The following is a 56,851-nucleotide window of genomic DNA, read 5'->3' as shown; positions in this document are numbered from 1 at the left end:
GTGGACATGTTTTGCTTGAGGCCATATTTCCACATTGGGTGCAGTAAAAGCTGTGTTCAAAAAACAACGGGGTAATCCCCAGCTCTTCAGGTGTAAAGTGCTTGAAAATTTCCTGCGCTTCATAGGTACCGTAATAATCCCCTACACCGGCATGATCTCTTCCGACAATAAAATGGGTGCAACCAAAGTTCTTTCGCACAATAGCATGGAAAATGGCCTCTCTAGGACCAGCGTATCGCATGGCGGCAGGAAAGACCCCCAGTAAGGCTCGATCAGCCGGATAATAGTTGTCCAGCAACACCAGATAGCTCTTCATACGAACATTTGCTGGAACGTCATCTGACTTGGTCTCTCCAACGAGCGGATTTAGAAATAAAGCATCCACAATTTCCATCGCGCTTTTTTGGATGTACTCATGTGCCCGGTGTACCGGATTTCGTGTTTGAAAACCGACCACTGTCTTCCATCCCTTTTCAGCAAAAAGGCTACGTGTCTGTGCTGGCGTGTAATAAAATTCGCTAAATTGTGTAGGTTCGGGTCGATTCAGCACTTGCACTGTTCCACCTACATAGGTAGCAGGCCGATCTAACAATTTGTTTACGCCAGGATGGGCCGGGTCATCCGTCTTGAATACACATCTGGCTTCCTCTGCCTGGTCAACCTGATAAATACTCTCAATATCAAGTACAGCATAGATGATACCATCTGTTTCCCCCACCAAAGCCACCTGTTGACCTAGTTTCAGTTCACTGGCTATGGTTTCTACCACTGCAAGAGTAATGGGAATACTCCAGACTGTACCATCCGCAAGACGCATATCCGTTACCACCGAACGATAATCCGACTCATTCATAAATCCCGTCAATGGAGAGAAGGCCCCTACTCCAATCAAATCCAGATCAGAAATCGTCCATGGGTTTACAGGGATAGGAAACAATTCACCTGCAGCCTGCAAGAGTGCTTCTTGCTCCGGTCCTGTAATATTTCTGTCAACGAGCGTTCCGCCATGCGGAAGAATTGCAGTCATGATGCACTTCCTTTCTATATCATAAATAAAGTCTCAGCGCTACCTATATACCATTTTATTGATGGAGCCCACACTCCGTTTTCTCATTCCCTGACCAACGACCAGCACGTGGATCTTCACCTGGCAGGACTTCACGTGTACATTGCTCACAGCCAATACTGGGGAAATTACGGTCATGCAATGGATTATACAATACTTCATGAGTGCGAATATAGTTCCATACGTCCTCGGAAGTCCAGCTCGCCAAGGGGTTAAATTTAACGAGACCAAACTTTTCATCATACTCTACCTTTTTTGCATTCGCACGCGTAGGAGCCTGATCGCGACGGATACCGGTAATCCATGCATCGTATTGAGACAGAATACGTGTCAGCGGCTCAACCTTGCGGATACTACAGCATGCATTAGGATTTGATTTCCACAGCTCCTCTCCATGCTCCGCAGCTTGCTCTTCTGGAGTCATTAAGGGAGAAACTCTAACAAAATCCAAATTGTATCTAGCTTTCATCTGATCACGCGTATCGTAAGTTTCTTGAAAATGAAAGTCGGTATCTAAATAAAAAATATCGGTAGAAGGGCTAATTCTTTGAAGCATATCTACTAGTACTACATCTTCTGCTCCGAAGCTACAAGCAAAGGTAAGGTTGGGAAATGTATGAACTGCATACTTGATAATTTCTTCAGGCGTAGCCTCTTCCAGTTCACTTGCCTTGACTCTAATCAACGCTTCTTTCTCCAATAAATTCATTATCAATGCGCCTCCATATGAAGATTCATAAATAAGTGATGCTTAAAAGCCGACTAAACTAATAAGATTAAGTACAGTATAAAACTTTCATATCCATTGTCAATCCAAGCAAAATCGTCATACTGTAAACATTTATTCTCTCGCATGATGCAGGAACGTTGTTCTGTCAGCATTCTTTAACGCTCTCCTGCATATCCAATCAAGTTCATTGGCTTTATATAAAATATTCTTATATCATACGTTTGAAAATTGTCCTTAGATTGCTTCATAACTAAAAGTAACTATTTATAGCAGAGGGTATGCCTGAACGTAAATATTTTAGGTCAATGAAGATGCTTTCTCTACTCCACCAGTGCCAAAGATATATCCGCTACGCGGTTGCCATCGTATTCCTGACTAGATTTGATTATTATGATCAGATGAAAATAGCTGAGGATAAAAGCGTCGTTCCATAGATCCATGATTATCCTTGAATTTGTACAAGGAGATATATTTAGAGATCGAACATCTTATTTTCATTTTCATTCAAAGATGAAGCGTACGTGGCCGGCATCAACTCAAGGTAAACCAGCTCTGACACTAATCGTACTTTTATTAAGGAATATTAAAAAGAAATGGCACCCAGATCGCTAATAAGCCTCTATCCACTCCTATAGCGCTCACAGCAGCCCTTGAAGAGGAATTAATACATTGGGGCTCAAATAAGCCCTTAACGTAACTGAAGCCCTATTATAGGCTCGTTCTCAATGGTTAGAAAAACTCCTCATCATCGCTGCAATACGGTAGCCGAGGAGATGGGCAGTAGTAGGCTAGAGATTGCTCTACAGCTAGTACGCATAAGCTAAACAATGTATCCCTTGCTGTATCCTGGACGTCACCAAAACAGCTACACAGGATAGAATAGCCATTGCTCAACCAGAAGATATATAAGCTTTTATCAAATTGGGAAAACAAAAAAATTCTCTGATCTTTTTAATTAGTCACAGGTTGTGAACATTACAGGATAAACCGTGTTAAAATAGCAAACTATATTTGTGCATAACTATACCTAACTTTAGTAACATCGTGGATAACTTACGTATTCCAGACAGTATATGCGCTTATTTATGTATCGCAGAGCAGATGAAGCCATAAGATCCATTTATCCACATGTGTTTAATGAGCAGCAAATAATCTAAATAAAAAAGAACCCTTTCCATAAGGAAAAGGTTCTTCTGTATTCGAAATATTAACGTTTCGAGAACTGTGGTGCACGACGAGCGGCTTTGAGACCGTACTTTTTACGTTCTTTCATACGTGGGTCACGAGTCAAGAATCCTGCTTTTTTCAAAGCTGGACGGAATTCTGGGTCTGCTTTCAACAGAGCACGGGAAATACCGTGGCGGATTGCGCCTGCTTGACCAGAGATACCACCACCATGAGCGATAACGAGTACGTCATAGCTGCCAAGTGTTTCTGTCAGATTCAGTGGTTGTTTTACGATCAGTTTGAGAGTTTCCAAACCGAAATACTCATTAATATCACGCTTATTGATGACAATGCGTCCTTCACCCGGTACGAGTCGAACACGAGCTACCGAATGTTTACGACGACCTGTCCCATAGTATTGTACTTGTGCCATGAAACTGTCCTCCCTTTTAATTATCCGCGAAGTTCGTAAACTTCAGGTTTTTGTGCTGCATGTGGATGCTCTGTACCTCTGTAAGCTTTAAGTCTCAGCTTCATTTTGTCGCCTTGACGAGTTTTAGGAAGCATACCGTGAACAGCCAATTCCAACATACGTTCAGGTTTGTTCTTAACCATATCTTGTGCAACTGTTACTTTCAGACCACCTGGGTGCAGGGAGTGACGATAGTATTTCTTGTTCTCCATTTTTTTACCGGTCAATACGATTTTCTCCGCATTGATTACAATAACAAAATCACCTGTGTCCACATGTGGTGTAAACTGTGGCTTGTGTTTGCCGCGAATCAACGCAGCCGCTTCGCTTGCCAGACGGCCGAGCGTTTTGCCTTCGGCATCAATGATGTGCCAGTTGCGCTCAACTTCATTTGGCTTCGCCATATACGTAGTACGCATGAAAAGTATCCTCCTTAAGTTCGTTAACAGAAATCATCATTTATCTTCGTTCGTTAAGTTGCTGCATTATTGATGGATTAGATGTTGCTATAAAGTGATTATCTTAATTGGGGCTGTGGGAAAGCCATTAAGAAAACACAACTTTTATATTACAGGATAACCATCAATTCTGCAAGGGAAAAATCAATGTTTTTTGATGTTTTCTTCGTACTCTACATTCCAGAGCGTTAAAGCGTGTCCAACGGCAGTAGGTCCGGCCTTTGAACGGTTTTTTGCTTCCAAAATGGAAGGAATATCATCCGGCGATTTTTTGCCTTCTCCCACTTCCAGCAAAGTCCCCATTATAATCCGAACCATGTGCTGCAAAAATCCGCTACCTGTAATATACGTATGAATAATTCCCTGATCATCCGACCCAGGACGCGAAAAGGAATGGTCTACCGTTATATAGGCTTCGTAAATAGTGCGAACATGGTTCGTCTTTTGGGAACGTCGAGATGCGAACGAAGTATAGTCAAAGGTGCCCACTAAATGAGCCAACCCCTTTTCCATCGCTCTTACATCCAGACTCGTTGGATGATGGGCCTGTGTACGACGGTGAAAGATGTCTGGAAACCGGTTCGCATTAATACTGTACCGATACGTCTTCCGCTTCGCCATGCGGCGTGCATGAAAGGACAGTGGCACCTCTCTCGCATCCGTAACGATGATATCACGAGGCAGCCAGGCATTAAGTGCCAGACACCAGCGATGTATCGGAATCGGCGATTCAGTATGAAAATTGAATACCTGCCCGTATGCATGCACACCTGCATCTGTCCGTCCTGAGCCCGTAATTTTCAGACGTTCGCCCGTCAATGAGTATATAGCATTTTCAAGGCAGTCCTGAATAGTGTTGCCACTAGGCTGCGTCTGAAAGCCATCATAGTGGGTTCCATCATAGTTCACCTTCATGCACAAGTTCCGCATGCTTCTCACACCTTTGTAGGGGTATTCTCTGGCCTTACAGGAAATAACCGAACATAACAAAGGAGAAGCCCCTCAAGGACTCCTCCAAGAGAAAAAAAGGGTTGTTCAGAATCAAGCCGATTCTGTCCACCCTTCCCTCATCTTCGCCTGTTTACGCGCGGTCAACCAATTCCAGATATACCATTGGAGCGGCGTCGCCACGACGAGGTCCCAGTTTCAGGATACGAGTGTATCCACCTGGACGCTCATTGTAACGTGTAGCCAATTCGCTAAACAGCTTTTGGATTGCATCCTGCTCACCATCCAAAGTTTCACGGCGAACGAACGCAGCCACTTGACGACGTGCGTGCAGATCTCCTTTTTTCGCTTTGGTGATCAGTTTCTCAGCAATAGAACGAACTTCTTTCGCTTTAGCCTCAGTAGTTTGGATACGCTCATACAAGAACAGATCGGTTACCAAATCACGAAACAAAGCTTTACGGGCACTAGAATTACGGCCCAATTTTTGGTATGCCATGTAGTTTCCCCTCCTTCACAAAAACGTTGCTGTGCTATTCTTCCGTACGAAGTCCTAAACCAAGTTCCTCGAGCTTCTCTTGTACTTCTTCCAAAGATTTGCGACCCAAGTTGCGGACCTTCATCATATCTTCTTCAGATTTAGTCGTGAGTTCTTGTACCGTATTGATACCAGCGCGCTTAAGGCAGTTATAGGAACGGACGGAGAGATCCAGCTCTTCGATCGTCATTTCAAGAACTTTTTCTTTTTTGTCTTCTTCTTTTTCGACCATAATTTCTGCATCTTTTGCTTCATCCGTGAGACCCACGAATAGCATCACATGCTCGGTCAAAATTTTGGCTCCAAGGCTCACAGCTTCTTCAGGACGAATAGTTCCGTCAGTCCAAACCTCAAGTGTCAGCTTGTCATAATTCGTAACCTGGCCGACACGCGTATTTTCTACGCCGTAGTTCACGCGTGCAATCGGAGTGTAGATGGAGTCGACGGGAATGACGCCGATCGGCTGGTCATCACGTTTATTCCGATCCTGCTTAACGTAACCGCGACCGCGATTGGCAAAAATACGCATGTGAAGTCTCGAACCCGGTCCGAGCGTTGCAATGTGAAGATCCGGATTAAGAATTTCCACATCACTATCCGCACGGATATCACCTGCCGTTACAACTCCTTCGCCTTCCGCATCGATTTCGAGTACTTTCTCTTCATCCGAGTGGATTTTAAGCGATAAAGCTTTCAAGTTCAGAATGATCTCCGTTACGTCTTCCTTCACACCGGGAACCGTTGCAAACTCGTGCAGAACCCCATCGATCTGAACCGATGTGACTGCTGCCCCCGGTAACGAGGATAACAGAATACGGCGAAGCGAGTTCCCAAGCGTCGTACCGTATCCGCGTTCCAGCGGTTCTACTACGAATTTTCCATAGGTGCCATCATCATTGACGTCAACCGTCTCAATTTTCGGCTTTTCGATTTCTATCACTGCAATATCCCTCCTTCAAAACGTCGCTCCTATATGAAACATTCACCTTATCCATAGTCTATCATGCAGTATACCTAAACATCCATTCTTGGCAGTTTGTGCCGGATCTATACTACACGCAGAGGAGAAATCTCATTAGACGCGACGACGTTTTGGAGGACGGCATCCGTTATGAGGTACCGGAGTTACGTCTTTGATCAGGTTAACTTCCAGACCAGCAGCTTGCAAAGAGCGGATTGCTGCTTCGCGACCTGCACCAGGTCCTTTAACCATGACTTCGACTGTCTTCATGCCGTGTTCCATAGCAGCTTTAGCAGCAGTTTCTGCGGCCATTTGCGCTGCGAATGGAGTAGATTTACGGGAACCACGGAATCCCATGCCGCCTGAGCTGGCCCAAGAGATTGCGTTACCGTGTGGATCTGTGATGGTAACGATCGTGTTGTTGAACGTGGAACGGATGTGTGCCACGCCACTCTCGATATTTTTACGGTCACGGCGTTTTGTGCGTACAACTTTTTTCGGTTTAGCCATTGAATGTTATCCTCCCTTCTTATTTCTTCTTGTTCGCTACAGTCCGACGAGGACCTTTACGGGTACGAGCATTAGTTTTAGTACGTTGTCCGCGAACAGGCAATCCACGACGGTGACGAACACCACGGTAGCAGCCAATCTCAGTCAGACGTTTAATATTCAAGGAAATTTCACGACGCAGATCGCCTTCTACTTTAACTTCTTTGTCGATCGTTTCACGTAATTTGCTCACTTCATCTTCAGTCAAATCACGAACACGCGTGTTTGCACTGATGCCTGTTTCCTTCAAAATTTTCTGAGAAGTCGTCTTACCGATTCCGAAAATGTAAGTCAAGGCGATCTCAACGCGTTTGTCACGTGGCAAATCCACACCAGCTATACGAGCCATTTTACGCTACACCCCCTTCTATTAACCTTGTTTTTGTTTGTGTTTCGGATTTTCGCAAATAACCATTACATTCCCTTTGCGGCGAATGACTTTGCATTTCTCGCAAATAGGTTTTACAGAAGGTCTTACCTTCATGTTGATTACCTCCTCCAAGCTTTACCCTGGTAAAACTCGCTTCGTGAACATTCACATCGTTTTGCCGAGCAAAACAAGTTTTTTTAAATGACATACGTTTAATAAAAACCTGCATGAATTACTTGCGGTACGTTATACGGCCTTTAGTTAAATCGTAAGGCGATAACTGTACAACCACCTTGTCGCCTGTCAAAATACGGATAAAGTGCATCCGCAGCTTTCCGGAAACATGAGCAAGAATTTGATGACCGTTCTCCAGCTCTACCTTGAACGTAGCGTTCGGCAGTGGCTCGATTACCGTACCTTCAACCTCAATGACATCTTCTTTGGCCAAAGTCAGTCTCCTTTCTCTTCAGCTTGGTATTCGGACGAGTCCAGGAAAGTTTTCACTGCATGCCGCAGTTTTCCGTTCGTCACCCGACCGCTTTCGTTTAAACTATTTACAATCTCGCTACTAATCTTTGGCTGAGGCACCAAATGAAGAACATTTTTCTTCTTCGCTTGATCAAACTTTCGTTTATCCCCATCCGCAATATACACAAACCTGCTATCTGCTATTGAAACGACAACCGCAATCTGTCCGGCACCTCTGCCTTTCAGAATCTTCACCAGCTGACCGATTTGCAGGTTTCCTTGCTGATTCATTCCAATCACCTACGCACTCAGTTTCGTGAAAATGTCCATGTCGTCCGCTTCGTCCGTCACCAATTGCTCATAAGGAGCACAAGAGATTACGTTCATCGTAACGACCGTCCAGTTGTCTTCTAGCGTCCCTACAAGGTGAGTACCTATTGGAATCATTGATTCAATAGCCAGCACAATGCCGGTTTTCAGCCTCGGTCCCTGCTCGGAAATACCACGGTTTGGATTCTCAATATATTGCCGAATGGCATGCGACATTGTAAACTGGCGAGTTTTTGTAAGGACATCGCCTTTGTTTAACTTGCGTTTGCCGGGAAATCCGTGCACCAGTTGTTCGTTGACTGAAGCGCAAATGCTAGCAGGAAAACCGTTATAACCTTTAAAAGACGGCACAGCTCCCTGACTGCGAATATACCGATCAGCTAAATGATCAAGTTCACCGGTCGTAATACCGGGCTCGATGTGTCCTGCCAAGAAATGACTCGTTGCAGAATTCATTTTCCTAGCTTTCCTCATAAAGCTTGATTCCGTCCCCGACTTGCAAATGATCATTACAGCTAACCCCGCAACAAGGACACGATATTTTGGGAAACCACATCAATATCCTGTTCTCCGTCAATATGACGCAGAAGATTCTGGTTCTCATAAAACGTGAGGAGTGGTGCTGTTTTATTACTATATTCGTCAAGTCGTGTTCTTACGCTATCTTCGTTATCGTCAGGACGCTGATAGAGTTCACCACCGTCTTTATCGCAAATGCCTTCAATCTTAGGAGGATTAAAGACAATATGATAGCTAGCTCCGCAGCTTTTACAAACTCGCCGTCCTGTGATTCGTGCCAACAAGTTGTCACGATCCACTTTCAGGTTGATGACATCATCCAGCTTCGTGTTCAACCGACCCAAAATTTGATCCAAGGCTTCAGCTTGAGCTAAAGTTCTTGGAAAACCGTCTAGCAAGAAACCTTTCTTGCAATCCGGCTGCTGTAGTCGTTCTTCAACGATACCGATTGTTACATCATCCGGAACAAGTTCACCCTTGTCAATATACTCTTTGGCTTTAATGCCAATAGGTGTTCCCTGTTTCATCGCTAGGCGAAACGCATCACCTGTCGAGATATGAGGAATGCCGAACTCCTTCACAATGACATCTGCTTGTGTACCTTTACCAGCCCCCGGAGGGCCCATGATCAAAATATTCACAATCTGTCACTCCTCAAGACGACCCCTACACAAGAAACAGCACAAAAGGTGCCGGTAAGCATGCGAACATCCTATGCCGGTACCTATTGCCTATTTGTTGATGAAGCCTTTGTAATGGCGTTTGATCAGTTGGCTTTCGATTTGCTTCATCGTATCCAATGCTACACCAATAATGATGAGCAATGAAGTACCGCCAATTTGCACGGAACGAGGCAAGCCCGAAAGCGAACCGAAGAATACCGGCAAAACGGATATGACTGCCAGGAACAAAGCTCCTGTCATTGTCAAACGTGACATTACTCGTGTCAAGTATTTCTCCGTAGCTTTACCTGGGCGAATACCCGGGATATAACCGCCGTTTTTCTTCATGTTGTCGGCCATTTGCTGCGGATTCATCTGTACAAAGGTATAGAAGAATGTGAAACCGATAATCATTACGACATACAAAACCATGCCCAGCGGCTTGTCATAATACAAGTAAGTGGTAATCCACTTAGCCCAAGCATGATCTGCCCAGAAACTCGCAATAATTGTCGGGAATTGCAGCAATGATACCGCAAAGATTACCGGAATAACGCCTGCCGCATTTATTTTCATCGGAATATGCGTATTCTGGCCACCGTACATCTTGTTGCCAACTACACGTTTAGCGTATTGTACTGGAATTTTCCGAATACCTTGTTGGATGTAGATAACACCCACAATAATCAGAACAACCACCAAGGCAATGATAATTGCCTTCAGGATATTCATAAACAGCTGATCTGCTTGAATAAACTGAGATTCTACAATCGTCCGAATATGTCTTGGAATACCTGCCGCGATCCCTGCGAAGATTACAATAGAGATACCATTACCAATTCCCTTTTCGGTAATTTGCTCACCAAGCCACATAAGGAACGTAGTCCCTGCTGTAAGCACAATGGCAATAACCAGATAATCAGCAAAAGTAGCACCTGGAATCATCGCTGCACCGTACAGTCGATTGAAACCAATCGACGTTCCGAATGCTTGGATTAAGCCTAGTATTACAGTACCATACCGTGTAATTTGAGCCAATTTCTTTTTACCATGCTCTCCTTGTTTAGCCCATTCCGCAAGTTTCGGAATCACGTCCATTGACAGCAACTGTACAATGATGGACGCTGTAATATATGGCATAATCCCGAGGGCGAAGATCGAAAACTGATACAATGCGCCCCCTGAGAAGGTGTTAAGGAGTCCAAACAACTCGCTTCCTGCCTGATCCTGAGAAGTAAAGACTTGCTTATTCACACCGGGAACCGGCACGAAGGAGCCAATACGATATACAAAGAGTATAAACAGGGTAAACAGGATTCGGGTTCTAAGATCCTCAACCCGCCATATATTTTTCAGGGTCTTGAACATTAGATCACCTCGGTTTTACCGCCGGCAGCTTCAATTTTCTCTACCGCAGATTGAGAGAACTTGTTCGCTTTAACTGTCAATTTCACAGTGATTTCACCGTTACCCAGAATTTTAATTCCGGATTTCGCGTTCTTCACAATACCATTGTTCAGCAAAAACTCAGGGCTTACTTCTGTACCCGCTGCAAAACTGTTCAAATCTTCGATATTCAAAACCGCATACTCTTTACGAGTAGGATTTACGAAACCGCGTTTAGGCAAGCGACGATACAGTGGGTTTTGACCACCCTCGAAGCCCGGACGTACACCACCGCCGGAACGAGCGTTTTGACCCTTATGACCACGACCAGAAGTTTTACCCGTACCGCTACTAGGACCACGACCCAAACGCTTACGTTCTTTGCGGGAGCCTGGAGCTGGGGAAAGCTCATGTAACTTCATCGTTCGTTGCACCTCCTTGATTATTGTTAAAATACTTTATTTCTTAAGCCTCGATTTCTTTAACAGAAACCAAATGGCTAACTTGATTAATCATCCCGCGAATCGCTGCATTGTCGGGTTGAACTACTTTATGGTTGATTTTACGCAAGCCGAGCGTTTTAACAGTCGTTCTCTGAGTACCAGGACGGCCGATCAACGAACGAACGAGGGTAATTTCTAATTTCGCCATGATATTCCCTCCTTAGCCCAGCAGCTCTTCGATGGATTTGCCGCGCAATTTAGCAACATCTTCAGCGCGTTTCAAGCGGGACAAACCTTCCAAAGTCGCATTGACCATATTCATGGAATTCGAAGAACCCAAAGATTTTGTCAAGATATCACCTACACCAGCAAGTTCCAGAACAGCACGAACTGGACCACCAGCGATAACCCCAGTACCTTCCGATGCCGGTTTCAACAGAACCCGGCCAGCACCGAACTTACCTGTAACAAGGTGAGGAATTGTTGTGCCTACGAGTGGAACGTGAACCAGGTTTTTCTTAGCATCTTCAATACCTTTGCGAATCGCATCAGGTACTTCGCCCGCTTTACCGATTCCAGCGCCTACCCAGCCGTTGCCGTCGCCCACTACTACCAGAGCACTGAAGCTAAAACGGCGTCCGCCTTTGACAACTTTAGCTACACGATTAATATTTACTACTCTTTCAGTCAGTTCCAAAGTATTCGGATCTACACGCAAGTCGTTAACCTCCTTTTGAGAAATGTCTTAGAATTCAAGGCCTGCTTCGCGAGCTGCATCAGCCAAAGCTTGAATCCGTCCATGATACAAGTATCCACCACGATCAAATACGATGTTAGCATGGCCTTTTTCTTTCGCACGTTTAGCAACGAGTTCGCCAACCTTACGAGCTGCTTCTACACTACCACCGTTTTTGATTTCGCTGCTCAGCTCTTTATCCATAGTGGATGCAGAAACCAATGTTACACCAGCAACATCATCAATCAGTTGTGCATAGATATGCTTGGAAGAGCGGAATACGTTCAAACGAGGACGTACAGCCGTACCTTCGATTTTCTTACGTACACGCAGATGTCTTCTGACACGCGCTTTATTTTTATCTTGTTTTGTAATCATCTCAAGTTTTCACTCCCTTCAGTTTGCCTTTTAAAACTTTATACTAAGACGCACTGGGTAAAAAAGAAGTACAAGTCTTTCCAGTAGAAAGACCGCACAAAAGTCGGTAAGAAACTTATTTCTTCTTACCGGCTTTACCTTCTTTACGGATGATGCGCTCGCCTTCGTATTTAATCCCTTTACCTTTGTACGGTTCAGGTTCACGAACGGAACGGATTTTAGCAGCATAGGCACCTACGCGCTCTTTATCAATTCCGCGAACGATGATTTTAGTGTTCGAAGGAACTTCGAATTCGATGCCCGCTTCCGGTGAAATTTCAACCGGATGAGAGTATCCAACGTTCAGAACGATTTTATCTCCGGATTTGCTTGCACGATATCCGACCCCAACCAGCTCCAGAGATTTTGAAAAGCCTTCAGTTACACCACTTACCATGTTATTGACAACGCTGCGGGTTGTTCCATGCAAAGAGCGGTGAAGTTTGTTGTCCGAAGGACGAACTACATTAATTTCATTATTTTCCACAGTAACGGACATGTCTTTATGAAGCTCACGAGTCAATGTTCCTTTAGGACCTTTAACTGTGATCACTGTGTTGTTCAAAGTCACGTCAACACCACTTGGTACTGTGATTGGTTTACGACCAATACGGGACATATCTGTTGCACCTCCTATCTTTTAAACGTTAAATTACCAAACGTAGCAAACCACTTCTCCGCCGGCTTTGGACTGACGTGCTTCTTTGTCGGTCATGATACCTTTGGATGTTGAAATGATTGCGATCCCGAGTCCACCCAGTACGCGTGGAATCTCATTGCTCTTCGTGTAAACGCGAAGACCTGGTTTACTGATTCTTTTCAAACCTGTGATAACACGCTCGTTGTTCGCACCGTATTTCAAGAAAATACGGATGATCCCTTGTTTGCTATCTTCAACAAATTCCGCATCACGAATGAATCCTTCACGTTTCAGGATGTCGGCGATTTGTTTTTTCATTGTAGATGCAGGCATTTCTACTGTTTCGTGGCGAACAGTGTTCGCGTTACGAATACGAGTAAGCATATCTGCAATTGGATCAGACATAGTCATTGTGTATAAACCTCCTTCCCAAACAGGACTTTTTACCAGCTTGCTTTTTTCACGCCAGGAATCTGGCCTTTATAAGCTAATTCACGGAAGCAAATTCTGCAGATCTTAAACTTTTGCAGCACCGAATGTGGACGACCACAACGTTCGCAACGAGTATAAGCACGAACTTTAAACTTTGGTGCGCGTTGTTGTTTGACTTTCATTGAAGTTTTTGCCACTTAGCCTGACACCTCCTAAATAGTTTCGGAGAACAGGGTGTCTTTAAATCAGACGCCCGAAACGATATGCCAACATTATTTCGCGAAAGGCATGCCCAGCTGAGTCAGAAGCTCACGGGACTCTTCGTCAGTCTTGGCAGTCGTTACGATAACGATATCCATACCACGAACTTTATCAACTTGATCGTACTCGATTTCCGGGAAGATCAACTGTTCTTTCAAACCAAGCGTGTAGTTACCACGTCCGTCGAAAGCTTTTGTTGATACGCCATGGAAGTCACGTACGCGAGGGAGTGTGATGTTGAACAATTTGTCCAAGAAATAATACATACGCTCGCCACGAAGTGTTACCTTTACACCGATCGGCATGTTTTCACGCAATTTAAAACCTGCAATAGATTTTTTTGCGCGAGTGATAACTGGTTTTTGACCAGCGATCAGCTGCATGTCGTTGAGAGCTGAATCAAGTACTTTGGAGTTTTGGACTGCGTCGCCAACACCCATGTTGATTACAACTTTCTCGATTTTAGGCACTTGCATCACTGTTGTATAGTTGAACTTCTGCATCAAAGCAGGAGTGATTTCTTTCAAGAAACGTTCTTTCATTCTTGTTGTTGCCATGAATCATAGTCCTCCTTTCTTCAAAAAATAATTAGTCGATCACTTCGCCTGAACGTTTTGCAATACGCACTTTTTTTCCGTTGTCCAAAACCTTGTAACCCACACGAGTTACTTTTCCGCTCTTCGGATCAATGTGCATAACGTTGGAAACGTGAATCGGAGCTTCTTTCTCGATGATGCCGCCTTGTGGATTCAGCTGATTAGGCTTTTGGTGTTTTTTAATCATGTTAACACCTTCCACAAGCACACGGTTTTGACGAGGGTAAGCAGCGATAACGCGACCTTTTTTACCTTTATCTTTACCTGTAATCACCAGAACAGTGTCGTCTTTTTTGACGTGCAGCTTGTTGTTATGGGATTCCAGAACTTTTTTCACTTTTGGCATTTCGTACACCTCCTACGGGCACATTTTAAGGTGAATTTAGATCACTTCCGGAGCCAAGGAAACGATTTTCATGAAGTCTTTATCACGAAGTTCGCGAGCAACTGGTCCGAAAATACGAGTACCGCGTGGGCTCTTGTCTTCTTTAACGACCACTGCTGCGTTCTCATCAAATCCGATATAGGAACCGTCTTTACGGCGGATAGAACGTTTAGTACGAACGACAACCGCTCTTACTACATCACCCTTTTTGACAACGCCGCCTGGTGTTGCTTGTTTTACGGAACAAACGATCAGGTCACCAATTTGAGCTGTACGACGTCCCGTACCACCGAGCACACGGATACACATCAGTTCCTTCGCGCCGGAATTGTCAGCCACAGTCAAACGTGTAAATGGTTGAATCATTTATTTATCCTCCTTTCGGAAAAACTACACTACATTAGATTATAACAGCTTTTTCAACGATTTCGACCAGTCTCCAGTTTTTGTCTTTGGACAAAGGACGAGTTTCCATGATTTTAACAGTATCACCGATTTGTGCAGTGTTGTTTTCATCATGAGCTTTGAATTTTTTAGTCACTTTAATGCGTTTATGGTAGAGATCATGTTTTTTGTAAGTTTCTACAGCAATCACAATCGTTTTATCCATTTTGTCGCTGACTACTTTACCGACTAATACTTTACGGGCATTACGTTCGCTCATTGTTGGCCTCCTTCCTAATTACAGGCGGAATTTCCACCCGGTCTAATATCTTAGCTAATCCCAAGTTCTCTTTCACGGATCACAGTTTTAGCACGAGCAATTTCCTTACGCACAGCACCGATCCGAGTCGGGTTATCAAGCTGACCGGTAGCGAGTTGAAAACGAAGGTTGAAAAGTTCTTCTTTAAAACCAGAGATCTTTTGTTCGATTTCAGCAGTGGTAAGGTTGCGGAATTCACTAGCCTTCATTTGCTTCACCACCCAATTCTTCACGTTTCACAAACTTAGTTTTGATTGGCAGTTTGTGAGCGGCAAGACGCATTGCTTCACGAGCAATCTCTTCCGGTACACCAGCAAGTTCAAACATGATCTTACCTGGTTTCACTACTGCAACCCATTTTTCTACGTTACCCTTACCACTACCCATACGAACCTCAAGAGGCTTTTGAGTAATTGGTTTGTCAGGGAAAATTTTAATCCAAACCTTACCACCACGTTTGATGTAACGAGTCATCGCAATACGAGCAGCTTCGATTTGACGGTTAGTGATCCATGCTGGTTCAGTAGCTTGCAAACCGTACTCACCAAAATTCAGTGTAGTACCGCCTTTTGCACGACCCTTCATGTGACCACGTTGTTGTTTACGATGTTTTACGCGTTTAGGTACCAACATGATTAGTTGCCTCCTTCCTGAGGAGCTTGTTTCTTAGCTGGAGGAAGAACCTCTCCACGATAGATCCATACTTTTACGCCAAGACGGCCATAAGTAGTATGAGCTTCTGCTGTACCGTAGTCGATGTCAGCACGAAGTGTATGCAGTGGAACAGTTCCTTCGCTGTATCCTTCGGAACGAGCGATTTCGGCACCGCCAAGACGTCCGCCTACTTGAGTTTTAATTCCTTTTGCACCGGAACGCATAGTTCTTTGAATTGCTTGTTTCAACGCACGACGGAAAGAAACACGACGTTCCAATTGTTGTGCAATGCTTTCAGCAACAAGAATTGCATCCAGTTCAGGATTTTTAATTTCAGAGATATTGATGTGTACCTTTTTACCGCCTGCGATTTTAGTGATTTCATTACGCAGATTTTCAACTTCGGAACCACCCTTACCGATAACCATACCTGGTTTCGCAGTGTGAATCGTTACGTTGACACGGTTAGCTGCTCTCTCGATTTCAACACGGGATACAGCGGAGTCTTTCAATCTTTTCTTCAGATGCTCACGAATCTTAACGTCTTCCAGCAAAAGATCACCGAAATCTTTGCCTGCATACCATTTGGATTCCCAATCACGGATAATACCGATTCGGAGTCCGACGGGATTTACCTTTTGGCCCACACGTTTTCCCTCCTTATTTTTCAGATACCACCAGAGTAATATGACTGGTGCGTTTATTGATGCGGCTTGCACGACCCATTGCACGCGGGCGGAACCGTTTCATTGTAGGACCTTGGTTTACAAAAACCTCAGACACTACCAATTTATTTACGTCCATAGAGTAGTTGTGATCTGCGTTCGCGATAGCAGAATTCAACAATTTCTCAACGACTGGAGAAGCGGATTTCGGAGTGTGACGAAGAATTGCAATCGCCTCACCTACCTGCTTGCCACGAATCAAATCGATAACAAGTTTCACTTTGCGAGCGGAAATCCGCACGGATTTAGCATGTGCTTTTGCTTCCATTGAGTTACCTCCTCTCAAACACTACGCTGTGTTGATTATCTTCTTGTTTTCTTATCGTCATCCGTATGGCCTTTGTACGTACGCGTTGGAGCGAATTCGCCCAATTTGTGTCCAACCATATCTTCCGTTACGTATACAGGCACGTGTTTACGACCATCATATACACCAAACGTGTGTCCGATAAATTGCGGGAAAATCGTAGAGCGACGGGACCAAGTTTTGATCACGACTTTTTTGTCAGACTCGTTCAAAACCTCTACTTTTTTCAACAGGTAACCATCAATAAATGGTCCTTTTTTGAGACTGCGACCCATTTGTGAATCCTCCCTTCGTTAAAACGTAGTCGTTCTTTAATATGTTAACGTGCGACTTAAGCGCACGTTTTATTACTTAGTACGACGACGAACGATGTACTTATCAGATGCTTTGCCTTTTTTACGTGTCTTGTAACCAAGGGTTGGTTTACCCCATGGAGACATTGGAGATTTACGTCCGATTGGAGCGCGACCTTCACCACCACCGTGTGGGTGATCGTTAGGGTTCATAACAACACCGCGAACTTCAGGACGTTGTCCCAACCAACGACTACGACCAGCTTTACCGATCTTAACAAGTTCGTGGTCTTCGTTACCAACAGATCCAATTGTAGCACGGCAAACTTTCAGAATGCGACGCACTTCACCAGAGGTCAAACGAATTGTAACATACTTCTCTTCTTTACCAAGAAGTTGGGCTTCCGTACCAGCAGCACGAACAAGTTGGCCACCTTTACCCGGTTTCAATTCGATATTGTGGATAACCGTACCTACTGGAATGTTTTCCAATGGCAAGGAGTTACCGATTTTAATATCGGAGTCCGGACCGGATACCACTACATCTCCTACTTTCAGACCTTTAGGAGCGATGATGTAACGTTTTTCACCATCCACATAGTGGATAAGTGCGATGTTGGACGTACGGTTTGGATCATATTCGATCGTAGCAACGCGGCCCGGTATTCCATCTTTGTTACGTTTGAAGTCAATAATACGGTATTTACGTTTGTGTCCGCCGCCATGATGACGAACTGTAATTTTACCTTGGTTATTACGTCCAGCTTGCTTGCTCAGAGGTGCCAGCAACGATTTCTCGGGCTGATTTGTTGTGATCTCCTCGAAAGTAGATACAGACATTGCACGTCTGGCCGGGGACGTCGGTTTATACTTTTTAATTGGCACTGAGTTTCCCTCCTTACTTTACAGATTCAATTATACTGTTTCAAAAAACTCAAGCGGCTTACTGTCTTTGCTCAGCGTTACGAACGCTTTTTTCCACTCGCTCGTATAGCCGGAATGACGACCGTAGCGTTTTGGTTTCGCAGGCACACGAAGTGTATTAACGTTACTTACTTTCACGTTAAAAATCGCTTCGATTGCCTTCTTAACTTCGACTTTATTGGAACGAATGTCAACTTCGAAAACATATTTCAAGTCATTCATCATACCAGCCGTACGTTCGGTGATAATCGGACGTTTGATAATATCACGAGGATCCTTCATTACGCGAGCACCTCCTCTACCTTCTGAACTGCTTCCTTCGTAATGATCAGTTTGTCGTGTCCGAGCACATCAAGAACATTAATGCCGTCTGCGGCTACAAACTTCACACCAGGAATATTACGAGCGGACAGTGCTACATTGTCATCATAGCTAGGAGCTACAATCAATGCTTTACGATCAGCTTTAAGGTTATTCAAAATGGCTGCGAATTCTTTCGTTTTAGGTCCGTTCAGTGTAAGAGCGTCCAATACGATGATTTCATTCTCAATCACTTTGGATGACAGTGCCGATTTGATCGCCAGACGACGAACTTTTTTAGGCAATTTGTAAGCATAGCTGCGTGGAGTCGGACCGAATACAGTACCGCCACCAACCCATTGTGGTGCACGAATTGAACCTTGACGAGCGCGACCAGTACCTTTTTGTTTCCAAGGTTTACGTCCGCCGCCACGTACTTCAGAACGTCCTTTTACTTTGTGAGTACCTTGACGCAGGGAAGCCAATTGCATAACAACAGCGTCATGAAGAACGTGTTTATTCGGTTCGATACCGAACACTGCATCGTTCAATTCAATTTCGCCAACTTGGCTGCCGCTAATATTAAATAGTGCTACTTTTGGCATTTTGTGTTCCTCCTTTCCTCAGTTGATTATTTTTTCACCGTTTCTAATACTTTAACAAAGCTGTTTTTAGGTCCTGGAATGGAACCTTTCACGAGCAATACATTACGTTCTGTATCGATCTTAACAACTTCAAGGCGTTGAATCGTTACCGTTTCATGCCCCATGTGTCCTGGCAAGTGTTTACCTTTAGGAACGCGGTTAGCTTGAATGGAACCCATAGAACCTGGACCTCTGTGGTAACGCGAGCCGTGTGCCATTGGTCCGCGGCTTTGTCCCCAACGTTTGATAACGCCGGCAAAACCTTTACCTTTAGAAATACCTGTTACGTCAACGAATTCGCCTTCTGTGAAGACATCAGCCTTCAGTTCTTGGCCAACCTCGTACGCAGCAAGGTCGATGCCACGAAGTTCACGAACGTAGCGCTTAGGTGCAGTATTTGCTTTTTTAGCATGCCCTGCTTCAGGTTTGTTGGATCTTTTTTCTTTTTTATCAGAGAATCCGAGTTGGATAGCTTCGTATCCATCGTTTTCCAGATCTTTCTTTTGCAGAACAACACAAGGACCAGCTTCGATAACCGTAACAGCAAGTACGTTACCTTCAGGGGTAAACACTTGAGTCATTCCGAGTTTTTTTCCTAAGATACCTTTCATGTTGACACCTCTTTTCTTTTCCTGATTACATATTACAATTTAATTTCGATATCTACACCGGACGGCAGGTCCAAGCGCATCAAGGCATCCACAGTTTGTGGAGTCGGATTAACAATGTCGATCAAACGCTTGTGTGTGCGCATTTCGAATTGTTCCCGAGAATCCTTGTACTTGTGTACCGCACGGAGAATAGTAATGATTTGTTTTTCAGTTGGCAGCGGGATTGGTCCGGAAACACCTGCACCCGAACGTTTAGCTGTTTCAACAATTTTCTCAGCGGATTGATCAAGAATTCTGTGATCGTAAGCTTTCAAACGAATACGAATTTTTTGCTTTGCCATTTTAGTCCCTCCTTCTATCGCCCAATTTGGTATCGGACATACTCCGTGAAAATTTTCCGACAGCCCTCCCATGGCAAAGGGGCCGGGTGTGTCAGTAACCTCTCACATCATCGCACAGTCACAAACAACATTAGTTATTATATCGAATACTTCTGCCTATTGCAAGCAAAAACGTAAAAAAACAATGCATCTTATTTTCAAAGATAACAATTGTGCTCGTAGCTTGCAATTTTCCTCAAGAGAAAAGCCCCCGCACCATGGCAGGGGCTCGTTTTACTTCGTTCCAATACGATGTTACTCGTTCCAGTACAATGTTGCTATATTCAAGGCTCGTAGCCTTATTATTTGGAGATTGTTGCTACAGCGCCTGCACCAACTGTACGTCCACCTTCACGAATGGAGAACTTAGTTCCTTCTTCAATCGCGATTGGGCTGATCAGTTGAACAGTAACCGTAATGTTATCACCAGGCATTACCATTTCGGAACCTTCTGGCAGAGTAATGATACCAGTTACGTCAGTTGTACGGAAGTAGAACTGTGGACGGTAACCAGTGAAGAAAGGTTTGTGACGTCCGCCTTCTTCTTTAGTCAAAACGTAGATTTGAGCAGAGAATTCTGTATGTGGGTTAACAGAACCTGGTTTAGCCAATACTTGGCCACGCTCGATTTGTGCACGATCTACACCGCGAAGCAGTGCGCCGATGTTGTCACCAGCTTGAGCGGAGTCAAGCAATTTACGGAACATTTCTACGCCTGTTACTACGGATTTACGGGATTCTTCTTGAATACCGATGATTTCGATTTCGTCGCCCACTTTAACAGTACCACGCTCTACACGGCCTGTAGCAACTGTACCACGACCAGTGATGGAGAATACGTCCTCGACAGGCATAAGGAAAGGCTTGTCAGTGTCGCGTTCTGGAGTTGGGATGTAAGTGTCGATCGTTTCGAACATTTCAACGATTTTCTTAGCCCAGTCGCCATCTGGGTTTTGCAGTGCTTCACGAGCGGAACCACGAGTGATTGGAGTGTCGTCGCCTGGGAAGTCATACTCGCTCAGCAAGTCGCGAACTTCCATTTCAACCAATTCCAGCAACTCTTCGTCTTCAACCATGTCGCATTTGTTCAGGAATACAACGATGTATGGAACACCTACTTGACGGGACAAGAGGATGTGTTCGCGAGTTTGCGGCATAGGACCGTCAGCTGCGGATACAACCAGAATCGCTCCGTCCATTTGTGCAGCGCCAGTGATCATGTTTTTAACATAGTCGGCGTGACCTGGGCAGTCAACGTGTGCATAGTGACGGTTAGGTGTTTCGTATTCCACGTGTGCAGTGGAGATTGTGATACCGCGTTCGCGCTCTTCTGGAGCTTTATCGATTTGATCGAATGCTACAGCAGCACCACCGTAAGTTTTGGAAAGTACAGTTGTGATTGCAGCAGTCAAAGTTGTTTTACCATGATCGACGTGACCAATTGTACCGATATTAACGTGCGGTTTGTTACGTTCAAACTTAGCCTTTGCCATTTGAACAATTCCTCCTCAATAACATGTTTTATTTTTATGCTGTCGGAAACCCCTTGAAAAAACCTAGAGTATCCGATCAGCTAATACACTGTATTACTCGCCGCCTTTGGTTTTGGCAACGATCTCTTCAGCAATGCTCTTCGGAACTTCTTCATAGTGATGAAGCTCCATGGAGAACACACCGCGTCCTTGTGTACCGGAGCGAAGTGTAGTGGAATATCCAAACATTTCGGACAATGGAACCATTGCACGAATAATTTGGGCACCACCACGGGAATCCATACCTTCAATCCGACCACGACGAGAGTTCAGCATACCCATTACGTCACCCATGTATTCCTCTGGAACCGTTACTTCAACTTTCATAATCGGCTCAAGCAATACAGGTTTACATTTGTCTTTCGCTGCTTTCAGCGCCATTGAACCGGCAATTTTAAATGCCATTTCATTGGAATCGACATCATGGTATGATCCATCCACAATTGTAGCTTTAACGTCCACAAGCGGGAAGCCTGCAAGGACACCGTTTTTCATTTGCTCTTCAATACCAGCAAGTGCAGGTCCGATGTATTCTCTTGGAACAGAGCCACCGACAACCTTGCTTTCAAACTGGCTACCAGTACCTGCTTCGAGTGGTTCGAACTCAACCCATACGTGACCATATTGACCACGACCACCGGATTGACGAACAAACTTACCTTCTACACGTGCTGGAGCACGGAATGTTTCACGGTATGCTACCTGCGGTTTACCAACATTGGTTTCCACTTTGAACTCACGACGCATACGGTCAATGATAATGTCCAAATGAAGCTCACCCATACCTGCCAAGATAGTTTGGCCAGTTTCTTCGTTAGTAGAAGCGCGAAGAGTTGGATCTTCTTCAGTCAACTTACCGAGTGCAACTGCCATCTTGTCTTGGTCAGCTTTGGTTTTAGGCTCAACCGCGATTTCGATAACCGGATCAGGGAAGTTCATGGATTCGAGAATAACAGGATTCTTCTCATCACACAGTGTATCACCTGTACCTGTATCTTTCAAACCTACGGCTGCCGCAATGTCACCGGAGTAAACTTCAGTGATTTCTTGACGGCTATTCGCGTGCATTTGAAGAATACGTCCGATACGTTCACGTTTGCCTTTTGTTGCATTCAATACGTAAGAACCGGATTGAAGAACACCGGAATATACGCGGAAGAATGTCAATTTACCAACGTAAGGGTCCGTCATAATTTTGAAGGCCAATGCGGAGAAAGGCTCTTCATCAGAAGAATGACGTTCAACTTCCGTTCCATCTTCCAGATGACCTTGAATACTTGGTACATCAACAGGAGCTGGCAGGTAATCAACAACAGCGTCCAGCATCAACTGAACACCTTTGTTACGGTAGGAAGATCCACAGATAACTGGGAAGATCTTAACTTCTACAACACCTTTGCGGAGAGCGGCTTTAATTTCTTCAACCGTGATCTCTTCGCCTTCAAGGTATTTCATAGTCAAATCTTCATCCAGTTCGGCAACCTTCTCAATCAATTCGTTGCGGAGTTCTTCGACTTTGTCTTTGTATTCCGCAGGAATTTCGGTTTCTTCGATATTTTGACCAAGGTCATCTTTGTACATATAAGCCTTTTGCCCAACGATATCGATGATACCTAAAAAGTCATTTTCTGCACCGATCGGAAGTTGAATCGCAACTGCGTTCGCTTGAAGGCGATCACGCATATCTGCTACAACGTTCAAGAAGTCGGCACCAATAATGTCCATTTTGTTTACATATGCGATCCGTGGAACGCCATAGCGATCAGCCTGTCTCCATACAGTTTCAGACTGAGGCTCAACGCCTTCTTTCGCACTGAAAACACCAACTGCTCCGTCCAATACACGAAGGGAACGTTCAACTTCAACAGTGAAGTCAACGTGCCCCGGGGTGTCAATGATATTGACGCGGTGACCTTTCCAGGCAGCGGTCGTCGCAGCGGAAGTAATCGTGATTCCGCGCTCTTGTTCTTGTTCCATCCAGTCCATTGTCGCAGCACCTTCGTGAACTTCACCGATTTTGTGCGTACGGCCTGTGTAGAACAAGATCCGCTCTGTTGTTGTGGTTTTACCCGCGTCAATATGAGCCATGATCCCGATATTACGTGTATTTTTCAAGGAGAACTCTCTTGCCATGAAATGGGTCTCCCTTCAAAATTGAAGTTATTTTTTTGAGCTGAATCCTACCAACGATAGTGAGCAAACGCTTTGTTTGCTTCAGCCATTTTGTGCGTGTCTTCACGTTTCTTCACGGAAGCGCCTGTGTTGTTGGAAGCATCGATAATCTCAGCCGCCAAACGCTCTTCCATAGTTTTCTCGCCGCGGTTGCGGGAGTAGTTTACGAGCCAACGTAATCCCAGGGACGTACGTCTTTCTGGTTTTACCTCGATTGGTACTTGGTAGTTGGCACCGCCGACACGGCGTGCTTTAACTTCCAGGACTGGCATGATATTCTTGATAGCTGCTTCAAATACTTCCATCGGGTCATTACCCGTACGTTCTTGGATAAGCTTGAACGCATTATACAGAATGCTTTGAGCAACGCCTCGTTTTCCGTCGAGCATGATGCGGTTGATCAAGCGAGTAACCAACTTGCTGTTGTATACCGGATCTGGCAACACGTCTCTTTTGGTAACTGGACCTTTGCGTGGCATGGATATCCCCCTTTCTTACATGTTAAACCTGCATATGCGGTTTATATTCATTAGGATTTTTTAGCTTTAGGGCGTTTTGCGCCGTATTTGGAACGAGCTTGCATGCGGTTGTTTACGCCTGCAGTATCCAAAGCACCGCGAACGATGTGGTAACGCACACCCGGAAGGTCTTTTACACGACCACCGCGAATCAGCACTACGCTGTGTTCTTGAAGGTTATGTCCAATACCTGGAATGTAAGCAGTCACCTCTACACGGTTCGTCAAGCGAACACGGGCATATTTACGAAGTGCGGAGTTCGGTTTTTTCGGAGTCATAGTACCTACACGAGTGCACACTCCGCGTTTTTGCGGGGCACTGATGTCGGTAGCTTCACGTTTCAAGGCATTAAAACCTTTTTGCAAAGCCGGTGATTTCGATTTCTCGATTTTGGCTTGACGTCCTTTACGAACCAGTTGGTTAATAGTTGGCATGTTGGTTGCCACCCCCTTCCTCAATTTTTGCTGTTACTTTATAAACCTTATCTAAGCCCACAGACCCAGGCGGTTCATAAAAGAACAAATGAAAAGTCTTTGCCGCCAAGAATAACGATTCCCTAGACAAAAACGTTCCTTACCCTATTGTTTTACGATAGCAGCCATCGCGGCTCCCACTTCAATCCCGCATGCAGCTCCGAGATTTTTCATTGTATCTACGAGAGTCACTTTGACCCCGTGCTTATTGCACAAATCAATGATGTTGGAAGTGAAACGCTGATCTGCATCTTCTGCCACATATACTTCCGAGGCGAAGCCCAATTCTACCATACGAATGGTTTGTTTGGTACCGATTTTGACATGAGCATCTTGCAGTCCCTGTTCTTTAGACATATCTCATTCCTCCGAAAAGACCCAATAGCATATAGGCTGCTCACGCACCTTTGCTATATTAGCATTGACTATGAACAATGTCAAGACAATTATCAACTATAATCTATTTAAACAAAGTAATACGTTACATTTTTATAAGAAGCACCGGAGCACCGTTGCTACAACCTTTACCAAAGCTTATATCTACGGTGTTCCGGGCTTATCATACTTTTTTTATATTACTACTCAGCTGAAATGGGTTCGAGCTCCTCAGATGAGGATTGCCCCTCTTCAGGCTGGGCAAATTTCACGCTACGGTAACGGTTCATACCTGTTCCCGCAGGGATCAATTTACCGATAATTACATTCTCTTTCAATCCAAGCAACTGATCGACTTTTCCTTTGATAGCTGCATCTGTCAGGACACGAGTAGTTTCCTGGAAGGAAGCTGCTGACAAGAAGGAGTCAGTTTCCAAAGACGCCTTGGTGATACCAAGAAGAACTGGTTTGGCTACCGCTGGTTCTTGGCCGCTGAGAATTGCTATCTTGTTTGCATTTTCATACTCATGCACATCAACAAATGAACCTGGAAGCAGTGTCGTGTCGCCCGCATCAATGATACGAATTTTACGCAACATTTGACGAATCATAACTTCTACGTGCTTGTCGTTGATTTCTACACCCTGGTTCCGGTATACACGTTGAACTTCCTGAAGGATATAGTTCTGCACCCCGCGAATACCTTTAATACGCAGCATTTCTTTAGGGTCAATCGAACCATCCGTCAGTTCGTCCCCGGCTTCCACAGTCATGCCTTCGCTTACGCGCAGACGTGAACCATAAGTGACCGAATAGGTTTTTGTTTCAGCTTCACCCTGAATGTCGATTTCGCGACGGTCTTTCCCTTCACGAACCTCTTTAACTACACCGTCAATTTCACTGATGGTTGCCTGACCTTTAGGATTACGCGCTTCAAAAAGCTCCTGGATACGAGGCAAACCTTGGGTGATATCGTCGCCCGCTACACCACCTGTGTGGAACGTACGCATGGTGAGCTGTGTCCCTGGTTCACCGATGGATTGAGCCGCGATAATACCAACCGCTTCACCAATCTCAACGTGCTTGCCAGTAGCCAGATTACGGCCGTAACATTTTTTGCAGACGCCATGTTTAGCACGGCAGCTTAGTACGGAACGAATTTGAACTTTATCCACACCAGCTTTAACGATCGCTTCAGCTTTGTTGGAGTCAATCAGTTCGTTGCGTCTAGCCAAGATTTCACCCGTTTCAGGATGACGTACGGTTTCGAAGCAATAGCGACCTTCCAGACGATCGTACAGGTCCTCAATGACTTCTTTACCGTCCTGGATGCGACTTACTGTAAAGCCTTTATCCGTTCCGCAGTCATCTTCGCGCACGATAACATCCTGCGCCACATCAACGAGACGACGAGTTAGGTAACCAGAGTCAGCCGTACGTAAGGCTGTATCCGCCAAACCTTTACGCGCTCCGTGAGTGGAGATAAAGTACTCGAGTACTGTCAGACCTTCACGGAAGTTCGATTTGATTGGGAGCTCGATAATACGACCAGATGGATTCGCCATCAGTCCACGCATACCGCCAAGCTGGGTAATCTGTGATTTGTTACCACGCGCTTTAGAGTCAACCATCATCATGATAGAGTTGTAGCGATCCATGGATTTCATCAAAATGTCTGTGATATCGTCTTTAGCCTTAGACCAAATATCAATAATCCGGTCATAGCGTTCCTCGTTCGTAATCAGACCACGACGGTACTGATTGGTCACGACTTGTGCTTTATCATCAGATGCCTTAAGAATATCCTGTTTCTCTTGAGGTACAACTACGTCTGCCACAGCAACCGTCACACCTGCACGAGTAGAATACGTAAAGCCAAGCTGTTTGATCTTATCCAAAATCACAGCGGTTTCTGTCGTATGGTAAATCTCAAAGCAACGGGCGATGATATTACCAAGGTAATCCTTGCCCACTCCACCAGCTTGCGGAGCGTTCTGGATGGCTTCAGTAAGATTTACACCTTTCTCGTAAACAAAGAACTCTTCAGCAGTACCATAGAGCAGGTTGGCACGAGTAGCGTCATTGATATACGGGAAGCTTGCTGGGAAAATCTCATTAAAGATAATTTTACCCACGGTTGTAATCAACATCGCATCCTGCTGCTTCTCTGTAAAGCTCGTTTTATTCAAAGCTTTAACCGGAATAGCTACACGAGCATGAAGACCCGCTGTTCCGCGTTGGTAAGCCGAGATAGCCTCATTCGGGTTGCGAAGGATCATGTTACTTCCTTCTTCTTCCTTGTTGTCCATTGTCAAATAGAATGAACCAAGGACCATATCCTGGGAAGGAGTAACAACAGGCTTGCCGTCTTTCGGATTCAAAATGTTGCCGGATGCCAGCATGAGCAAACGAGCTTCCGCTTGAGCCTCTGCAGACAGCGGAACGTGAACCGCCATTTGGTCACCGTCAAAGTCAGCATTGTATGCCGTACATACGAGCGGATGCAAACGAATCGCACGACCTTCAACCAAGATCGGTTCAAACGCTTGAATACCTAGTCTATGCAGCGTAGGGGCACGGTTTAGAAGAACCGGATGCTCCTTGATTACTTCTTCGAGTACATCCCACACTTCAGCACTCACACGCTCTACTTTACGCTTCGCGCTCTTAATGTTGTGTGCCAAACCTTTGTTAACAAGCTCTTTCATAACAAAAGGCTTGAACAGCTCCAGCGCCATTTCTTTCGGCAGACCACATTGGTACATCTTCAAGTACGGGCCTACTACGATAACGGAACGACCGGAATAGTCAACACGTTTCCCGAGCAAGTTTTGACGGAAACGTCCTTGTTTACCTTTCAGCATATGGCTGAGGGATTTCAAAGGACGATTACCCGGACCTGTAACAGGACGACCACGACGACCATTATCAATCAGAGCGTCAACAGCTTCCTGCAGCATCCGTTTTTCATTTTGCACGATAATATCTGGCGCACCCAGATCTAACAAGCGTTTCAGACGGTTATTACGGTTAATAACACGACGATACAGATCATTGAGGTCAGAAGTAGCAAAACGTCCACCGTCCAGCTGTACCATTGGACGAAGCTCAGGAGGAATAACAGGCAGTACGTCCATAATCATCCAATCCGGTTGGTTACCAGAGTTACGGAATGCCTCAATAACTTCAAGGCGTTTGATCGCACGGTTTCGACGTTGCCCTTGAGCTGTACGTAGCTCTTCTTTCAAGAATTCTAATTCTTTGTCTATATCTAAATCTTGAAGAAGCTTTTTAACCGCTTCAGCACCCATTCCCGCCTGGAATCCGTAGCCATATTTCTCACGATAGCTGCGGTATTCTTTCTCGGACAGGAGTTGCTTTTTCTCCAAAGGCGTATCTCCTGGATCGGTTACAACATAAGATGCGAAGTAAATGATCTCTTCCAAAGATCTTGGAGACATATCAAGAGCAAGACCCATACGACTCGGAATGCCTTTGAAGTACCAAATGTGCGATACAGGAGCAGCCAACTCAATGTGGCCCATACGCTCACGGCGAACCTTAGCGCGAGTAACTTCTACTCCACAGCGGTCACAGACAACACCTTTATAGCGTACACGTTTGTACTTACCACAGTGACATTCCCAATCTTTCGTAGGTCCGAAAATTTTCTCGCAAAATAGTCCTTCTTTTTCCGGTTTAAGCGTACGATAGTTAATCGTCTCCGGTTTTTTGACTTCTCCGCGGGACCAAGAACGAATCTTTTCGGGGGAAGCAAGCCCGATTTTCATATATTCGAAATTGTTAACGTCCAACAAGGAGCAACCCTCCTTAACCAAATCCTGAGTTTTTAGGTTTGATACCGCCCGGCAGCACCGGGCGGTATCAAGAAGCCTGATCCATCCAAAAATGGATCGAAGCATATAACAAAGCTGATATGAGTCAGTCAGCAGTCAATCTACTCTACGCCAACCTCAGAGCCTTCCAGATTCAAACTCAGCTTATCGCCAGTTGTGTCATCTTCATCATCAAGCTCTCTCATTTCGATCTCTTGTTCGTCTTCAGACAGAATCTTCACGTCCATACCCAAGCTTTGCAGCTCTTTGATCAAGACCTTGAATGATTCAGGAACACCTGGTTCAGGGACATTTTCACCTTTGACGATGGATTCGTAAGTTTTAACACGTCCAACCACATCATCGGATTTCACAGTCAAAATTTCCTGAAGCGTGTACGCTGCACCGTAAGCTTCCAGTGCCCATACTTCCATCTCCCCGAAGCGCTGACCACCGAATTGGGCTTTACCACCCAATGGCTGTTGCGTAACGAGAGAGTAAGGACCTGTAGAACGGGCATGGATCTTATCGTCTACCATGTGCGCCAGTTTGATCATGTGCATGACACCGACAGTAACTTCACGTTCAAAACGATCACCTGTACGTCCATCATACAACACCGTTTTACCATTGCGTTGCATACCCGCTTCTTCCATCGTATCAAATACGTCATATTCCTTGGCACCATCGAATACTGGAGTTGCCACATGGATACCAAGACGCATTGCAGCCATACCCAGATGCACTTCAAGCACCTGTCCGATGTTCATCCGCGAAGGTACGCCCAGCGGGTTCAGTACGACTTGTACTGGGGTGCCATCCGGCAAGAATGGCATATCTTCTTCAGGCAGAATACGGGCAACGACACCCTTGTTACCGTGACGTCCAGCCATTTTATCGCCTTCGGAAATTTTACGTTTTTGAGCAATGTATACGCGCACCAGCTGGTTTACACCCGGTGGCAGCTCATCGCCATTTTCACGTGTAAATACTTTAACATCTACAACGATCCCGTCGGTTCCGTGAGGAACTCTCAAGGAAGTATCACGAACCTCGCGCGCCTTCTCACCGAAAATCGCATGCAAGAGACGTTCTTCAGCTGTCAATTCAGTCACACCCTTAGGTGTTACTTTACCAACAAGAATGTCACCTGCGGCGATTTCCGCACCGATGCGAATGATGCCGCGTTCATCTAGATTGCGAAGCGCTTCTTCACCAACATTCGGAATATCACGAGTGATTTCTTCTGGTCCAAGCTTCGTATCACGAGCTTCAGATTCGTATTCCTCGATATGGATCGAGGTATATACATCCTCTTTAACCAGCTTCTCGCTCAGCAAGATCGCATCCTCGTAGTTATAACCTTCCCAAGTCATGAACGCTACGACAACGTTACGTCCCAGTGCCAACTCACCCATCTCGGTGGAAGGACCATCGGCAAGAATATCGCCAACCTTGACAATATCGCCTCTGTTCACAATCGGACGCTGATTAATGCATGTTCCTTGGTTAGAACGCATAAATTTGTGTAATTTATACTTAACAATATCGCCTTTTACTTCAGTACCGTCTACCGTTTCAATACGACGCAGCCAAATTTCGTTAGCCGAAGAACGTTCAATTACCCCGTTGTACTTGGAGACAACGCAAACACCAGAATCTTTTGCAGACTTATGTTCCATCCCTGTTCCTACCAAAGGCGCTTTCGGAATCAGCAGTGGCACAGCCTGCCGCTGCATGTTGGAACCCATCAGTGCGCGGTTCGAGTCATCATTCTCCAGGAACGGAATCAGTGCAGTTGCGACCGATACGACCTGTTTAGGCGATACGTCCATGTAATCAACACGGCTACTTGCCATTGGAATAATGTTATCAGACTGCTTGTTATAGCGGACAATAACAATTTCATCCTTAAAGGTGTTTTCTTCTGTTAGTTCCGCATTTGCCTGAGCAACGATGTAGTTATCTTCCTCATCAGCAGTCAGGTAATCAATCTGGTCTGTAACTTTTCCGGTTTTCGGATCTACCCAACGATAAGGAGCTTCGATAAATCCATACTCATTAATACGTGCGAAAGTGGACAGAGAGTTGATCAAACCAATGTTCGGTCCCTCTGGTGTCTCAATAGGACACATACGGCCGTAGTGACTTGGATGGACGTCACGTACTTCCATGCCCGCGCGTTCGCGCGTCAAACCGCCGGGTCCGAGTGCAGACAGACGACGTTTGTGCGTTAATTCAGCAAGCGGGTTTGTCTGATCCATAAACTGAGACAGCTGGGAGCTACCAAAGAACTCTTTAATCGACGCAATGACCGGACGTATGTTAATCAGCGCCTGTGGCGTGATTACATTAGCATCCTGAATCGACATTCTTTCGCGCACCACGCGTTCCATACGGGACAAACCGATCCGGAACTGATTTTGAAGCAACTCACCTACAGAACGCAAACGACGGTTACCCAAATGGTCAATGTCGTCCGTACTTCCGATTCCGTGAAGCAAGTTAATAAAATAACTAATGGAGGAAATAATATCGGCAGGCGTAATGTTCTTAACCGATTTATCGATATTCCCATTGGCAATCAGTTTTACCACTTTACCGTCTTCAATTGGCGAGAATACATCAATCGTTTGAAGCGGAATATCGTTGCTTTCTAAAACACCACTAGCAACATGATACGTACGGTGTCCAACCGACTCTTCCAGTTGAGCCAAAATCTCGTCCAACAGGCGGCGGTCTACCATTTGCCCTGCTTCAGCAATGATTTCACCAGTTGTCGTATCAATCAGGGTCTCAGCAAGCCGTTGGTTGAACAGACGGTTTTTGATGTGAAGCTTTTTATTGATTTTGTAACGGCCTACGTTGGCCAGATCATAACGTTTTGGATCAAAGAAACGTGCAACAAGCAAGCTCTTTGCGTTATCCAATGTAGGCGGCTCACCCGGACGAAGACGCTCATAAATTTCGATCAGCGCTTTCTCCGTGGAATCCGTGTTGTCTTTATCAAGTGTGTTGCGGATATATTCGTCATTGCCGAGCAAATCCAGAATCTCAGCATCAGTGCCAAAGCCAAGCGCACGCAGCAACACCGTAACCGGAATTTTACGGGTACGGTCAATCCGGACATAGATAATATCCTTCGCATCCATCTCCAGTTCGAGCCAAGCCCCCCGGTTAGGAATTACCGTTGCGGTGTATGTTGTTTTCGCATTCTTGTCGACTTTTGTGCTGAAATAGACGCTGGGAGAGCGAACCAACTGGCTGACAATAACCCGTTCCGCACCGTTAATAATAAACGTACCCGTTTCAGTCATCAGCGGGAAGTCTCCCATGAATACTTCCTGCTCTTTCACTTCCCCGGTTTCTTTATTAATAAGCCGGACTTTTACCCGAAGCGGTGCTGCATACGTAACGTCGCGTTCCTTTGCGTCGTCAACGGTATATTTGGGTTCTCCGAGAGAGTAATCGATAAACTCCAGAATCAGATTTCCTGTGAAATCTTGAATTGGAGAAATATCCCGAAACATTTCCCGTAATCCTTCCTCCAAAAACCAATCATAGGATTTTTGTTGGATCTCAATCAGGTTGGGAACCTCGAGTACCTCATTAATACGTGCATAACTGCGCCGAGTGCGTCGACCATATTGAACAAGATGTCCTGCCAACTTAAACTCACCCCTCATGTCTACTCACTTTAAAAATACATTGCGAACCTCTGTTTGTGACCTTATAATAAGACACATACAGAAGATTCGATCTTACAAATACAGAAAAGCCCTTACTCGAATGCATTCGAAAAAAGAGCGACGTATCTGCGGAATCCTCTTACCGGAAGATCTTCATCACTTGTAGATTTGCCCAAAATGGTTATATTATACGTAATAGGTATAAATACTATACCCTGTTACGCATAAATCTATTGACATTTCAACAAACTAAAGCCATGGAGGGCATCCTAATACTGACATTTTATAATGGTATCACAGAACAGGATTCAAGTCAATGGTCCTATTGCATTTTTCTAAAACTTTTTTCTGCCTTCAGAATCCGGTAACCTTTATCCTTCGTAACTTCCTCCACATAACCGAAAAGGCTCTCTATTTTAGCGCTCGCCGAAGGAGCACCCTGTTTTTTCTGGATGACGACCCACAAAGCTCCACCCTCGTTTAAATGCTCATACGCAAGTTCAAAAATGGTGTGCACCGTTTCCTTCCCTGCACGTATAGGGGGATTCGTCAAGATCACGTCAAAACGTTCGTGTTGCACTTCTGCAAACAAATCACTTTGCTTAATGGTGACATTTTTAATCCCATTACGATCCGCATTCTCTATCGCTAGTTGAACAGCTCGCTCGTTAATATCAACCATTGTAACGTGTCCGTCTGGGACAAGCGTTGCCGCCGTCAAACCAATCGGTCCGTAACCACATCCTACATCCAATACCGAGGCATTTGTAGGAAGTTGCATAGCTTCAATCAGCACTCGACTCCCATAATCAATTCCCTGCTTTGAAAAAACGCCTGAATCGCTGGCAAATCGATAGGAACGTCCACGTAGCACTGTTTCTAAACTTCGTCGTTCATGCGCCGTCTCTGGCCGTTTGGAGTAATAATGATCAGCCATTCACGCCCACCTCTTTCGGTTGTACGGTCGTACTAACATCATAGCCTTTAGAATAATATCTCAGACCTGTTTATAATACCGTTTTACAGCAACAAACCCCTTGAAGATCACCTCAAGGGGTTTGTTTTAATTCATTGTCTGCTAGAGAGCAGTCAATTATTTTACTTCTACAGAAGCGCCTGCTTCTTCCAATTTTGCTTTAACGGATTCAGCTTCTTCTTTTGCAACTTTTTCTTTCAGTGGTTTTGGAGCGTTGTCAACCAGTTCTTTTGCTTCTTTCAGGCCAAGACCTGTGATTTCGCGAACTGCTTTGATAACGTTGATTTTGGAAGCGCCAGCGCTTGTCAAGATTACGTCGAACTCGGATTGCTCAGCTTCTGCTGCGCCACCTGCTGCGCCACCTGCTACAGCTACTGGAGCTGCTGCAGTTACGCCGAATTCTTCTTCGATTGCTTTCACGAGATCGTTCAGTTCCAATACGGACATACCTTTAATCGCTTCCAAGATTTGCTCTTTACTCATGGTTGAACCTCCATTTAAATTCGTATTTTTTTGTTCTTAACTGCTATACAGCAGGTTTAAATCCCAACTTATGCACTTTGCTCTTCTTTATCTGCAACAGCTTTAACCGCAAGCGCGAAGTTGCGCATAGGAGCTTGAAGCACGCTGAGGAGCATGGAAAGGAGACCTTCGCGGGATGGCAGTTCTGCCAGCGCTTTGATTTCCTCAACACCGATCACACGACCTTCTACAACTGCACCTTTCAGTTCCAATGCATTGTTTTTCTTAGCGAAATCGTTCAAGATTTTAGCTGCAGACACTGCATCATCTTTACCGAACGCGATTGCAGTAGGACCTGTCAATACTGCGTCCAGTTCAGTCAATCCTGCTTCCGCAGTTGCACGGCGGAGCAGTGTGTTTTTCAGCACTTGAAATTCGATTCCGGCTTCGCGAAGCTGCTTACGCAGCTCAGTTACTTGGGCAACATTCAGACCGCGATAGTCTGCAACTACAGTTGTTACGCTCTCGCGCAATTTTGCAGCTACAACTTCAACAGCTTCTTGTTTTGCTTGAATCACCTTTGCATTTGCCAAACTGTACACCTCCTGATCAATTTATCTACTTTGTTCGAAACACCCATTCTGGTGATCTACCAAAGTCGTTTTCATGAGCATGAAAAAAGCCTCCGTAGAGTACGAAGGCTTGATAAATCTACATGGACGGGACAAGCCCGTCACATGAAACGTTCTATCATAACACCTCGGTAGGAAATTAAGCCCGAAGGCACCTACTGTCTACGGTAAGCATATTCAACTTTAACGGTCAGTCACAATGACTCACAACTTTTACAGAATAACAAATTCAATTGAACCTGTCAATAAAAATATTATCTGTAAACAGATGCGTTCACACGTGCACTTGGTCCCATAGTCGAAGAAATAGCGATGTTTTTCAGGTATACACCTTTAGCAGCCGCTGGCTTCGCACGGTTCAAGGCTTCAATCAAGGCTTTAAGGTTTTCGTTCAGTTGTTCAGCACTGAAAGAAGCTTTGCCGATTGGTGCGTGAATTTGACCTGCTTTGTCGAGACGGTATTCGATTTTACCGGCTTTAATTTCTTGAACAGCCTTGGCAACATCGAAAGTAACTGTGCCTGCTTTAGGGTTAGGCATCAAACCTTTACCACCGAGCAAACGACCCAGTTTACCAACCTCACTCATCATATCAGGTGTCGCAACGCAGACGTCGAATTCGAACCAGCCTTGTTGGATTTTGTTGATCATATCTTGATCGCCAACAAAATCAGCGCCAGCCGCTTCCGCTTCTTTCACTTTGTCACCTTTTGCAAATACCAGAACACGTTGTGTTTTACCCGTACCATGTGGCAGGACAACAACACCACGAACAGCCTGGTCTTGTTTACGGGAATCTACGCCCAGACGAACTGCAGCTTCAACGGTTTCGTCGAATTTAGCAGTTGCAGCCTTTTTCACCAATTCAACGGCTTCCAAAGGCTCATAAGTTGCTTCGCTGTCAATCAGCTTAGCAGCTTCCAGGTACTTCTTACCATGTTTAGCCATTATCTTTTCCTCCTTATGTGGTATTAGCGGATATTCCTCCCACACTTACCGGACAGTCAAACTGCCGGCACACGTAGATTAATAAAATTAATCTACGATGGTGATACCCATGCTGCGAGCAGTACCTTCAACCATACGCATTGCCGATTCTACGGAAGCTGCGTTAAGGTCAGGCATTTTTTGCTCTGCAATTTGACGAACAGCAGCGCGATTTACAGTTGCAACTTTCGTTTTATTCGGTTCACCGGAACCTTTTTCGATTTTAGCAGCAACTTTCAACAGAACAGCAGCCGGTGGAGTTTTGGTGATGAACGTAAAAGAACGATCCTCAAATACCGAAATTTCAACCGGAATAATCAGGCCTGCTTGATCAGCAGTACGAGCATTGAACTCTTTACAGAATGCCATAATGTTGACACCTGCTTGACCCAAAGCTGGACCTACTGGAGGCGCTGGATTAGCTTTCCCTGCAGGAATCTGCAGTTTTACCATTTTAATTACCTTTTTTGCCATGGATGACACCTCCTTGACTCAATAGTGGTAGACGGACCTATTGATCCTCCCACAAGAAACCTGTAAGAAAAATCTATATTTTCTCCACTTGAGTATAATCCAACTCAAGCGGGGTTTCCCGTCCAAACATGTTGACGTGAACCTTAAGCTTGCTCTTCTCAACCAAAATTTCTTCCACGGAGCCCACAAAATTCGCAAAAGGACCAACTTTAATTCGCACGGATTCCTTAACATCGAATTCAATCTTCGGTTTCGGCTCTACCATGCCCATATGCTTCAGAATCTGTTCAACTTCTTCCGGAAGCAATGGCGTCGGTTTGGAACCCGAGCCTGTCGACCCTACAAATCCCGTAACACCTGGTGTGTTGCGTACAACATACCAAGAATCATCGGTTTGGACCATTTCGACCAAGACATAACCAGGGTAGACTTTACGCATAACGGTTTTTTTCTTACCGTCCTTGGTTACCAGTTCTTCTTCCATAGGAACAAGAACACGGAATATCTTGTCTTCCATGCCCATGGACTCAACGCGTTTTTCCAAATTGGCTTTGACTTTGTTCTCATACCCTGAATAGGTATGAACGACGTACCATCTTTTTTCCATATCAAGCCACCTGGAACCCTTCCTAGATAATCGCTTCGATCACAGCGGAAATGCCGATATCGAGAACCCAAAAATAAATCGTGACGAACGCAATCGTCCCTATGACAATCAGCGTATAGTTGGTCAGTTCTTTACGATTGGGCCAGCGAACTTTCTTGAGTTCAGCCCAGCTTTCAGAGAAAAAGGAAAACAGAGACTTGAAACTGCGTTTCACGCCGACTACACCTCCAAAAACTATCTGGTTTCCCGATGAGAAGTCTGTTCGTTACAGGACTTACAGAATTTCTTCATCTCCATGCGGTCGGGGTGATTACGCTTGTTTTTCGTCGTTGTGTAATTTCTTTGTTTGCAATTTGTACAAGCCAAAGTAATAATTACCCGCATGATGTGCACCTCCCGAAGACATCCAACACCGGAAGTCTCATAATTGATCCTAAAAAAAACCGCGAATTTAGGCCTACCTAAAACACTTTATCACACGGGGTTTTCCATGTCAACGAATGTTTGCATACATTTCGCAGTCTCAGTTGTGGTGCATTTTTACATCTGCCCATCCTTTGGAGCTGTTCTCTGAAATACTGCTTCAAAATCAAAGCGATATCTATTATTCATCTTTTTTAGTATAAATCATTTACAACACTTATAAACCTGCACAGCTTACCCAAAACGAATAAAAAAAGACTCAAACTCGAGCCTTTTCCATGTCAGCCTCTACTTTCAACTATCCCTTACTTCCAGATACTTTTCAAGTTTACGCTTGACCCGTTGCAGCGCGTTATCAATGGATTTAACATGGCGGTCAAGATCCTCTGCAATCTCCTGATACGAACGTCCGTCCAGATACAACATAAGTACCTTGCGTTCTAGCTCGCTCAGAATCTCGGACATTTTGTCCTCAAGACCCACAAACTCTTCCTGATTGATAATCAGCTCTTCAGGGTCACTTACTTGTGTTCCACAAATCACATCGAGCAACGTCCGGTCTGACTCTTCATCATAGATGGGCTTGTCCAGAGATACGTAAGAGTTCAGAGGAATGTGCTTTTGTCGTGTAGCCGTCTTAATTGCCGTAATAATCTGTCGTGTAATGCACAACTCGGCGAAAGCCTTAAACGAAGCAAGCTTGTCTCCCTTAAAATCACGAATGGATTTGTAGAGACCAATCATGCCCTCCTGAATAATATCCTCGCGATCAGCACCAATCAGGAAGTAGGATCTGGCCTTGGCCCGCACAAAGTTCCGGTATTTGTTAATCAGAAACTCCAGCGCTTCCCCATCACCTTCATGGACTGCTCCGACAATGTCTTCATCATTTTTGTAATCAAACTTTGACAACATGATATCTTTGAGGTCCACACTCACTAACAATCCCTCCGGCTGCAACGCAAGGTACCCGTTACTCTCTCAAATATACGACAAGTATACGCGATGTAACCTGATACCGTCAACCACAACAACCTAAAAAAGAAGAGCGCTAACAAAATTGTCAATGGTTTCAAAATGGAGAGTGCACCAATTATTGGATCATTCTCTTCTCCATCGTTCGAACAGCTTTCGAAGCTCCGGACTCAGCTTGGCATCCAACGAGTTGCGGGACAATTTGGCGTTATCCTGCTGAATTCGCTTCTGGACTTCCCTTTCAGATTCCTCAATCTCGATCAGCAATTCTCGTGCCGATACTCTGAGTGCTCCTTGGCCAAAAGCAACATGCTGCTCTACCTGATCACTTGTCGCTACGTAAATGCTTCTTCTCTTGCTGCTCAGCTCCCGAACCAATCGTTCGATGCATTCGTCGGCTGTCTCTTTTTCTCTCGTAAAATAAATCTGGACTTTGCTCTGGGCAAAGGTTTTACCTAATCCTGGCACCCTGTAAGCATCAAACACGACGATGACTCTTCTGCCCGAATACGCCTGATGATCCGCCAGTCGTTCAAGAAGTCTGTCCCTCGCTTCCTGCATACCAGATTGTACCAGTGCGGAAAGTTCGGGCCAGGCTCCAATCATGTTGTAACCGTCCACAAGCAGAACATCCCGCGTGTCAGCCATATCGTTAGCTCCGTGCCTGTCGTCCGCGCAAGACTTCGTACATGACGACACCTGCAGCTACAGAAGCATTGAGAGAATTGATTTGTCCCGCCATTGGCAGCTTGACAAGTACATCACATTTCTCACGGATCAAACGGCCCATTCCTTTATTTTCGTTACCAATGACAATCGCTACAGGACCGGTGAATACCCCATTCCCAAAGACGGGATCGGTTGCTGTAACATCCGTGCCAACTACCCATACACCTTCTTCTTTAAGACGGTCAATGGTTTGCCCCAGATTGCTCACCCGTGCCACTGGAACGTACTCCACAGCACCCGCCGATGTTTTAGACACCGTCACAGTTACAGCTGCTGAACGCCTTTTGGGCACTATAATACCGTGTGCTCCAGTGCAATCCGCCGTACGAAGGATGGAGCCCAAGTTATGAGGATCTTCAATTTCATCCAGCAAAATCAAAAACGGCTCTTCTCCTTTAGCACGAGCACTAGCAAGCAAGTCTTCCACTTCAGCGTAGGCAAAAGGTGCTGCTTGCGCAACCACTCCCTGATGCTGAATGCCTGGAACCATTTGATCGAGCTTACGCTTGTCTACCTGCAAAACAATGATTCCTGCTTTTTTCGCCTCAGCTGTAATCGGCAATGTCAAATGCTTTTGTGCATTATCCGCAATCCAAATTTTATTTATCGTCCTGCCTGAACGCAGCGCCTCTGTTACCGAATGCTTACCGGCAATCCATTCTTCTTCCATCTCTAGCTTCCTCCCGGAAAACGGTTGATATTCAATTCATCCAATCCGTCCCCAATTTATGATTTTTCGGTATTTTCCATTTGTGCAATTCCGTACGTAATCAACTCTGTCAATCTGTCCAAATGTCCATCACAATACAGATAACCAATCAATCCTTCCAGTGCTGTGGCGTGTCGATACTCAAGCACATCAGCATTTTTAGGCAGGCTCCCTGACTTGGCATTTCTCCCTTGTCGGACAATGTCACGCTCTTCATCCGTCAGCACTGTTTCTAGCAACCCCAGCATACGACACTGTGCCTTGGCAGAGACTAGCTTTGTAGCTCGTCGATGTAAATGATTGGGACGCAGGTTGGGGTGTGCCAACAGATATTGCCGGACAGCCACCTCATACACTGCATCACCAATGTAAGCTAACGCAATAGGGGGCATCAAGCGAGCCGGCTTGGACGCAGGATACGGAAACCAATTTCCTGCGCCTTTCGCAGCTCCTGAATTCAGTGGCTTATCACTCATTTCCGCCGCCACCGCATCCCCTGGGCCGTATCTTCAAGCACAATGCCTTTAGTAGCTAACAAATCGCGAATTTCGTCAGCTCTACCCCAGTTTTTAGTTTTACGAGCTTCGACACGTTCTGCAATTAACTGCTCAACTTCGTCATCCAGCAGCTCTTCACTCGGTTCTGAATAAATGCGAAGCACCGTATTCATCGAATGGAAGGTATGCAGCACCCTTTGCAATTCCGCCTGATTGACAACATCACGCTGCAACAAAAGATTGGCTTCGCTGACCCATTCGAACACCGCAGTAATCGCATCAGGCGTATTGAAATCATCATCCATTTTTTCGCCAAACTGCTGCAGTATCCCGTCAAGCTTCATTTGCAGCTCAGCCGATACTTCTTCATTACCTTTCAAAGCAATGGCTAAACGATGCTTTACATTGGCGACTGCATTGGCAATCCGTTCGACACTATTCTCCGCCTGACTCATCGTCTCTTGGTTGTAGTTCAAAGGATTGCGGTAATGTGTCGACAGCATAAAATAACGTAAAGCCTCGGGCTTGTGACGAGCACGCAGATCTTTAACCAAAATACCGTTACCGAGTGATTTCGACATTTTTTCATTATCTATGCGAATATATCCGTTATGCATCCAGTAGCGAGATAATGGTTTACCCGTAATCACTTCAGATTGTGCACATTCACATTCATGATGCGGAAATTGCAGATCCTGTCCGCCTCCATGAATATCCAGCGTATCCCCCAAATAGTGACGAGCCATAGCAGAGCATTCGATATGCCAGCCTGGGCGTCCATCTCCCCAAGGACTTGACCAGTAAATTTCTCCCGGTTTCGCTTCTTTCCAGAGTACAAAATCCTCGGCATTCTCCTTGCGTTCATCCACATTGATGCGAATCCCAAACTGGAGCTCCTCCAAATTTTGACCTGACAGCTGTCCGTAGTCTTTAAACTTTTTGGTTCGGTAGAAGACATCGCCATCATTCTCATAGGCATAGCCTTTGTCTACCAGATCCTTGATAAAATCAATAATCAGATCCATGCTCTCAGTTACACGAGGATTTATGCTGGCAGCAGGAACATTCAATCCTGCCAGATCCTCATGATAGGCAGCAATAAACTTCTCAGCAACTGCCGGAACCTCCATATTAAGTTCCCGAGCTTTGCGGATCAACTTGTCATCGACATCCGTAAAATTCACCACATAGTTTACATCATAGCCCACATACTCCAAGTAGCTGCGTACCACATCAAACACAATTACAGGCCGTGCATTACCAATATGAATGTAATCATACACTGTAGGACCACATACATACATTTTAACCTTTCCAGGCTCCAGTGGCACAAAAGGCTCCCGGCTCCTCGTCATTGTATTATAAATTTGAAGCGACATCGTTATGTTCCTCCCTCATGAAAATTATCCTTGTAATTTATTCTCTTGGGTCACCTGATGTTTCTGAGCAGATTGCTCCTCCTTCAAATCAGACAATTCTGCTCGCAATCGTTCTATTTCCATTTGAAGAGACCGTATAGAATCGACGACCGGATCAGGCAACTGGTGACTAAGTCGATCTGGACGTCTGCCATCCTGTCTGACCACTCGCCCTGGGATGCCCACTACCGTACTGTTTGGCGGAACTTCTTTTAGCACAACCGAGTTGGAGCCAATGTTGGATTGCGCCCCAATCGTAAATGAACCCAATATTTTCGCACCCGAGCCTATAACGACATTATTCCCAATGGTGGGGTGGCGCTTCCCTTTCTCTTTTCCAGTCCCTCCAAGAGTAACCCCCTGATATAACACGACATCGTCGCCAATTTCACAGGTTTCGCCAATGACAACACCCATGCCGTGATCAATGAACAGCCGATCTCCGATACGAGCGCCAGGATGAATTTCAATTCCTGTCATAAACCTCGATACCTGGGATATAACGCGGGCTAGAGTACACCATTTTCGCAAATAAAACCAATGTGCGATTCGGTGTGCCCAAAGGGCATGAACGCCAGAATACGTAAAAATGACTTCCAGCTTACTCCGGGCGGCCGGATCATTATCCAAAACAGTTTGAATATCGGATTTGAAATGCCTGAACATGTCGCCCTCCTCTTCCCTCCATATCCTCGCCGCATCACACTTCAGATTTCGCCAATTTTCGTAGTCACTAGCACGCTTCGACAATTTTCAATCTACAGCGAGTCTGAATCTGATAAAAATGAAAAAGCGCCTCCGCAGCCTAGGCTGCAGAGACGCATATACGTGGTCCCACTCTGCTTCGAACATATCTGCTACAAAAAAAGCAGAAAAGTCCGTCTTTGGCGTCCTGTAACGGGAACGAATCGGCAAGCCCTTGCCGCATTAGCATTGTAGGCTAACGAGGGTTCGGGCGCACGGCTCCCAGGCGCATTTCCTCCGCAGGTCATCTAGACGGTTCTCAGCCTGGGGTTTCCCCTCGACCGTCCTCTCTGGTAGATGCCCTTATGCAGTGTACTTCTCCTGTTCGCAGCCTTTACACGTAAGTATCAATCCATATCAATGGAGTCATTATAGCGAAAAGACAACAAATTGACAAGAAATATCAGCCTTTAATTTGTGCCTTAAGACGATCCAACACCTTGTCACGTCCAAGTAAATAGATGGTCTCGTTCAGATCCCGTCCATGAGTTTGACCTGTAAGGGCCACACGAATCGGCATGAACAGCTGTTTCCCCTTAAAACCAGTTTCCTTTTGGACTTCCTTGATCAGCTTGGCCATTTGTGGAGCTGTAAATTCCTCGCTCGTTTCAACCTTACCTGCAAAGGCTCTAAGTACATCAGGAACCTGCTCTTCGGCCAGAACAGCCGCCGCATCAGCATCCAACTCCAGATGCGAACGGAAAAACAACTCAGACAACGTCACAATATCAGACGCTGAAGTCATTTGTTCTTGGTATAAGCGGACAAGAGCTTTAGCCCAATCCTGTTGTTCCGTCGATAATTCATTCGGCAACAGCCCTGCTGCCTGCAAATGTGGAATAGCCATGCTGGCAATCCGCTCAGGATCAGCTTTTTTAATATAATGATTATTCAAATAAGCAAGCTTGTTTGTATCAAATACAGCTGGGCTTTTGGACAAACGATTAGGATCGAAAATCGAAATCAGTTGTTCCCGATCATAGATCTCTTCCTCGCCTTCCGGAGACCAGCCCAATAGTGCAATAAAGTTGAATATAGCTTCCGGCAGATAGCCCAGCTTATCGTACTGCTCCATGAACTGAATAATGGATTCATTTCGTTTGCTGAGCTTTTTGTGATCCTCGCCTACGATCAGCGTCATATGACCAAAGCGTGGCGGCTCCCAGCCGAGAGCTTCAAAAATCATCAACTGCCGCGGTGTATTGGATACATGATCTTCGCCCCGTAGTACATGCGATATTTTCATCAAATAGTCGTCAACCGCTACGGCGAAGTTATATGTCGGAATACCGTCTTTTTTGACGATAACAAAATCGCCGCTTTCCTTGGAATTGAACGTAATTTGACCTTTAACCATATCATCAAACGTATATTCACGATCTTCTGGTACGCGAAAACGAATACTTGGTACACGGCCCTCGGCTTCAAAAGCTTGGCACTGTTCTTCTGTTAAATCACGATGTTTGCCTGAATAACGCGGAGTCTCCCCACGCGCCATCTGTTCTTCACGCTCACGTTCGAGCTCTTCTTCCGTGCAATAACAGCGGTATGCCAAACCACGATCCAGCAAATCCTGCCAGTATTTTTTGTAGATATCCAAGCGTTCGGTCTGGCGATAAGGTCCAAACTCGCCGCCCACGTCTATACTTTCATCCCAGTCCATGCCTAACCATTTCAAATATTTAAGCTGGCTTTCTTCTCCACCTTCAATATTGCGTTTCACATCTGTGTCTTCGATGCGAATAATAAACTTCCCACCTTGATTGCGGGCAAACAAATAATTAAATAATGCCGTTCTAGCATTTCCAATATGCAGATGTCCTGTAGGACTTGGTGCATAGCGTACACGAACTTCCGTGCTCATATAATCTCCTCCAAATAGAATTACTCAAGATGATAGCATTTACTTGATTAGACAGACAACCGATTGAGCCGCAATTCCCTCGCCTCGCCCGGTAAACCCGAGTTGCTCCGTCGTTGTCGCCTTAACATTTACCTGGGACGACTCCTCTGCTTCCAGCACCCGGGCGATGATTTCATTCATCTGCGGGATGTACGATGCCATCTTGGGCTTCTGCGCAATAATCGTAGAATCAATATTCCCCAAGCGATATCCCCGCTCTTTAGCCAGCCCCCACACATGCTCCAGTAGCTTCAGGCTATCAGCGTCCTTAAATTCAGGGTCGTTATCCGGAAAATGCTTTCCGATGTCTCCCAAGCCAAGCGCGCCCAGGATGGCATCGCTAATGGCATGCAGCAGCACGTCTGCATCGGAATGGCCCAGCAAACCTTTTTCATACGGAATATGTACGCCTCCGATGATGCATGGCCTTCCTTCCACCAGCTGGTGGACGTCAAATCCTTGCCCTATTCTGATCATTTGATATCCTCTCCCTCTGTCTTTACCCATAACTCCGCCATCTCCAAATCCTCAGGCGTAGTAATTTTGATGTTTTTATAGCTGCCTTGGACGACAGTAACTGGAATGCCTAGCCGCTCCACCAGCATAGAATCATCTGTCCCCAAAAATCCTGACTGCTCCGCTTCCTCATAGGCCCGCAGCAGATCGGAAAGACGAAAAGTCTGTGGCGTTTGAATACTCCACAGACTTCGGCGATCCGGCGTTGCTGTAATGATACCATCCCCGTTCACTTGCTTGATTGTATCCTTTACAGGTACTGCCGCTACAGAAGCACCAGTACGCTGGGCAGCCTCCAGGCATGAACGTACAAGCTCAGGTTGAATCAGTGGACGCACACCATCATGCACCATCACCCAATCTGTTTGCAAGTGGCGCAAACCGCGATAAACCGAATGCTGGCGCTCCCTGCCACCAGCCACCACTCGTACATTTTTACCAATCTTGTATTGATGAACCCAGTCTCTGCAACGTTCCACATCTCCAGCTCCAGTAACCATCACCATTTCATCCACTTCAGGCATTGCTGCGAATATTTCAAGTGTATGTATGAAGATGGGCTTGTCTCGCAAAAGCAGAAATTGCTTGCTCTCCTGCGTTCCCATACGGGAGCCGCGCCCGGCCGCCACAATCACGACTCCTACCTGATTGTTCATTCAAATAACTCCTGCCCTGATCGCACTTGGACGATCCGTATGATAACACATCTACTTCATCATACCTCGTTTATTGAGCTTTTTCCAATAATTTCGGTTTAGCAAAGATCATGCGACCCGCAGAGGTCTGAAGTACACTTGTGACCAGCACTTCCATGAGAGAGCCAATATAGTCACGCCCACCCTCCACAACAATCATCGTACCATCATCCAGATAAGCTACCCCCTGCCCATGCTCCTTGCCGTCTTTGATAATCTGCACCATAATTTCCTCACCGGGCAGTACGACAGGCTTCACTGCATTCGCCAAATCATTAATGTTCAGCACAGACACACCTTGAAGTTCGCATACTTTATTCAGGTTAAAATCATTAGTTACAACTTTACCCTGCAACACCTTTGCAAGCTTAACCAGCTTACTGTCGACCTCTGAAATTTCCTCAAAATCCCCCTCATAAATGAGCACATTCACATCTAGCTCTTTTTGGATTTTATTCAAAATATCCAGACCTCGCCGCCCACGATTACGCTTAAGTAAATCTGAAGAATCTGCGATATGCTGAAGCTCCTCCAGCACAAATTCAGGAATCACAATGGTTCCTTCAATAAACCCTGTTTTGCAGATATCCGCAATACGCCCATCTATAATGACGCTGGTGTCCAAAATTTTATGTTCCTCCAGCTTGCGTTCTTCTACATCCGCTCCCCGACCAAAAAAACCTGAGCTCCAAAAGGATGACAGCTCGTCCCGTTTTTCTAGCCCTACCATCAATCCCACATATCCGCATACCAAGGTAACCGCGGTCTGGATAAGTAGACCAGGTGCCCCCAATCCTGAAAAGAGTGGGTAAACTGCCAAGGAAAGGATCAGCCCCACTGCTAACCCCATCACACCTGCCATCATCTCATTCATCGGAATTCGTACCAAGCCTTCAATACCCTGCTGCAATCGATTCGCCACGGACGCCCCTGCGAATGAGCAGCCAGCCATAAATAGCACTGCTCCCGCTAACATCCAAACAGCCATTCCTGGTAAAGAACCATCACTCAACCATTGTGGCATCCACGATACGATGCCTCCTATCCGCTGGTATAACGTATAGCCAAACCACGCGCCGCACAATCCTGTAAAAGTTAAAATAGCCTTTCTCCACATTGAGTCTCTATACCTCCTTTATTTTCTTTTCAATAGTCTGCTATTTATTCGATACATAGCACTTCCCTTACCAGTATGATCCATTTCTCGCATAACTAACCCTGTGTTTTCACTTTTTATGCATAAAAAAAGCATTTATCTCCCTGAATGAATCAAGGAAATAAATGCTTCTTCTAGTTCTTGTCTGACACTAACGTTGCGAATGACGATATTGGTCGTCCTGTTCTTCTTGATTAGAACGATCTCGTTCCCGTCCACGTCTGCGTGATAGCTTCCGAATGTTCAGCTTCATACCGTACAATGCATATAGCACCAATGGTACAAAAATCAGCTTCGACAGCTGATCAGGAAATTTAACGGCCAGAAACACCGCTGCAATTACGACCCATGGAGCAATCCAGATCGCTTTTTTCGGAAGACCGACCTTTTTGAAATTCGGATATCTCATGGAGCTAACCATCAAATAAGAGACCAGCAACATGGCAATCGACATGTATAACAAAGAAATCTCGTTATGGAATAAGGACAAAGTGGCTAATACGCCACCTGCTGCCGGAATGGGCAAACCTGTGAAATAACCTGGTACACCAGGACGTACGTTAAAGCGAGCCAAACGCAATGCTCCGCACATCGGAAAAATGGCTGTAACCGTCCAAGCGAGAGCCGAATTCGCATCATGAAAAGCAACCATGTACATAATAACTGCGGGAGCAACACCAAAAGATATCATATCTGATAAGGAGTCCAGTTCTTTACCGAATTCGCTCTGGGCATTCAGAGCCCGGGCCATCCTTCCATCCAGTCCGTCCAACAACATGGCGACAATAACCATAATAGCGGCAAGGCTGTATTTTCCGTCTACGGCCAATAAAATGGCGATCATTCCGAGAAACAAGTTACCCAAGGTACACATGTTCGGAATTGATTTGGTAATCATCTCTTCACCTCAATGTATGAATTGTTCCATTATAATCCTTTCACTGTATTACATTTACATTTGTCTGTCAATGAAAACTTGTTCCTGCAAACGTTTAAGCCCTTCTTTAATCGTACGTGCACGAACCTCTCCTATGCCATCTACTTCATCTAGTTCTTCAATCGTTGCTGTCATGACATGTGGAAAACGCCCAAATCGTTCCACCAGATTATGAATAATCACATTTGGCAAACGAGGTATTTTGTTCAATACCCGATATCCGCGTGCAGCAATATATTCTTCTGATGTCGCTGCTGAAGAAGGATAGCCTAATAAACGTACAATATGATTCACATCCAGTAATTCGTCGTCCGTAGAACGTTTGAGTCCCAATATAATTTCACGAATCTTCTCGTCGCTGTCGTCTCTGGCATAATCCTTATACAGCAACCAAGCTTCTTCCTCGATATTGCTGACAAGCTCCTCCATCTGCATGCTAATCAGCCTGCCCTCATTTCCGAGCTCGTTAATAAATCGTTTGATCTCCATTTTGATGCGCAGCACCATTTCGATTCGTTGAATGACATTAACGACCTCAGGCATGGTAACCAGTTCTTCGAATTCAGATGCAGTTAAATTGGTTGAGGCTTGCCCCAATACGGATCTATATTTTTCCAGCGTCTGAATGGCCTGATTAGCTTTCGTTAAAATAACCCCGATTTCCTTGAGCGCATACCGTAAAGTCCCCTGATACAACGTAATAATATTACGACGCTGGGAAATAGACACAACCAGTTTGCCAGTCTGCTTCGCAACTCGTTCCGCCGTGCGATGCCGAATCCCTGTTTCTATGGACGAAATGGAGGAATCGGGAATCAATTGCGTATTGGCATATAAAATTCGTTTTAAATCCTCGCTCAATATGATTGCGCCGTCCATTTTAGCCAGCTCATACAAATAGTTCGGTGAAAAATCACAATTAATAGAGAAACCGCCATCCACGACTTCCATTACTTCCGGGCTATAGCCAACGACCAGAAGAGCACCCGTTTTGGCACGCAAAACGTTTTCCAATCCGTCGCGAAAGGGAGTTCCCGGTGCCACAAGCCGCAGCAAATCGTTCATTTTATCCAGTTGGCTCGCTTCCTTCATTCTCAATGCCCCCTAATCTAATGCAGCTGCCAGTGCATCTGCCACCGTTCCAACTCCTATAATTTGTATCCCTTTCGGATGTGTCCAGCCCTTTAAGCTTTTCTCGGGCATGATCACCCGTTTGAAACCTAATTTCTCCGCTTCTCGCACTCGCTGTTCTGCTCGGGATACAGCCCGCACCTCGCCTGTCAGTCCTACTTCACCAAAAATCACATCGTACGGCTTGGTAGGAGCATCCCTAAAGCTGGAAGCAATGCTCACCGCTATAGCTAAATCCACCGCTGGTTCATCCAGCTTCACGCCTCCAGCAACGTTGAGATAAGCGTCCTGGTTTTGCAAAAACATGCCCATCCGCTTTTCTAGGACGGCAATGATTAACCCCATCCGATGATGGTCGATCCCCGTACCCATTCGGCGTGGAGATGGAAAATGTGTAGCTGCAATTAGTGCTTGCAGTTCAACCAATACAGGTCGGGTTCCCTCCATACTGGCAACGACGGTGGAACCAGCCACCCCCAGTGGCCGTTCGGACAAGAAAAGTTCGGAAGGATTCGCCACCTCACGCAAACCACTTTCGGCCATTTCAAAAATACCAATTTCATTCGTAGAACCAAAGCGATTCTTAACCGCACGCAACAGCCGATACGTATGATGACGCTCTCCTTCAAAATAAAGTACACAATCGACCATATGCTCTAACAAACGCGGACCTGCAATAGCGCCTTCCTTGGTCACATGCCCTACCAGTACTGTAGCAATACCTAATCCCTTCGCAATCCGCATAAATCGTGAAGTACACTCGCGGACCTGTGCTACACTACCAGGCGCACTTGTCACCTCAGGTAAATATACAGTCTGTATCGAGTCGATGACCAAAAACTCTGGCTTCAAGCTGTCCACTGCTTCTTCAATCGTCTCCAAATTCGTCTCACATAATACGTACAGACTGGGAGACAAGGCACCGAGGCGATCTGCACGTAGCTTTGTTTGGCGGACGGATTCCTCACCAGACACGTACAGGACCTTTAAACCAGTTAAAGCCAGCTCATTAGAGGTTTGCAGCATAAGCGTAGACTTGCCGATCCCCGGATCACCACCCACCAGAACAAGTGAACCTGGCACCACACCTCCACCAAGTACACGATTTAATTCACCAATTCCCGTCAAGATTCGTGTTTCTTTGCCACTTTCCACTTCAATAATAGGAAGCGGTTTGTCTTTTGTGCTATGAGTAAGAAGGGAAGATCCCATTCCTTGAGTTTTTACAACGCTTTCCGTTTCTTCGACCATGGAATTCCATGCCTGGCATCCAGGACATTTTCCGTACCATTTAGGCGATTCATAGCCACATTCCGTACAGGAAAATTTAGTTTTCACTTTAGCCATACTTTATTCCCTGGCTCCTTCTTGACGACGATGATGTCAAATTTATCTTCACACAGCACCTGAAAGAGCTGTAACAATAAAAGTTTACCATTGAAGCTTGGCGGACGTAAAGCAGTATCACAAACTTTCCCAAAGCTTTTAGCCTACCCTTTCAAGATATTCAATACACAAAAAGGGTGCCTTCGCAATAGCTTTCCAGCGTGCGAGACACCCTTTTCTAATGTTTTATTTACTAAACTGCTTTAGGACTTCGCGGATACATTATCCTTTTTCGTTACTGTCAATGCACCGTTCTCTTCATCAATGTAGAGAGAGTCGCCTTTAGAAATGTTTCCAGTCAACAGTTCCTCGGACAGGCGATCTTCAATATGCTTCTGGATTGCACGACGCAATGGACGCGCACCATACGCTGGATCGAAGCCTTCCTTAGCAAGGAAATTCTTAGCCTTGTCTGTCAACTCAAAGTCCACCTCATACTCATTCAGACGCTTACGCAGCTCCTCAGACATGAGTGAAACAATTTCAGCAATATGTTTTTCTTCGAGAGAATGGAAAACGATAATTTCATCTATCCGGTTCAAGAACTCAGGACGGAAACTTTTCTTCAGTTCATCCATCACTTTGCCCTTCATGTTATCGTAATCCGCCCCAGCGTCCACAACAGCTGTAAAACCAAGCGTGGAGTTACGTTTGATTGCCTGCGCACCAACGTTAGATGTTAGAATGATGAGTGTGTTACGGAAGTCAACAACACGACCTTTGGAATCCGTCAGACGTCCATCCTCCAACACTTGCAGCAGAATATTGAATACTTCTGGGTGTGCCTTTTCAATTTCATCCAGCAACACAACAGAGTAAGGCTTACGACGTACCTTCTCAGTCAGTTGACCGCCTTCTTCATATCCAACGTACCCTGGAGGCGCTCCTACCAGACGGGATGTGGAGTGCTTCTCCATATATTCGGACATATCAATACGGATAACCGCATTTTCATCACCAAACATAGATTCAGCCAAGGCGCGTGCCAGCTCTGTTTTACCAACCCCAGTTGGACCGAGGAAAATAAAGGAGCCGATTGGACGCTTCGGATCTTTCAGACCGGCGCGTGCCCGGCGAATCGCCCGGCTTACTGCCTTAACAGCTTCGTCCTGTCCAATCACCCGTTCATGCAACAGTTGCTCCATATTCAGCAAGCGATGTGTTTCTTCTTCTTTTAGCTTGCTGACTGGGACACCAGTCCAGATGGCAACAACCTGAGCGATATCCTCTGGCGTAACTTCGGAATCTGTACGCCCCTGTTGTTCTTTCCATTGGTTTTTAGTGACATCCAGCTCTTCACGAATCTTTTGCTCTGTATCGCGTAGCGCAGCTGCCTTTTCAAACTCCTGACTTTGTACCGCTGAATCTTTTTCCTTGCGGATATCTTCCAGACGGTTTTCCAGCTGTTTCAGGTTTGGCGGTACTGTATAGGAATTCAGCCTTACCTTGGAGCCTGCTTCATCAATAAGGTCAATAGCCTTATCCGGTAGGAAGCGATCAGTAATATAACGATCTGACAATCTTACTGCAGCTTCAATAGCCTCATCCGTGATTTTTACACGGTGATGCGCTTCATAACGGTCGCGCAGACCATACAAGATTTGGATTGCTTCTTCTGGAGAAGGTTGATCCACTGTAATAGGTTGGAAACGACGCTCCAAAGCAGCATCTTTTTCAATATATTTGCGATATTCATCCAGCGTAGTAGCACCGATACATTGCAGCTCGCCACGTGCCAGAGCAGGTTTCAGGATGTTGGACGCATCAATTGCGCCTTCTGCTCCACCAGCACCAATCAGCGTATGCAGCTCATCAATGAACAGTACGATATTTCCGGCTTGACGAATCTCGTCCATAATCTTCTTCAAGCGATCCTCAAATTCACCACGATACTTAGTACCTGCTACGACAGATCCCATATCGAGTGTCATTACGCGTTTGTCGCGCAATGTTTCAGGAATCTCATTCGCTATGATTTTTTGTGCCAATCCTTCGGCAATCGCTGTTTTACCTACCCCAGGTTCACCGATCAAAACAGGATTGTTCTTTGTACGGCGGCTGAGCACTTGAATAACGCGCTCAATTTCCTTGCTGCGCCCAATAACGGGGTCCAGGTTATTTTCCTTCGCAGAAGCTGTCAGATCGCGTGCCAGACTGTCCAGGGTTGGCGTGCTGACATTAGCTGGAGCACCGTGATGACTGGAAACTGCCTCGCTGCTGCCGAGCAATTGAAGCACTTGCTGACGCGCTTTGTTCAGACTGATACCCAGGTTGTTCAGTACACGTGCTGCTACGCCTTCACCTTCACGAATGAGACCTAGCAAAATATGCTCGGTACCTACATAGGTATGCCCCAATTTACGCGCTTCGTCCATAGACAGCTCAATGACTTTTTTGGCACGTGGAGTATAGGCAATGTTCGTTGGTTGCTCTTGACCGCGTCCAATCAGTGTTTCCACTTCATCCTGGATTTTTTCCAGTCCCAGCCCTAAACCGATTAAGGCTTTCGCTGCTATTCCTTCGCCTTCACGAATGAGTCCTAGCAAAATGTGCTCTGTGCCAATGTTGTTGTGTCCCAATCGAACAGCTTCTTCCTGGGCCAAGGCAAGCACTTTCTGTGCACGTTCCGTAAATCTTCCAAACATCATATATCCTGCACCTCCACAATGTGTATTTCAGATAATTCTATATATTAAAGGGTTGTGCCTAATTTTTGCCGGATCAGCTTCGCCCGGTACATATCGCGCTCACCGGTATTCATTTTATCCCCAAAGCTTTTTTGCAGAAAGCCAGGTTGCGTCATCACATTAAGCTCATTCATCGCTGCAATGGAAGGACGCTCCAAAATCCCTAAATCTACACCGAGACGTACATCGGACAGCCGCTGTGCAGCCTCCTTGGAATCCAAAACTGCTGCATATGACAAAATACCGAATGAACGCATCACCCGATCTGTAATCCGCAGCATGGATTCATTCATCAATCGTTCTCTGGCAGAACGTTCGTGCTCTATAATTTGCAGCACCACGCCATGCAGATTCTCGATAATTTCCGCTTCGGTTTGTCCCAGGGTAATCTGATTAGATACCTGAAACAAATTTCCAACTGCTTCGCTGCCTTCACCATAAATGCCGCGAACTGTAAGACCGACCTGTGAAACAGCGGACAATATACGATTGATTTGGTGAGTCATGACCAATGCGGGTAAATGCATCATCACCGAAGCTCTCATACCTGTGCCGACATTCGTCGGACAACTGGTCAGAAAACCTCTCCGATCATCAAATGCATAATCAACATGAGCTTCGAATGCATCATCAATGACCATGGCGCGTTCCCAGGCTTCTCTCACCTGACATCCCGGATATAAGCACTGAATACGCAGATGATCCTCTTCATTTATCATAACACTAACTGATTCATCATCACTAATCAACACAGCACCGTTGCGAGATTCGTTCGCCAAATTAGGACTAATTAAGTGCTTCTCAACCAGTACCTGCTTGTCGATCTCATCCAACTCGGATATTTTCAAGGTATGAAAAGTACCAAAACGACGCAAATCATCATACTGAAGGATATCCGTTAAGCGTTGAAGCACTTCTTCCGACTGCTGATTGGTAGCAAGCATGGGAAAAGGCAGATGCTGCAAGTTACGCGCAATTCTTACCCGGCTGCTAATGACAATCTCCGAATCCGCAGCATCACCACGCATCCAATCACTTAGCGGCTTTTCCGTAAATCGGATATTGGGCATCACGCATTCCCTCCTACTCTTCACAAACTTTACTCTTCAGTCATTTCTTTTTCAAGCTTTCTGATTTGATCCCTAAGCTCAGCAGCTGATTCGAATTCTTCCTGTACAATGTGTTGTTGCATCTCTTTTTTCAAATCATCAATTTGCCGTTTAACCTTTAATCGGCCTCCAGTACGGACCGGAACTTTCCCAACATGACTCGTACTACCATGCACACGCTTGAACAGAGGGTCCAGACGACTATCAAAATATTGATAGCATGATGGACATCCAAAACGTCCTAGCTTACTAAACTGTGTATAAGTCATACCGCAATCCTTGCATTGCAGATTTTGGGGAACAGTGTGACCTGAAGACTGGCTCTTTGTGCTGGAGTCAAAATCCAACATCCCCGACAACAAGCTATGAATCGAAAAGCCATTAGGTGTTCCAGGGATCATCTCCCCTTTTTCCTTCGCACATGTCTCACAAATATGAAACTCTGTCTTTTCGCCATTCACAATTTTGGTGAAATGCAAAGTTGCCGGCCGCATATTACATTCTTGGCACAGCATAAAAGCACCTCCTTCAACGTCAGGATTTTTACAAATCCCTACATCTGAATTGCAAATCTCTATTCACTGGTTAATGGATACTAGCTATTTGGCCGCCAGCAACGAGATCAGCATAGCCTTAAGCAATCTTGCTCGCAGTTGGTCACGATAGGGAAGCTTTAGCAATAATGTATCTCTTGATAAAGCAGCCTTCATTAGACCAGCTTCCCTTTTGCTTAAAAAATGAGCTTCCTCTAACTGATAAATCAGTCCTTCTGCTGCCGATTGGCTAATTTCCTCCCCGATGCTCTGATGAAGGTGTGTATGGATCGCATGTTGTGCAGGTAATTGAATTCGCTGAATTCGAATGTAGCCTCCACCACCGCGTTTACTTTCCACCACATAACCTTTTTCCAGCGTAAACCGGGTACTAATTACATAATTAATTTGCGACGGTACGCAGGAAAAGCGGTCAGCCAGATCATTACGCTGAATCTCCACTAAGCCTTGGGGACTTTCCAGCAGCATGCTCTTCAAATATTGTTCAATAATGTCGGAAACATTGCGCATTTCATCATCCTCCACTAACGGAAACGCAAGAATTCAAATACATTTCACGCTCCACAGAGTCCGCCGTATATTGAACTTAACCAAACGGTATAGTCACGAATCTAAGCTGTATTCAGGCTATTGCCTGTTCTACATCCATTGGAATTGTACCGTTTTGTTTCTAGTGTGACCTTTATTTGCGATAAATCATACACTTCTCTTCTGTCCATAAGAAGCAGCTCCTAACTATACGCAAATCAGGTCGTTATTTTTTACTTTTTTGCTGTCAAATTGTTATATACGGCCAATCCAACAACATAATACTTTTGTGGAATCACACTGATTCCAATTGACTTTGACTTTCTTTGACTATATTCGTATTATAGCACAAATTTCATTTTTGCCAAGGGGTCAATACCATTTTTCGCAATCTAATTATGTTTTATACCATATTACAAAAAACTCTTCCCATTATGGAAAGAGCTTTGAGTAATTATGATAAACCACATCCAATTTGGTTAAAAAAAAGTTGGACATTAAGAAGAACCAATTGGAGCTTTATCAGAAAAAATCCAATAAGAACGTTTGTTTTATTGGTATTACACGTTTAAGTGCAGCCACAGACTTACTGCTTCCTTCAATACGCCCCCAATTAGACAGGTTATCAGCTTGCTGGTAGCCGAGCATTAAAGTTGTTAATGACTGAATCCCCAGTTTCAAGTCAGTTGCTAAGGCGTTGTCAGATAAATTGCTTGTATCCACTCTTGCCAGATGTCCTTGCCCCTCCGTAGTAATTGTTAATCTCCATACTCCTTCATTCCAAGGGGCATACCGATCTGTCAGATGTAAGGTCAAACTTGTTTCTTCTCCAATCTGCTCAAAAGGGTATCTCTCTACAAAAGCAACTGCATCCACAATACGCCCCATAAAATAAGGCACCGTTTCCTGTTGAATTCGCGGATCATCGAGTAAAAAGGGCAGGTTGTCATCTGCTGGAACGTAAATAAATTTACCTTGGGTTATCATTGAGTCATGATTTGCAAAATAAGTCCACAAAGCCCGACGTGCCGTCTCATTTTCATATACCAACTCATCACAATTTAACTGTTTATCTTCTATTTTGTATAGTGCATATCCCTGAGGATTGCCTGCATCCGTGTAATATACTACAGTTCGATAATTTTCATTTAAAATCCGTTCCTGCCACCATTCCTTATCTCGTACCAGCGTACCATTGTAACGTGAAGCATACGATTGATACACTTGGTCCAATTCTGAAATATTTTTGATATCCCGTTTGACTATACCTTCTGTTTTAAGTTTAGCAGGGAATTTATCAATTGGAATGACGTACTTTTTGTACTCCGTATATGTTTCCCATCCAAATTTACGATAAAAGGCAAATGAGAATGGATGCAGAAAAGAAAGGCTTTGTCCTGCAGTCTTCATCTCTTCAAGCGCATGCGTCAACAAACGTGAAACCATACCCCCGCGACGCTTTTCCGGCCACGTTGCCACACCAGCAATGCCCCCCATATCAAAAACCTGACCATGTATGTATACTTGTAGCGGCAGCAAGGTCAGTTTAGCATTCAATTCGTGCCCGTCGAAGATTCCCCATGTTTGTTCTGGTTTGAATTTCTTCTTAGCTTTCTCCAGATCCTCCGGGGGCATTGTAAACTGAAAAGCATACTGGGATAATTCAATAGCTGCCTCAAATTCCTCACGTTGTAATTGCCTGATCTTCATAACTTCGTCACCTCGCTCATATACTTGGACCTTTTAAAAAAATACGCACTTAGAGTGTCGCAAAGCATCTTCTCTCTGTCAACCTTAGAAGCAGGTGTCCATCCACAAAATACATAAAAAAAGGATGATAACCTGCTAAGGTTATCATCCTTTTTCACTTTTGCTTGGCAACGTCCTACTCTCCCAGGACCCTGCGGTCCAAGTACCATCGGCGCTGGAGGGCTTAACGGTCGTGTT

Annotated in this window: 69 protein-coding genes, 1 rRNA gene and 1 other annotated feature (1 of these 71 cut by a window edge); all 70 genes read right to left on the bottom strand. The window is 45.2% G+C overall.

Annotated elements, in window-relative coordinates:
- A protein-coding gene (gene sat, locus KSP24_RS23520; RefSeq protein ID WP_090738084.1) for a sulfate adenylyltransferase crosses the window boundary here: on the bottom strand, positions 1-1,027 show its 5' portion. The gene continues 143 nt to the left of window position 1, outside the view; only the first 1,027 of its 1,170 coding nucleotides appear in the window; it begins with the start codon at positions 1,025-1,027; its stop codon lies off the left edge, out of view.
- A 55-nt stretch (positions 1,028-1,082) separates the two neighbouring features.
- Positions 1,083-1,775, bottom strand: coding sequence for a phosphoadenylyl-sulfate reductase (locus KSP24_RS23515; protein WP_025679938.1), 693 nt, complete (start codon positions 1,773-1,775; stop codon positions 1,083-1,085).
- A 1,228-nt stretch (positions 1,776-3,003) separates the two neighbouring features.
- A complete protein-coding gene (rpsI, locus tag KSP24_RS23510; RefSeq protein ID WP_013373250.1) occupies positions 3,004-3,396 on the bottom strand; it encodes a 30S ribosomal protein S9 in 393 nt (130 codons plus the stop codon).
- 20 nt (positions 3,397-3,416) lie between these two features.
- On the bottom strand, positions 3,417-3,854 hold the full coding sequence (gene rplM, locus KSP24_RS23505; protein ID WP_216976916.1) for a 50S ribosomal protein L13: 438 nt from the start codon (positions 3,852-3,854) through the stop codon (positions 3,417-3,419).
- A gap of 183 nt (positions 3,855-4,037) precedes the next feature.
- Complete coding sequence (gene truA / locus KSP24_RS23500) at positions 4,038-4,823, bottom strand: tRNA pseudouridine(38-40) synthase TruA (RefSeq protein ID WP_025365929.1); 786 nt, start codon at positions 4,821-4,823, stop codon at positions 4,038-4,040.
- Between the two features lie 151 nt (positions 4,824-4,974).
- A complete protein-coding gene (gene rplQ / locus KSP24_RS23495) occupies positions 4,975-5,340 on the bottom strand; it encodes a 50S ribosomal protein L17 (RefSeq protein ID WP_013373253.1) in 366 nt (121 codons plus the stop codon).
- 34 nt (positions 5,341-5,374) lie between these two features.
- Positions 5,375-6,319: a DNA-directed RNA polymerase subunit alpha gene (locus KSP24_RS23490; protein ID WP_013373254.1), complete on the bottom strand. Its 945-nt coding sequence runs from the start codon at positions 6,317-6,319 to the stop codon at positions 5,375-5,377.
- Between the two features lie 135 nt (positions 6,320-6,454).
- Entirely contained in the window at positions 6,455-6,850 is a 396-nt protein-coding gene (gene rpsK / locus KSP24_RS23485) for a 30S ribosomal protein S11 (protein WP_007432559.1), read from the bottom strand.
- A gap of 19 nt (positions 6,851-6,869) precedes the next feature.
- Positions 6,870-7,238, bottom strand: a complete 369-nt coding sequence (gene rpsM, locus KSP24_RS23480; protein ID WP_007432560.1) for a 30S ribosomal protein S13 — start codon at positions 7,236-7,238, stop codon at positions 6,870-6,872.
- A gap of 21 nt (positions 7,239-7,259) precedes the next feature.
- A complete protein-coding gene (rpmJ, locus tag KSP24_RS23475) occupies positions 7,260-7,373 on the bottom strand; it encodes a 50S ribosomal protein L36 (protein ID WP_003333770.1) in 114 nt (37 codons plus the stop codon).
- A gap of 118 nt (positions 7,374-7,491) precedes the next feature.
- Positions 7,492-7,707 carry a translation initiation factor IF-1 gene (infA, locus tag KSP24_RS23470; protein ID WP_006212898.1) on the bottom strand — a complete coding sequence of 72 codons (216 nt, stop codon included), beginning with the start codon at positions 7,705-7,707 and terminating at the stop codon, positions 7,492-7,494.
- A gap of 2 nt (positions 7,708-7,709) precedes the next feature.
- Entirely contained in the window at positions 7,710-8,018 is a 309-nt protein-coding gene (locus tag KSP24_RS23465; RefSeq protein WP_013373256.1) for a KOW domain-containing RNA-binding protein, read from the bottom strand.
- 9 nt (positions 8,019-8,027) lie between these two features.
- Positions 8,028-8,567 (bottom strand): M24 family metallopeptidase, encoded by a 540-nt coding sequence (locus KSP24_RS23460; protein ID WP_040102792.1) that lies wholly within the window; start codon positions 8,565-8,567, stop codon positions 8,028-8,030.
- Positions 8,568-8,572: 5 nt separating this feature from the next.
- A complete protein-coding gene (locus KSP24_RS23455; RefSeq protein ID WP_216976914.1) occupies positions 8,573-9,217 on the bottom strand; it encodes an adenylate kinase in 645 nt (214 codons plus the stop codon).
- A 90-nt stretch (positions 9,218-9,307) separates the two neighbouring features.
- Positions 9,308-10,606, bottom strand: a complete 1,299-nt coding sequence (secY, locus tag KSP24_RS23450; RefSeq protein ID WP_013373259.1) for a preprotein translocase subunit SecY — start codon at positions 10,604-10,606, stop codon at positions 9,308-9,310.
- Positions 10,606-11,046: a 50S ribosomal protein L15 gene (rplO, locus tag KSP24_RS23445; RefSeq protein WP_013312149.1), complete on the bottom strand. Its 441-nt coding sequence runs from the start codon at positions 11,044-11,046 to the stop codon at positions 10,606-10,608. The genes secY and rplO overlap by 1 nt, the downstream gene beginning before the upstream one ends.
- A 43-nt stretch (positions 11,047-11,089) precedes the next feature.
- Positions 11,090-11,275, bottom strand: a complete 186-nt coding sequence (gene rpmD, locus KSP24_RS23440) for a 50S ribosomal protein L30 (RefSeq protein ID WP_013373260.1) — start codon at positions 11,273-11,275, stop codon at positions 11,090-11,092.
- A 12-nt stretch (positions 11,276-11,287) separates the two neighbouring features.
- Positions 11,288-11,785, bottom strand: coding sequence for a 30S ribosomal protein S5 (gene rpsE, locus KSP24_RS23435; RefSeq protein ID WP_013373261.1), 498 nt, complete (start codon positions 11,783-11,785; stop codon positions 11,288-11,290).
- Positions 11,786-11,812: 27 nt separating this feature from the next.
- Entirely contained in the window at positions 11,813-12,181 is a 369-nt protein-coding gene (gene rplR, locus KSP24_RS23430; RefSeq protein WP_007432568.1) for a 50S ribosomal protein L18, read from the bottom strand.
- A 115-nt stretch (positions 12,182-12,296) separates the two neighbouring features.
- Positions 12,297-12,839 carry a 50S ribosomal protein L6 gene (gene rplF / locus KSP24_RS23425; RefSeq protein WP_013373263.1) on the bottom strand — a complete coding sequence of 181 codons (543 nt, stop codon included), beginning with the start codon at positions 12,837-12,839 and terminating at the stop codon, positions 12,297-12,299.
- A gap of 33 nt (positions 12,840-12,872) precedes the next feature.
- The gene (gene rpsH, locus KSP24_RS23420) at positions 12,873-13,271 is read right to left on the bottom strand and encodes a 30S ribosomal protein S8 (protein WP_007432570.1); all 399 of its coding nucleotides are present in this window, start codon (positions 13,269-13,271) and stop codon (positions 12,873-12,875) included.
- 32 nt (positions 13,272-13,303) lie between these two features.
- Positions 13,304-13,489, bottom strand: a complete 186-nt coding sequence (locus KSP24_RS23415) for a type Z 30S ribosomal protein S14 (RefSeq protein ID WP_010348808.1) — start codon at positions 13,487-13,489, stop codon at positions 13,304-13,306.
- A gap of 75 nt (positions 13,490-13,564) precedes the next feature.
- The gene (gene rplE / locus KSP24_RS23410; protein ID WP_007432571.1) at positions 13,565-14,110 is read right to left on the bottom strand and encodes a 50S ribosomal protein L5; all 546 of its coding nucleotides are present in this window, start codon (positions 14,108-14,110) and stop codon (positions 13,565-13,567) included.
- A gap of 31 nt (positions 14,111-14,141) precedes the next feature.
- Positions 14,142-14,495: a 50S ribosomal protein L24 gene (gene rplX / locus KSP24_RS23405; protein ID WP_013312155.1), complete on the bottom strand. Its 354-nt coding sequence runs from the start codon at positions 14,493-14,495 to the stop codon at positions 14,142-14,144.
- Between the two features lie 36 nt (positions 14,496-14,531).
- Positions 14,532-14,900: a 50S ribosomal protein L14 gene (rplN, locus tag KSP24_RS23400; protein WP_007432573.1), complete on the bottom strand. Its 369-nt coding sequence runs from the start codon at positions 14,898-14,900 to the stop codon at positions 14,532-14,534.
- Positions 14,901-14,934: 34 nt separating this feature from the next.
- On the bottom strand, positions 14,935-15,198 hold the full coding sequence (gene rpsQ / locus KSP24_RS23395; RefSeq protein WP_007432574.1) for a 30S ribosomal protein S17: 264 nt from the start codon (positions 15,196-15,198) through the stop codon (positions 14,935-14,937).
- Positions 15,199-15,248: 50 nt separating this feature from the next.
- Positions 15,249-15,446, bottom strand: coding sequence for a 50S ribosomal protein L29 (gene rpmC / locus KSP24_RS23390; protein WP_007432575.1), 198 nt, complete (start codon positions 15,444-15,446; stop codon positions 15,249-15,251).
- On the bottom strand, positions 15,436-15,870 hold the full coding sequence (rplP, locus tag KSP24_RS23385) for a 50S ribosomal protein L16 (RefSeq protein WP_007432576.1): 435 nt from the start codon (positions 15,868-15,870) through the stop codon (positions 15,436-15,438). Before rplP ends, rpmC begins: the two co-directional genes overlap by 11 nt.
- A 2-nt stretch (positions 15,871-15,872) precedes the next feature.
- Positions 15,873-16,538 carry a 30S ribosomal protein S3 gene (gene rpsC / locus KSP24_RS23380; RefSeq protein ID WP_007432577.1) on the bottom strand — a complete coding sequence of 222 codons (666 nt, stop codon included), beginning with the start codon at positions 16,536-16,538 and terminating at the stop codon, positions 15,873-15,875.
- A gap of 13 nt (positions 16,539-16,551) precedes the next feature.
- Positions 16,552-16,884: a 50S ribosomal protein L22 gene (rplV, locus tag KSP24_RS23375; RefSeq protein ID WP_007432578.1), complete on the bottom strand. Its 333-nt coding sequence runs from the start codon at positions 16,882-16,884 to the stop codon at positions 16,552-16,554.
- 35 nt (positions 16,885-16,919) lie between these two features.
- A complete protein-coding gene (gene rpsS / locus KSP24_RS23370; protein WP_007432579.1) occupies positions 16,920-17,198 on the bottom strand; it encodes a 30S ribosomal protein S19 in 279 nt (92 codons plus the stop codon).
- A gap of 72 nt (positions 17,199-17,270) precedes the next feature.
- Positions 17,271-18,101 (bottom strand): 50S ribosomal protein L2, encoded by an 831-nt coding sequence (gene rplB, locus KSP24_RS23365; protein ID WP_016818651.1) that lies wholly within the window; start codon positions 18,099-18,101, stop codon positions 17,271-17,273.
- Between the two features lie 30 nt (positions 18,102-18,131).
- Positions 18,132-18,422 (bottom strand): 50S ribosomal protein L23, encoded by a 291-nt coding sequence (rplW, locus tag KSP24_RS23360; RefSeq protein WP_013373266.1) that lies wholly within the window; start codon positions 18,420-18,422, stop codon positions 18,132-18,134.
- A complete protein-coding gene (gene rplD / locus KSP24_RS23355) occupies positions 18,422-19,045 on the bottom strand; it encodes a 50S ribosomal protein L4 (protein WP_013312160.1) in 624 nt (207 codons plus the stop codon). The genes rplW and rplD overlap by 1 nt, the downstream gene beginning before the upstream one ends.
- Before the next feature lie 26 nt (positions 19,046-19,071).
- Complete coding sequence (gene rplC, locus KSP24_RS23350; protein ID WP_013312161.1) at positions 19,072-19,695, bottom strand: 50S ribosomal protein L3; 624 nt, start codon at positions 19,693-19,695, stop codon at positions 19,072-19,074.
- Positions 19,696-19,727: 32 nt separating this feature from the next.
- Positions 19,728-20,036 carry a 30S ribosomal protein S10 gene (gene rpsJ, locus KSP24_RS23345; protein ID WP_005544556.1) on the bottom strand — a complete coding sequence of 103 codons (309 nt, stop codon included), beginning with the start codon at positions 20,034-20,036 and terminating at the stop codon, positions 19,728-19,730.
- Between the two features lie 341 nt (positions 20,037-20,377).
- Positions 20,378-21,568, bottom strand: a complete 1,191-nt coding sequence (gene tuf, locus KSP24_RS23340) for an elongation factor Tu (RefSeq protein ID WP_013373267.1) — start codon at positions 21,566-21,568, stop codon at positions 20,378-20,380.
- A gap of 93 nt (positions 21,569-21,661) precedes the next feature.
- Positions 21,662-23,740 carry an elongation factor G gene (gene fusA, locus KSP24_RS23335; protein ID WP_013385813.1) on the bottom strand — a complete coding sequence of 693 codons (2,079 nt, stop codon included), beginning with the start codon at positions 23,738-23,740 and terminating at the stop codon, positions 21,662-21,664.
- 47 nt (positions 23,741-23,787) lie between these two features.
- Positions 23,788-24,258 carry a 30S ribosomal protein S7 gene (rpsG, locus tag KSP24_RS23330; RefSeq protein ID WP_007432586.1) on the bottom strand — a complete coding sequence of 157 codons (471 nt, stop codon included), beginning with the start codon at positions 24,256-24,258 and terminating at the stop codon, positions 23,788-23,790.
- 50 nt (positions 24,259-24,308) lie between these two features.
- Positions 24,309-24,731 (bottom strand): 30S ribosomal protein S12, encoded by a 423-nt coding sequence (rpsL, locus tag KSP24_RS23325; protein ID WP_007432587.1) that lies wholly within the window; start codon positions 24,729-24,731, stop codon positions 24,309-24,311.
- A gap of 144 nt (positions 24,732-24,875) precedes the next feature.
- Complete coding sequence (locus tag KSP24_RS23320) at positions 24,876-25,127, bottom strand: ribosomal L7Ae/L30e/S12e/Gadd45 family protein (RefSeq protein WP_013373271.1); 252 nt, start codon at positions 25,125-25,127, stop codon at positions 24,876-24,878.
- A 221-nt stretch (positions 25,128-25,348) separates the two neighbouring features.
- Positions 25,349-28,963, bottom strand: coding sequence for a DNA-directed RNA polymerase subunit beta' (gene rpoC / locus KSP24_RS23315; protein WP_013373272.1), 3,615 nt, complete (start codon positions 28,961-28,963; stop codon positions 25,349-25,351).
- A 140-nt stretch (positions 28,964-29,103) separates the two neighbouring features.
- A complete protein-coding gene (gene rpoB, locus KSP24_RS23310) occupies positions 29,104-32,649 on the bottom strand; it encodes a DNA-directed RNA polymerase subunit beta (protein WP_013373273.1) in 3,546 nt (1,181 codons plus the stop codon).
- A gap of 343 nt (positions 32,650-32,992) precedes the next feature.
- Entirely contained in the window at positions 32,993-33,607 is a 615-nt protein-coding gene (locus KSP24_RS23305; protein WP_216976912.1) for a class I SAM-dependent methyltransferase, read from the bottom strand.
- 156 nt (positions 33,608-33,763) lie between these two features.
- Positions 33,764-34,129, bottom strand: a complete 366-nt coding sequence (gene rplL / locus KSP24_RS23300; RefSeq protein WP_013373275.1) for a 50S ribosomal protein L7/L12 — start codon at positions 34,127-34,129, stop codon at positions 33,764-33,766.
- Between the two features lie 68 nt (positions 34,130-34,197).
- Positions 34,198-34,701 carry a 50S ribosomal protein L10 gene (gene rplJ, locus KSP24_RS23295; protein ID WP_040102790.1) on the bottom strand — a complete coding sequence of 168 codons (504 nt, stop codon included), beginning with the start codon at positions 34,699-34,701 and terminating at the stop codon, positions 34,198-34,200.
- A gap of 73 nt (positions 34,702-34,774) precedes the next feature.
- Positions 34,775-34,926, bottom strand: a sequence feature (ribosomal protein L10 leader region).
- A gap of 68 nt (positions 34,927-34,994) precedes the next feature.
- Entirely contained in the window at positions 34,995-35,687 is a 693-nt protein-coding gene (gene rplA / locus KSP24_RS23290) for a 50S ribosomal protein L1 (protein WP_007432594.1), read from the bottom strand.
- Positions 35,688-35,774: 87 nt separating this feature from the next.
- A complete protein-coding gene (gene rplK / locus KSP24_RS23285; protein ID WP_007432595.1) occupies positions 35,775-36,200 on the bottom strand; it encodes a 50S ribosomal protein L11 in 426 nt (141 codons plus the stop codon).
- A gap of 73 nt (positions 36,201-36,273) precedes the next feature.
- Complete coding sequence (gene nusG, locus KSP24_RS23280; protein WP_007432596.1) at positions 36,274-36,807, bottom strand: transcription termination/antitermination protein NusG; 534 nt, start codon at positions 36,805-36,807, stop codon at positions 36,274-36,276.
- Between the two features lie 22 nt (positions 36,808-36,829).
- Entirely contained in the window at positions 36,830-37,021 is a 192-nt protein-coding gene (secE, locus tag KSP24_RS23275) for a preprotein translocase subunit SecE (protein ID WP_013312170.1), read from the bottom strand.
- 20 nt (positions 37,022-37,041) lie between these two features.
- On the bottom strand, positions 37,042-37,191 hold the full coding sequence (gene rpmG, locus KSP24_RS23270; RefSeq protein WP_013373278.1) for a 50S ribosomal protein L33: 150 nt from the start codon (positions 37,189-37,191) through the stop codon (positions 37,042-37,044).
- A gap of 333 nt (positions 37,192-37,524) precedes the next feature.
- Positions 37,525-38,169 (bottom strand): RNA polymerase sporulation sigma factor SigH, encoded by a 645-nt coding sequence (sigH, locus tag KSP24_RS23265; RefSeq protein WP_016324748.1) that lies wholly within the window; start codon positions 38,167-38,169, stop codon positions 37,525-37,527.
- 162 nt (positions 38,170-38,331) lie between these two features.
- A complete protein-coding gene (locus tag KSP24_RS23260) occupies positions 38,332-38,853 on the bottom strand; it encodes an NYN domain-containing protein (RefSeq protein ID WP_013373280.1) in 522 nt (173 codons plus the stop codon).
- A gap of 4 nt (positions 38,854-38,857) precedes the next feature.
- Positions 38,858-39,604 (bottom strand): 23S rRNA (guanosine(2251)-2'-O)-methyltransferase RlmB, encoded by a 747-nt coding sequence (rlmB, locus tag KSP24_RS23255; RefSeq protein WP_013373281.1) that lies wholly within the window; start codon positions 39,602-39,604, stop codon positions 38,858-38,860.
- Positions 39,605-39,660: 56 nt separating this feature from the next.
- Positions 39,661-40,119, bottom strand: a complete 459-nt coding sequence (locus KSP24_RS23250; protein ID WP_064962322.1) for a Mini-ribonuclease 3 — start codon at positions 40,117-40,119, stop codon at positions 39,661-39,663.
- Positions 40,116-41,519: a cysteine--tRNA ligase gene (gene cysS / locus KSP24_RS23245; RefSeq protein WP_216976910.1), complete on the bottom strand. Its 1,404-nt coding sequence runs from the start codon at positions 41,517-41,519 to the stop codon at positions 40,116-40,118. The genes KSP24_RS23250 and cysS overlap by 4 nt, the downstream gene beginning before the upstream one ends.
- 24 nt (positions 41,520-41,543) lie before the next feature.
- Positions 41,544-42,224, bottom strand: a complete 681-nt coding sequence (gene cysE / locus KSP24_RS23240; RefSeq protein WP_013373284.1) for a serine O-acetyltransferase — start codon at positions 42,222-42,224, stop codon at positions 41,544-41,546.
- A gap of 481 nt (positions 42,225-42,705) precedes the next feature.
- Positions 42,706-44,166, bottom strand: coding sequence for a glutamate--tRNA ligase (gltX, locus tag KSP24_RS23235; RefSeq protein WP_129550061.1), 1,461 nt, complete (start codon positions 44,164-44,166; stop codon positions 42,706-42,708).
- A 39-nt stretch (positions 44,167-44,205) separates the two neighbouring features.
- Complete coding sequence (ispF, locus tag KSP24_RS23230) at positions 44,206-44,682, bottom strand: 2-C-methyl-D-erythritol 2,4-cyclodiphosphate synthase (protein WP_013373286.1); 477 nt, start codon at positions 44,680-44,682, stop codon at positions 44,206-44,208.
- Complete coding sequence (gene ispD, locus KSP24_RS23225) at positions 44,679-45,377, bottom strand: 2-C-methyl-D-erythritol 4-phosphate cytidylyltransferase (protein ID WP_216976908.1); 699 nt, start codon at positions 45,375-45,377, stop codon at positions 44,679-44,681. The genes ispF and ispD overlap by 4 nt, the downstream gene beginning before the upstream one ends.
- Positions 45,378-45,447: 70 nt before the next feature.
- Positions 45,448-46,533 (bottom strand): PIN/TRAM domain-containing protein, encoded by a 1,086-nt coding sequence (locus KSP24_RS23220; protein WP_058712142.1) that lies wholly within the window; start codon positions 46,531-46,533, stop codon positions 45,448-45,450.
- 190 nt (positions 46,534-46,723) lie between these two features.
- Positions 46,724-47,470: a CDP-diacylglycerol--serine O-phosphatidyltransferase gene (gene pssA / locus KSP24_RS23215; RefSeq protein ID WP_013373289.1), complete on the bottom strand. Its 747-nt coding sequence runs from the start codon at positions 47,468-47,470 to the stop codon at positions 46,724-46,726.
- A 54-nt stretch (positions 47,471-47,524) separates the two neighbouring features.
- Positions 47,525-48,601 (bottom strand): DNA integrity scanning diadenylate cyclase DisA, encoded by a 1,077-nt coding sequence (disA, locus tag KSP24_RS23210; protein WP_216976906.1) that lies wholly within the window; start codon positions 48,599-48,601, stop codon positions 47,525-47,527.
- A 12-nt stretch (positions 48,602-48,613) separates the two neighbouring features.
- A complete protein-coding gene (gene radA, locus KSP24_RS23205) occupies positions 48,614-49,987 on the bottom strand; it encodes a DNA repair protein RadA (RefSeq protein ID WP_013373291.1) in 1,374 nt (457 codons plus the stop codon).
- 242 nt (positions 49,988-50,229) lie between these two features.
- Entirely contained in the window at positions 50,230-52,674 is a 2,445-nt protein-coding gene (gene clpC / locus KSP24_RS23200) for an ATP-dependent protease ATP-binding subunit ClpC (protein ID WP_016818634.1), read from the bottom strand.
- Positions 52,675-52,718: 44 nt separating this feature from the next.
- Positions 52,719-53,783, bottom strand: a complete 1,065-nt coding sequence (gene mcsB / locus KSP24_RS23195) for a protein-arginine kinase McsB (RefSeq protein WP_013373293.1) — start codon at positions 53,781-53,783, stop codon at positions 52,719-52,721.
- 29 nt (positions 53,784-53,812) lie between these two features.
- A complete protein-coding gene (gene mcsA / locus KSP24_RS23190) occupies positions 53,813-54,337 on the bottom strand; it encodes a protein-arginine kinase activator protein McsA (RefSeq protein ID WP_013373294.1) in 525 nt (174 codons plus the stop codon).
- Positions 54,338-54,421: 84 nt separating this feature from the next.
- Complete coding sequence (locus KSP24_RS23185; protein ID WP_013373295.1) at positions 54,422-54,886, bottom strand: CtsR family transcriptional regulator; 465 nt, start codon at positions 54,884-54,886, stop codon at positions 54,422-54,424.
- A gap of 540 nt (positions 54,887-55,426) precedes the next feature.
- Positions 55,427-56,614 carry a GNAT family N-acetyltransferase gene (locus KSP24_RS23180; RefSeq protein ID WP_216976904.1) on the bottom strand — a complete coding sequence of 396 codons (1,188 nt, stop codon included), beginning with the start codon at positions 56,612-56,614 and terminating at the stop codon, positions 55,427-55,429.
- 162 nt (positions 56,615-56,776) lie between these two features.
- A 5S ribosomal RNA gene (gene rrf, locus KSP24_RS25750) occupies positions 56,777-56,851 on the bottom strand; the annotation flags it as partial.

The sequence above is a fragment of the Paenibacillus sp. AK121 genome, assembly GCF_019042715.1.
Taxonomy (GTDB): Bacteria; Bacillota; Bacilli; order Paenibacillales; family Paenibacillaceae; genus Paenibacillus; species Paenibacillus polymyxa_C.
This window is presented reverse-complemented; position numbering and strand designations above follow the sequence as displayed.

Excerpts from the sequence above, each read along its gene's own strand:
- rpsL (WP_007432587.1), bottom strand. The coding sequence starts at position 24,731 with ATGCCAACTATTAACCAACTGGTTCGTAAAGGACGTCAAGCCAAAATC.
- KSP24_RS23220 (WP_058712142.1), bottom strand. The coding sequence starts at position 46,533 with ATGTGGAGAAAGGCTATTTTAACTTTTACAGGATTGTGCGGCGCGTGG.
- KSP24_RS23460 (WP_040102792.1), bottom strand. The coding sequence starts at position 8,567 with ATGATCATTTGCAAGTCGGGGACGGAATCAAGCTTTATGAGGAAAGCT.
- rpsS (WP_007432579.1), bottom strand. The coding sequence starts at position 17,198 with ATGGGTCGCAGTCTCAAAAAAGGACCATTTATTGATGGTTACCTGTTG.
- disA (WP_216976906.1), bottom strand. The coding sequence starts at position 48,601 with ATGAAGGAAGCGAGCCAACTGGATAAAATGAACGATTTGCTGCGGCTT.
- nusG (WP_007432596.1), bottom strand. The coding sequence starts at position 36,807 with ATGGAAAAAAGATGGTACGTCGTTCATACCTATTCAGGGTATGAGAAC.
- rpsQ (WP_007432574.1), bottom strand. The coding sequence starts at position 15,198 with ATGAGCGAACGTAATGCCCGTAAAGTATTAGTCGGTAAAGTAGTCAGC.
- ispD (WP_216976908.1), bottom strand. The coding sequence starts at position 45,377 with ATGAACAATCAGGTAGGAGTCGTGATTGTGGCGGCCGGGCGCGGCTCC.
- mcsA (WP_013373294.1), bottom strand. The coding sequence starts at position 54,337 with ATGCTGTGCCAAGAATGTAATATGCGGCCGGCAACTTTGCATTTCACC.
- rpsH (WP_007432570.1), bottom strand. The coding sequence starts at position 13,271 with ATGACTATGTCTGATCCAATTGCAGATATGCTTACTCGTATTCGTAAC.
- rpsM (WP_007432560.1), bottom strand. The coding sequence starts at position 7,238 with ATGGCTCGTATAGCTGGTGTGGATTTGCCACGTGACAAACGCGTTGAG.
- rpsJ (WP_005544556.1), bottom strand. The coding sequence starts at position 20,036 with ATGGCAAAGCAAAAAATTCGTATTCGTTTGAAAGCTTACGATCACAGA.
- rplF (WP_013373263.1), bottom strand. The coding sequence starts at position 12,839 with ATGTCCCGTATTGGTCGTAAACCAATCACAGTACCAAGTGGTGTTGAC.
- rpsG (WP_007432586.1), bottom strand. The coding sequence starts at position 24,258 with ATGCCACGCAAAGGTCCAGTTACCAAAAGAGACGTGTTGCCAGATCCG.
- rplR (WP_007432568.1), bottom strand. The coding sequence starts at position 12,181 with ATGATTACAAAACAAGATAAAAATAAAGCGCGTGTCAGAAGACATCTG.
- fusA (WP_013385813.1), bottom strand. The coding sequence starts at position 23,740 with ATGGCAAGAGAGTTCTCCTTGAAAAATACACGTAATATCGGGATCATG.
- KSP24_RS23260 (WP_013373280.1), bottom strand. The coding sequence starts at position 38,853 with ATGGCTGACACGCGGGATGTTCTGCTTGTGGACGGTTACAACATGATT.
- KSP24_RS23305 (WP_216976912.1), bottom strand. The coding sequence starts at position 33,607 with ATGGCTGATCATTATTACTCCAAACGGCCAGAGACGGCGCATGAACGA.
- rplL (WP_013373275.1), bottom strand. The coding sequence starts at position 34,129 with ATGAGTAAAGAGCAAATCTTGGAAGCGATTAAAGGTATGTCCGTATTG.
- clpC (WP_016818634.1), bottom strand. The coding sequence starts at position 52,674 with ATGATGTTTGGAAGATTTACGGAACGTGCACAGAAAGTGCTTGCCTTG.
- rplQ (WP_013373253.1), bottom strand. The coding sequence starts at position 5,340 with ATGGCATACCAAAAATTGGGCCGTAATTCTAGTGCCCGTAAAGCTTTG.
- rplE (WP_007432571.1), bottom strand. The coding sequence starts at position 14,110 with ATGGCAACAACAAGAATGAAAGAACGTTTCTTGAAAGAAATCACTCCT.
- cysS (WP_216976910.1), bottom strand. The coding sequence starts at position 41,519 with ATGTCGCTTCAAATTTATAATACAATGACGAGGAGCCGGGAGCCTTTT.
- rpmG (WP_013373278.1), bottom strand. The coding sequence starts at position 37,191 with ATGCGGGTAATTATTACTTTGGCTTGTACAAATTGCAAACAAAGAAAT.
- truA (WP_025365929.1), bottom strand. The coding sequence starts at position 4,823 with ATGCGGAACTTGTGCATGAAGGTGAACTATGATGGAACCCACTATGAT.
- rplC (WP_013312161.1), bottom strand. The coding sequence starts at position 19,695 with ATGAAAGGTATCTTAGGAAAAAAACTCGGAATGACTCAAGTGTTTACC.
- rplX (WP_013312155.1), bottom strand. The coding sequence starts at position 14,495 with ATGCCAAAAGTGAAAAAAGTTCTGGAATCCCATAACAACAAGCTGCAC.
- KSP24_RS23250 (WP_064962322.1), bottom strand. The coding sequence starts at position 40,119 with ATGAGTGATAAGCCACTGAATTCAGGAGCTGCGAAAGGCGCAGGAAAT.
- KSP24_RS23180 (WP_216976904.1), bottom strand. The coding sequence starts at position 56,614 with ATGAAGATCAGGCAATTACAACGTGAGGAATTTGAGGCAGCTATTGAA.
- rplN (WP_007432573.1), bottom strand. The coding sequence starts at position 14,900 with ATGATTCAACCATTTACACGTTTGACTGTGGCTGACAATTCCGGCGCG.
- rplM (WP_216976916.1), bottom strand. The coding sequence starts at position 3,854 with ATGCGTACTACGTATATGGCGAAGCCAAATGAAGTTGAGCGCAACTGG.
- mcsB (WP_013373293.1), bottom strand. The coding sequence starts at position 53,783 with ATGCCCAATATCCGATTTACGGAAAAGCCGCTAAGTGATTGGATGCGT.
- ispF (WP_013373286.1), bottom strand. The coding sequence starts at position 44,682 with ATGATCAGAATAGGGCAAGGATTTGACGTCCACCAGCTGGTGGAAGGA.
- cysE (WP_013373284.1), bottom strand. The coding sequence starts at position 42,224 with ATGTTCAGGCATTTCAAATCCGATATTCAAACTGTTTTGGATAATGAT.
- rpsK (WP_007432559.1), bottom strand. The coding sequence starts at position 6,850 with ATGGCTAAACCGAAAAAAGTTGTACGCACAAAACGCCGTGACCGTAAA.
- rplV (WP_007432578.1), bottom strand. The coding sequence starts at position 16,884 with ATGGAAGCAAAAGCACATGCTAAATCCGTGCGGATTTCCGCTCGCAAA.
- rplW (WP_013373266.1), bottom strand. The coding sequence starts at position 18,422 with ATGAAGGATCCTCGTGATATTATCAAACGTCCGATTATCACCGAACGT.
- rpmJ (WP_003333770.1), bottom strand. The coding sequence starts at position 7,373 with ATGAAGGTAAGACCTTCTGTAAAACCTATTTGCGAGAAATGCAAAGTC.
- rplA (WP_007432594.1), bottom strand. The coding sequence starts at position 35,687 with ATGGCTAAACATGGTAAGAAGTACCTGGAAGCTGCTAAGCTGATTGAC.
- radA (WP_013373291.1), bottom strand. The coding sequence starts at position 49,987 with ATGGCTAAAGTGAAAACTAAATTTTCCTGTACGGAATGTGGCTATGAA.
- rlmB (WP_013373281.1), bottom strand. The coding sequence starts at position 39,604 with ATGGAAGAAGAATGGATTGCCGGTAAGCATTCGGTAACAGAGGCGCTG.
- pssA (WP_013373289.1), bottom strand. The coding sequence starts at position 47,470 with ATGATTACCAAATCAATTCCGAACATGTGTACCTTGGGTAACTTGTTT.
- gltX (WP_129550061.1), bottom strand. The coding sequence starts at position 44,166 with ATGAGCACGGAAGTTCGTGTACGCTATGCACCAAGTCCTACAGGACAT.
- KSP24_RS23465 (WP_013373256.1), bottom strand. The coding sequence starts at position 8,018 with ATGAATCAGCAAGGAAACCTGCAAATCGGTCAGCTGGTGAAGATTCTG.
- rplP (WP_007432576.1), bottom strand. The coding sequence starts at position 15,870 with ATGTTGGTACCTAAACGCGTAAAACATCGTAAACAACAACGTGGTCAC.
- rpsI (WP_013373250.1), bottom strand. The coding sequence starts at position 3,396 with ATGGCACAAGTACAATACTATGGGACAGGTCGTCGTAAACATTCGGTA.
- KSP24_RS23515 (WP_025679938.1), bottom strand. The coding sequence starts at position 1,775 with ATGAATTTATTGGAGAAAGAAGCGTTGATTAGAGTCAAGGCAAGTGAA.
- KSP24_RS23185 (WP_013373295.1), bottom strand. The coding sequence starts at position 54,886 with ATGCGCAATGTTTCCGACATTATTGAACAATATTTGAAGAGCATGCTG.
- rpmC (WP_007432575.1), bottom strand. The coding sequence starts at position 15,446 with ATGAAGGCTAGTGAATTCCGCAACCTTACCACTGCTGAAATCGAACAA.
- secY (WP_013373259.1), bottom strand. The coding sequence starts at position 10,606 with ATGTTCAAGACCCTGAAAAATATATGGCGGGTTGAGGATCTTAGAACC.
- rplK (WP_007432595.1), bottom strand. The coding sequence starts at position 36,200 with ATGGCAAAAAAGGTAATTAAAATGGTAAAACTGCAGATTCCTGCAGGG.
- KSP24_RS23320 (WP_013373271.1), bottom strand. The coding sequence starts at position 25,127 with ATGTCTAAAGAACAGGGACTGCAAGATGCTCATGTCAAAATCGGTACC.
- rplD (WP_013312160.1), bottom strand. The coding sequence starts at position 19,045 with ATGCCAAAAGTAGCACTATTTAATATTAGCGGCAGCCAAGTTGGCGAA.
- tuf (WP_013373267.1), bottom strand. The coding sequence starts at position 21,568 with ATGGCAAAGGCTAAGTTTGAACGTAACAAACCGCACGTTAATATCGGT.
- rpmD (WP_013373260.1), bottom strand. The coding sequence starts at position 11,275 with ATGGCGAAATTAGAAATTACCCTCGTTCGTTCGTTGATCGGCCGTCCT.
- rplO (WP_013312149.1), bottom strand. The coding sequence starts at position 11,046 with ATGAAGTTACATGAGCTTTCCCCAGCTCCAGGCTCCCGCAAAGAACGT.